The 55,648-nt window shown below is 51.8% G+C and carries 62 protein-coding genes (1 of these 62 cut by a window edge); 51 read left to right on the top strand and 11 right to left on the bottom strand.

Annotated elements, in window-relative coordinates; translation table 11 throughout:
• The 18 genes from aroH to ypjB form a co-directional block, all read left to right on the top strand.
• Positions 1-72, top strand: the 3' end of a protein-coding gene (gene aroH, locus DSM465_RS0106840) for a chorismate mutase (protein WP_029760973.1). Its footprint begins 309 nt before the window's first position; the window shows 72 of its 381 coding nt (coding positions 310-381); its start codon lies beyond the left edge, outside the window; it ends in the stop codon at positions 70-72.
• Between the two features lie 231 nt (positions 73-303).
• Positions 304-1,830, top strand: coding sequence for an anthranilate synthase component I (gene trpE, locus DSM465_RS0106835; protein WP_008879612.1), 1,527 nt, complete (start codon positions 304-306; stop codon positions 1,828-1,830).
• Complete coding sequence (trpD, locus tag DSM465_RS0106830; RefSeq protein WP_008879611.1) at positions 1,824-2,843, top strand: anthranilate phosphoribosyltransferase; 1,020 nt, start codon at positions 1,824-1,826, stop codon at positions 2,841-2,843. Before trpE ends, trpD begins: the two co-directional genes overlap by 7 nt.
• Positions 2,836-3,612, top strand: coding sequence for an indole-3-glycerol phosphate synthase TrpC (trpC, locus tag DSM465_RS0106825; RefSeq protein ID WP_029760972.1), 777 nt, complete (start codon positions 2,836-2,838; stop codon positions 3,610-3,612). Before trpD ends, trpC begins: the two co-directional genes overlap by 8 nt.
• Positions 3,599-4,258, top strand: coding sequence for a phosphoribosylanthranilate isomerase (locus DSM465_RS0106820; RefSeq protein WP_008879609.1), 660 nt, complete (start codon positions 3,599-3,601; stop codon positions 4,256-4,258). Before trpC ends, DSM465_RS0106820 begins: the two co-directional genes overlap by 14 nt.
• A gap of 112 nt (positions 4,259-4,370) precedes the next feature.
• Positions 4,371-5,585: a tryptophan synthase subunit beta gene (gene trpB, locus DSM465_RS0106810; RefSeq protein ID WP_011887692.1), complete on the top strand. Its 1,215-nt coding sequence runs from the start codon at positions 4,371-4,373 to the stop codon at positions 5,583-5,585.
• Positions 5,569-6,375 (top strand): tryptophan synthase subunit alpha, encoded by an 807-nt coding sequence (gene trpA, locus DSM465_RS0106805; RefSeq protein ID WP_008879607.1) that lies wholly within the window; start codon positions 5,569-5,571, stop codon positions 6,373-6,375. Before trpB ends, trpA begins: the two co-directional genes overlap by 17 nt.
• A gap of 32 nt (positions 6,376-6,407) precedes the next feature.
• A complete protein-coding gene (gene hisC / locus DSM465_RS0106800; protein ID WP_029760970.1) occupies positions 6,408-7,505 on the top strand; it encodes a histidinol-phosphate transaminase in 1,098 nt (365 codons plus the stop codon).
• 88 nt (positions 7,506-7,593) lie between these two features.
• A complete protein-coding gene (locus tag DSM465_RS0106795) occupies positions 7,594-8,697 on the top strand; it encodes a prephenate dehydrogenase (RefSeq protein ID WP_008879605.1) in 1,104 nt (367 codons plus the stop codon).
• A gap of 26 nt (positions 8,698-8,723) precedes the next feature.
• On the top strand, positions 8,724-10,007 hold the full coding sequence (aroA, locus tag DSM465_RS0106790) for a 3-phosphoshikimate 1-carboxyvinyltransferase (RefSeq protein WP_008879604.1): 1,284 nt from the start codon (positions 8,724-8,726) through the stop codon (positions 10,005-10,007).
• Positions 10,008-10,290: 283 nt separating this feature from the next.
• On the top strand, positions 10,291-11,547 hold the full coding sequence (locus DSM465_RS0106785; protein ID WP_029760969.1) for a tetratricopeptide repeat protein: 1,257 nt from the start codon (positions 10,291-10,293) through the stop codon (positions 11,545-11,547).
• A gap of 56 nt (positions 11,548-11,603) precedes the next feature.
• On the top strand, positions 11,604-12,137 hold the full coding sequence (locus DSM465_RS0106780; RefSeq protein WP_008879602.1) for a ReoY family proteolytic degradation factor: 534 nt from the start codon (positions 11,604-11,606) through the stop codon (positions 12,135-12,137).
• Between the two features lie 85 nt (positions 12,138-12,222).
• Positions 12,223-12,678 (top strand): YpiF family protein, encoded by a 456-nt coding sequence (locus DSM465_RS0106775; protein ID WP_008879601.1) that lies wholly within the window; start codon positions 12,223-12,225, stop codon positions 12,676-12,678.
• 143 nt (positions 12,679-12,821) lie between these two features.
• Entirely contained in the window at positions 12,822-13,331 is a 510-nt protein-coding gene (gene qcrA, locus DSM465_RS0106770) for a menaquinol-cytochrome c reductase iron-sulfur subunit (protein ID WP_008879600.1), read from the top strand.
• 3 nt (positions 13,332-13,334) lie between these two features.
• On the top strand, positions 13,335-14,009 hold the full coding sequence (gene qcrB / locus DSM465_RS0106765; RefSeq protein ID WP_008879599.1) for a menaquinol-cytochrome c reductase cytochrome b subunit: 675 nt from the start codon (positions 13,335-13,337) through the stop codon (positions 14,007-14,009).
• A gap of 50 nt (positions 14,010-14,059) precedes the next feature.
• Positions 14,060-14,824, top strand: a complete 765-nt coding sequence (locus tag DSM465_RS0106760) for a menaquinol-cytochrome c reductase cytochrome b/c subunit (protein WP_008879598.1) — start codon at positions 14,060-14,062, stop codon at positions 14,822-14,824.
• 77 nt (positions 14,825-14,901) lie between these two features.
• Positions 14,902-15,501 (top strand): lipoprotein heptaprenylglyceryl N-acetyltransferase LhaT, encoded by a 600-nt coding sequence (locus DSM465_RS0106755; RefSeq protein WP_008879597.1) that lies wholly within the window; start codon positions 14,902-14,904, stop codon positions 15,499-15,501.
• A 116-nt stretch (positions 15,502-15,617) separates the two neighbouring features.
• Positions 15,618-16,406: a sporulation protein YpjB gene (ypjB, locus tag DSM465_RS0106750; RefSeq protein WP_008879596.1), complete on the top strand. Its 789-nt coding sequence runs from the start codon at positions 15,618-15,620 to the stop codon at positions 16,404-16,406.
• 109 nt (positions 16,407-16,515) lie between these two features.
• On the opposite strand, the gene DSM465_RS0106745 is transcribed toward ypjB, so the two are convergent.
• A complete protein-coding gene (locus tag DSM465_RS0106745; protein ID WP_008879595.1) occupies positions 16,516-17,385 on the bottom strand; it encodes a YitT family protein in 870 nt (289 codons plus the stop codon).
• Positions 17,386-17,544: 159 nt separating this feature from the next.
• On the opposite strand from DSM465_RS0106745, the gene DSM465_RS0106740 reads away from it, so the two are divergent.
• From DSM465_RS0106740 to DSM465_RS0106645, 18 genes are all read left to right on the top strand, one after another.
• Positions 17,545-17,880, top strand: coding sequence for a nucleotide pyrophosphohydrolase (locus DSM465_RS0106740; RefSeq protein ID WP_029760968.1), 336 nt, complete (start codon positions 17,545-17,547; stop codon positions 17,878-17,880).
• A complete protein-coding gene (gene dapB, locus DSM465_RS0106735) occupies positions 17,877-18,674 on the top strand; it encodes a 4-hydroxy-tetrahydrodipicolinate reductase (protein WP_008879593.1) in 798 nt (265 codons plus the stop codon). The genes DSM465_RS0106740 and dapB overlap by 4 nt, the downstream gene beginning before the upstream one ends.
• Before the next feature lie 31 nt (positions 18,675-18,705).
• Positions 18,706-19,140: a methylglyoxal synthase gene (gene mgsA / locus DSM465_RS0106730; protein WP_008879592.1), complete on the top strand. Its 435-nt coding sequence runs from the start codon at positions 18,706-18,708 to the stop codon at positions 19,138-19,140.
• A 5-nt stretch (positions 19,141-19,145) separates the two neighbouring features.
• Positions 19,146-19,856 carry a bacillithiol biosynthesis deacetylase BshB1 gene (gene bshB1, locus DSM465_RS0106725; RefSeq protein WP_029760967.1) on the top strand — a complete coding sequence of 237 codons (711 nt, stop codon included), beginning with the start codon at positions 19,146-19,148 and terminating at the stop codon, positions 19,854-19,856.
• Positions 19,853-20,989 (top strand): N-acetyl-alpha-D-glucosaminyl L-malate synthase BshA, encoded by a 1,137-nt coding sequence (bshA, locus tag DSM465_RS0106720; protein ID WP_008879590.1) that lies wholly within the window; start codon positions 19,853-19,855, stop codon positions 20,987-20,989. Before bshB1 ends, bshA begins: the two co-directional genes overlap by 4 nt.
• Positions 20,986-22,200, top strand: a complete 1,215-nt coding sequence (locus tag DSM465_RS0106715) for a CCA tRNA nucleotidyltransferase (protein WP_008879589.1) — start codon at positions 20,986-20,988, stop codon at positions 22,198-22,200. The genes bshA and DSM465_RS0106715 overlap by 4 nt, the downstream gene beginning before the upstream one ends.
• Positions 22,158-23,147 carry a bifunctional biotin--[acetyl-CoA-carboxylase] synthetase/biotin operon repressor gene (locus DSM465_RS0106710; protein WP_029760966.1) on the top strand — a complete coding sequence of 330 codons (990 nt, stop codon included), beginning with the start codon at positions 22,158-22,160 and terminating at the stop codon, positions 23,145-23,147. The genes DSM465_RS0106715 and DSM465_RS0106710 overlap by 43 nt, the downstream gene beginning before the upstream one ends.
• A 260-nt stretch (positions 23,148-23,407) precedes the next feature.
• Positions 23,408-24,247 (top strand): 3-methyl-2-oxobutanoate hydroxymethyltransferase, encoded by an 840-nt coding sequence (gene panB, locus DSM465_RS0106705; RefSeq protein WP_029760965.1) that lies wholly within the window; start codon positions 23,408-23,410, stop codon positions 24,245-24,247.
• On the top strand, positions 24,244-25,113 hold the full coding sequence (gene panC, locus DSM465_RS0106700) for a pantoate--beta-alanine ligase (RefSeq protein WP_008879586.1): 870 nt from the start codon (positions 24,244-24,246) through the stop codon (positions 25,111-25,113). Before panB ends, panC begins: the two co-directional genes overlap by 4 nt.
• Before the next feature lie 12 nt (positions 25,114-25,125).
• Positions 25,126-25,509: an aspartate 1-decarboxylase gene (gene panD / locus DSM465_RS0106695; RefSeq protein ID WP_008879585.1), complete on the top strand. Its 384-nt coding sequence runs from the start codon at positions 25,126-25,128 to the stop codon at positions 25,507-25,509.
• Between the two features lie 50 nt (positions 25,510-25,559).
• Positions 25,560-28,295 (top strand): ATP-dependent DNA helicase DinG, encoded by a 2,736-nt coding sequence (dinG, locus tag DSM465_RS0106690; RefSeq protein WP_029760963.1) that lies wholly within the window; start codon positions 25,560-25,562, stop codon positions 28,293-28,295.
• Positions 28,296-28,688: 393 nt separating this feature from the next.
• Positions 28,689-28,859 carry a YpmA family protein gene (locus tag DSM465_RS18865; protein WP_008879583.1) on the top strand — a complete coding sequence of 57 codons (171 nt, stop codon included), beginning with the start codon at positions 28,689-28,691 and terminating at the stop codon, positions 28,857-28,859.
• A 5-nt stretch (positions 28,860-28,864) separates the two neighbouring features.
• Positions 28,865-29,344: a cell wall elongation regulator TseB-like domain-containing protein gene (locus tag DSM465_RS0106675; protein WP_029760962.1), complete on the top strand. Its 480-nt coding sequence runs from the start codon at positions 28,865-28,867 to the stop codon at positions 29,342-29,344.
• Positions 29,345-29,365: 21 nt separating this feature from the next.
• On the top strand, positions 29,366-30,547 hold the full coding sequence (locus DSM465_RS0106670) for a pyridoxal phosphate-dependent aminotransferase (protein ID WP_008879581.1): 1,182 nt from the start codon (positions 29,366-29,368) through the stop codon (positions 30,545-30,547).
• A 233-nt stretch (positions 30,548-30,780) separates the two neighbouring features.
• On the top strand, positions 30,781-32,073 hold the full coding sequence (asnS, locus tag DSM465_RS0106660; protein WP_008879580.1) for an asparagine--tRNA ligase: 1,293 nt from the start codon (positions 30,781-30,783) through the stop codon (positions 32,071-32,073).
• Between the two features lie 68 nt (positions 32,074-32,141).
• Positions 32,142-32,849: a DnaD domain-containing protein gene (locus tag DSM465_RS0106655; protein WP_008879579.1), complete on the top strand. Its 708-nt coding sequence runs from the start codon at positions 32,142-32,144 to the stop codon at positions 32,847-32,849.
• Positions 32,850-32,927: 78 nt separating this feature from the next.
• Positions 32,928-33,599, top strand: a complete 672-nt coding sequence (gene nth, locus DSM465_RS0106650) for an endonuclease III (RefSeq protein ID WP_008879578.1) — start codon at positions 32,928-32,930, stop codon at positions 33,597-33,599.
• Positions 33,577-34,086, top strand: a complete 510-nt coding sequence (locus DSM465_RS0106645) for a YpoC family protein (RefSeq protein ID WP_029760961.1) — start codon at positions 33,577-33,579, stop codon at positions 34,084-34,086. Before nth ends, DSM465_RS0106645 begins: the two co-directional genes overlap by 23 nt.
• A 128-nt stretch (positions 34,087-34,214) precedes the next feature.
• Here the strand turns inward: DSM465_RS0106645 and DSM465_RS0106640 are convergent, their stop codons facing one another.
• Positions 34,215-36,893, bottom strand: coding sequence for a transglycosylase domain-containing protein (locus DSM465_RS0106640; RefSeq protein ID WP_029760960.1), 2,679 nt, complete (start codon positions 36,891-36,893; stop codon positions 34,215-34,217).
• A 33-nt stretch (positions 36,894-36,926) separates the two neighbouring features.
• On the bottom strand, positions 36,927-37,532 hold the full coding sequence (gene recU / locus DSM465_RS0106635) for a Holliday junction resolvase RecU (protein WP_029760959.1): 606 nt from the start codon (positions 37,530-37,532) through the stop codon (positions 36,927-36,929).
• On the opposite strand from recU, the gene DSM465_RS19835 reads away from it, so the two are divergent.
• On the top strand, positions 37,531-37,986 hold the full coding sequence (locus DSM465_RS19835) for a hypothetical protein (protein ID WP_230459210.1): 456 nt from the start codon (positions 37,531-37,533) through the stop codon (positions 37,984-37,986). The genes recU and DSM465_RS19835 overlap by 2 nt on opposite strands.
• Positions 37,987-38,100: 114 nt before the next feature.
• Positions 38,101-38,463, top strand: coding sequence for a YppE family protein (locus tag DSM465_RS0106625; RefSeq protein ID WP_008879573.1), 363 nt, complete (start codon positions 38,101-38,103; stop codon positions 38,461-38,463).
• 72 nt (positions 38,464-38,535) lie between these two features.
• Here the strand turns inward: DSM465_RS0106625 and DSM465_RS19590 are convergent, their stop codons facing one another.
• Positions 38,536-38,706, bottom strand: a complete 171-nt coding sequence (locus DSM465_RS19590; RefSeq protein WP_008879572.1) for a hypothetical protein — start codon at positions 38,704-38,706, stop codon at positions 38,536-38,538.
• 83 nt (positions 38,707-38,789) lie between these two features.
• Positions 38,790-38,990, bottom strand: a complete 201-nt coding sequence (locus tag DSM465_RS0106615; protein ID WP_008879571.1) for a YppF family protein — start codon at positions 38,988-38,990, stop codon at positions 38,790-38,792.
• Positions 38,991-39,174: 184 nt separating this feature from the next.
• Between DSM465_RS0106615 and DSM465_RS0106610 the strand changes: the two genes are divergently transcribed.
• On the top strand, positions 39,175-39,519 hold the full coding sequence (locus tag DSM465_RS0106610) for a YppG family protein (RefSeq protein ID WP_008879570.1): 345 nt from the start codon (positions 39,175-39,177) through the stop codon (positions 39,517-39,519).
• A 44-nt stretch (positions 39,520-39,563) separates the two neighbouring features.
• Here the strand turns inward: DSM465_RS0106610 and DSM465_RS0106605 are convergent, their stop codons facing one another.
• Both DSM465_RS0106605 and DSM465_RS0106600 read right to left on the bottom strand, forming a co-directional pair.
• The gene (locus tag DSM465_RS0106605) at positions 39,564-39,818 is read right to left on the bottom strand and encodes a sigma-G-dependent sporulation-specific acid-soluble spore protein CsgA (RefSeq protein WP_008879569.1); all 255 of its coding nucleotides are present in this window, start codon (positions 39,816-39,818) and stop codon (positions 39,564-39,566) included.
• Positions 39,818-40,003 (bottom strand): hypothetical protein, encoded by a 186-nt coding sequence (locus DSM465_RS0106600; protein ID WP_008879568.1) that lies wholly within the window; start codon positions 40,001-40,003, stop codon positions 39,818-39,820. Before DSM465_RS0106600 ends, DSM465_RS0106605 begins: the two co-directional genes overlap by 1 nt.
• A gap of 117 nt (positions 40,004-40,120) precedes the next feature.
• Here DSM465_RS0106600 and DSM465_RS19585 point away from each other — a divergent pair, with 117 nt between their 5' ends.
• Positions 40,121-40,261 (top strand): hypothetical protein, encoded by a 141-nt coding sequence (locus DSM465_RS19585; RefSeq protein WP_008879567.1) that lies wholly within the window; start codon positions 40,121-40,123, stop codon positions 40,259-40,261.
• Positions 40,262-40,433: 172 nt separating this feature from the next.
• On the opposite strand, the gene DSM465_RS0106590 is transcribed toward DSM465_RS19585, so the two are convergent.
• On the bottom strand, positions 40,434-40,898 hold the full coding sequence (locus DSM465_RS0106590; protein WP_008879566.1) for an Hsp20/alpha crystallin family protein: 465 nt from the start codon (positions 40,896-40,898) through the stop codon (positions 40,434-40,436).
• A 230-nt stretch (positions 40,899-41,128) separates the two neighbouring features.
• Here DSM465_RS0106590 and DSM465_RS20075 point away from each other — a divergent pair, with 230 nt between their 5' ends.
• The 7 genes from DSM465_RS20075 (at position 41,129) to DSM465_RS0106555 (ending at position 48,475) form a co-directional block, all read left to right on the top strand.
• Positions 41,129-41,251, top strand: coding sequence for a hypothetical protein (locus DSM465_RS20075; RefSeq protein ID WP_008879565.1), 123 nt, complete (start codon positions 41,129-41,131; stop codon positions 41,249-41,251).
• A 226-nt stretch (positions 41,252-41,477) separates the two neighbouring features.
• The gene (locus DSM465_RS0106580; protein WP_029760957.1) at positions 41,478-42,152 is read left to right on the top strand and encodes a response regulator transcription factor; all 675 of its coding nucleotides are present in this window, start codon (positions 41,478-41,480) and stop codon (positions 42,150-42,152) included.
• Complete coding sequence (locus DSM465_RS0106575; protein ID WP_029760956.1) at positions 42,149-43,546, top strand: HAMP domain-containing sensor histidine kinase; 1,398 nt, start codon at positions 42,149-42,151, stop codon at positions 43,544-43,546. The genes DSM465_RS0106580 and DSM465_RS0106575 overlap by 4 nt, the downstream gene beginning before the upstream one ends.
• A gap of 16 nt (positions 43,547-43,562) precedes the next feature.
• The gene (locus tag DSM465_RS19580; protein ID WP_008879562.1) at positions 43,563-43,718 is read left to right on the top strand and encodes a hypothetical protein; all 156 of its coding nucleotides are present in this window, start codon (positions 43,563-43,565) and stop codon (positions 43,716-43,718) included.
• A gap of 15 nt (positions 43,719-43,733) precedes the next feature.
• Entirely contained in the window at positions 43,734-44,300 is a 567-nt protein-coding gene (locus tag DSM465_RS0106565; RefSeq protein ID WP_008879561.1) for a glycerol-3-phosphate responsive antiterminator, read from the top strand.
• 175 nt (positions 44,301-44,475) lie between these two features.
• A complete protein-coding gene (locus tag DSM465_RS0106560; RefSeq protein WP_008879560.1) occupies positions 44,476-46,128 on the top strand; it encodes a glycerol-3-phosphate dehydrogenase/oxidase in 1,653 nt (550 codons plus the stop codon).
• Between the two features lie 157 nt (positions 46,129-46,285).
• Positions 46,286-48,475: an alpha-galactosidase gene (locus DSM465_RS0106555; RefSeq protein WP_029760955.1), complete on the top strand. Its 2,190-nt coding sequence runs from the start codon at positions 46,286-46,288 to the stop codon at positions 48,473-48,475.
• A 57-nt stretch (positions 48,476-48,532) separates the two neighbouring features.
• On the opposite strand, the gene DSM465_RS0106550 is transcribed toward DSM465_RS0106555, so the two are convergent.
• Positions 48,533-49,315: an EcsC family protein gene (locus DSM465_RS0106550; RefSeq protein WP_029760954.1), complete on the bottom strand. Its 783-nt coding sequence runs from the start codon at positions 49,313-49,315 to the stop codon at positions 48,533-48,535.
• A 158-nt stretch (positions 49,316-49,473) separates the two neighbouring features.
• On the opposite strand from DSM465_RS0106550, the gene DSM465_RS0106545 reads away from it, so the two are divergent.
• From DSM465_RS0106545 to DSM465_RS0106530, 4 genes are read left to right on the top strand one after another with little or no spacing between them, the layout of a single operon-like run.
• Positions 49,474-50,658, top strand: coding sequence for a galactokinase (locus DSM465_RS0106545; RefSeq protein WP_029760953.1), 1,185 nt, complete (start codon positions 49,474-49,476; stop codon positions 50,656-50,658).
• On the top strand, positions 50,655-51,641 hold the full coding sequence (gene galE, locus DSM465_RS0106540) for a UDP-glucose 4-epimerase GalE (RefSeq protein WP_008879556.1): 987 nt from the start codon (positions 50,655-50,657) through the stop codon (positions 51,639-51,641). The genes DSM465_RS0106545 and galE overlap by 4 nt, the downstream gene beginning before the upstream one ends.
• A gap of 2 nt (positions 51,642-51,643) precedes the next feature.
• Entirely contained in the window at positions 51,644-53,170 is a 1,527-nt protein-coding gene (galT, locus tag DSM465_RS0106535; protein WP_029760952.1) for a UDP-glucose--hexose-1-phosphate uridylyltransferase, read from the top strand.
• 56 nt (positions 53,171-53,226) lie between these two features.
• Positions 53,227-54,249, top strand: a complete 1,023-nt coding sequence (locus tag DSM465_RS0106530) for a LacI family DNA-binding transcriptional regulator (protein ID WP_011887665.1) — start codon at positions 53,227-53,229, stop codon at positions 54,247-54,249.
• A 16-nt stretch (positions 54,250-54,265) separates the two neighbouring features.
• Here the strand turns inward: DSM465_RS0106530 and DSM465_RS0106525 are convergent, their stop codons facing one another.
• Entirely contained in the window at positions 54,266-54,709 is a 444-nt protein-coding gene (locus DSM465_RS0106525) for an Hsp20/alpha crystallin family protein (protein WP_008879553.1), read from the bottom strand.
• Positions 54,710-54,773: 64 nt separating this feature from the next.
• On the bottom strand, positions 54,774-55,064 hold the full coding sequence (locus tag DSM465_RS0106520; protein ID WP_008879552.1) for a hypothetical protein: 291 nt from the start codon (positions 55,062-55,064) through the stop codon (positions 54,774-54,776).
• Positions 55,065-55,648 lie beyond the last annotated feature (584 nt).

Raw genomic sequence — 55,648 nt, 5'->3', positions numbered from 1 at the left:
TGCCATGTATATTTAAAGGATGCGGCCATACTGCGCCCGGATTTGTCGTTGACAAAAAAGACAGAAATGTAATATAGTTAAAATAACTTCTTTGCCCGCCGCATGGCGGACTTCGGAAGAAGTGGAGCGAGAGCTGAGAACGAGTGTAGGGTAGATGAGAATGAGCGAGTTTAGCTGAGGTGAGCGTTTGTTATTTGTTTGCTGACATCTGCCCAAAGACGGTCGTCTTTGGGCGTTTTCTTTCCTCTTTTCGCCTCATAAACCCTCATTCTCCGCCCGCTGATCATGAAGGGAGGAGAAGGGATGTCCACGAATGGGCTAGCCGCTTTTTTAGCGGATGCCAACGAGTTCCGCACTATCCCGATTGTGCGCAAATTTTTAGCCGATGTCATTGAACCGCTTGGAGTATTTAGCAATTTGCGTGATGAAGCGGTGTTTTTGCTCGAAAGCAAAGACGATGAATCGCCATGGGCTCGCTATTCGTTTATCGGGGTCGCGCCGTTTTTGACACTCGAAAGCGAAACAGGCGAGACGTTTTCCGTGAAAGACGAAAATGGAAACGAACAAGTTGTAATGCCGACGTTGAAAGAGGCGTTTCAATGGGCTGAGCAGGCGCTTGATGTCCGACCGTTGAGAGAAGTAGTGCCGTTTACAGGCGGCGCGGTCGGGTTTTTAGGATACGATTTCATTTCAGCCATCGAAAAGGTGCCGCGTCATGAAAATTGTGATTTAGGTATGAAAGCTAGTTATTTCGTATTTTGCGAATCGCTGTTTGCTTTTGACCACCAAAAGCGTGAGCTCCTGCTTATTCACTATATTCGGTTGCATGGTGGTGAAACAGAACAGGAAAAGATTGAGAAATATCGCTCCGCCCAACAGCGCATCGCCGCGTTGGCGGCAAAAGCGGTGCGAATCCAAGCTGAACGGCCGCTGTTGCCGGCAGATGAGGAAGCCGGGCGGGCTGTCTCGTTTGCTCAGGCGATGTCCAATTACGAAAAAGAACGATTTTTGCAAGACGTAGAAACGGTGAAACAGTATATCGCGGCTGGTGATGTGTTTCAAGCTGTTCTGTCGCAGCGTTTTTGCGTGCCGGTCCGCGCGGGCGGTTTGGCCGTTTATCGGTTGCTCCGCCATATTAATCCGTCGCCGTACATGTTTTATTTCCGGTTGAGTGATACAGAAATTGTTGGAAGTTCACCGGAAAAACTCATCCAAGTGCGCAATCGGCGCATTGAAATCGATCCGATCGCCGGAACGAGGCGGCGCGGGCGCTCGCCCGAAGAGGATGCGATGCTGGCTGATGAGCTGTACAACGATCCGAAGGAGCGGGCTGAGCATTATATGCTCGTTGATTTGGCACGCAACGATATCGGCCGGGTGGCAAAATACGGAACGGTCAAGACGCCAATCTTGATGGAAATCGGCAAGTTTTCCCACGTGATGCATTTAATTTCGAAAGTCGTCGGTGAGTTGAATGATGATGTTCACCCCATTGATGCGTTGCTTGCCGCCTTTCCGGCTGGGACGGTGAGCGGAGCGCCGAAAGTGCGGGCGATGCAAATTTTACAAGAGCTTGAGCCAACAGCTCGCGGATTGTACGCCGGGGCGATTGCTTACATCGGCTTTGACGGCAATATCGACTCATGCATTGCCATCCGGACGGCGGTCATCAAAGATGGCTATGCGTACGTGCAGGCCGGCGCGGGCATCGTCGCTGACTCCGTCCCAGAACTTGAGTGGAAAGAGACGTGCAATAAAGCAAGCGCCTTAATGAACGCCATTGAACAAGCAGAACGACTATTTGTCAAAGGGGAGAGGATCGTATGTTGAAGCGGCTGCTTTCCAAATGTGCGGAAGGGAAAACGTTGACGGAAGAAGAAGCATATGAAGCGATGGCCACCGTCATGGATGGGGCGGCGACAGACAGCCAAATCGCGAGTTTGTTGTCGATGTTGTGCCTGCGAGGGGAGACGGTCGACGAGCTGACCGGGTTTGTGCGAGCCATGCGTGACCGGATGATGGCGATTGATGCCGGTGATGATGTGATCGACACGTGTGGCACAGGTGGTGACGGAGCAGCGACGTTCAACATTTCAACAGCTGCGGCAATCGTCATTTCATCGCTCGGCGTCAAAGTTGCCAAACACGGCAATCGCGCTGTTTCATCAAAAAGCGGCAGCGCCGACGTGCTCGAGCGTCTTGGCATCAATATTCAATCGTCGCCAGACGCCGCCAAGGAGGCGTTGGAAACGAACGGATTAACATTTTTGTACGCCCCTTTGTATCACACAGCCATGAAACATGCCGCCGGGCCGCGGAAAGAAATCGGTTTTCGCACGGTTTTTAACTTGATCGGCCCGCTTGCCAACCCGGCACGTTGCAAGCGGCAAGTCGTCGGTGTTTATTCGACCCGCTACGCCGAGAAACTAGCGGAAACGATGCGCCGCCTTGGTTCGGAGCATGTGCTGTTCGTCACCGGTCGCGATGGGCTCGATGAATGCAGCATCGCCACGGAAACTGATGTTGTTGAACTGAAAGATGGAGCGATTCGCCGCTTTGTCATCACCCCGGAAGAAGTCGGTTTGCCTCGCGGAGAGCTTGCTGATGTGCAGGTGCATAATCCGGAAGAAAGCGCCGCATTGCTTGAAGCGGTCATGACCGTGACAGCGCCGGAGAGCGCCGTGAATATCGTCGCCTTAAACGCCGGTGTCGCCTTGTACGCCGCCGGCAAGACAAAAACGATCGCTGATGGGGTGACGATGGCGAAAGACGCTATTTTGTCCAACGCTGCTTATAGGCAGTTGCAGCGGCTGCGGGCAAAGGAAGTGGTCCGTGATGCTTGAGCAAATTTTAGCGACAAAACGAGAGGAACTTGACACATTGACATTGCCGGAACCGTTGCCGGAGCCGAAACGCCGTCCTTTCGCGGCGGCGCTCCGCCGGCCGCGGCGGGCGCTCGGGCTAATCGCCGAAGTAAAAAAAGCGTCTCCGTCTAAAGGCATCATCCGCCCGGACTTTGATCCGGTCGCCATTGCCAAAGCGTATGAGCGCGCGGGGGCTGATGCGATCAGTGTGCTGACGGACGAGCGCTATTTCCAAGGGCACCGCCGCTATTTGCAGGAAGTGAAAGAAGCGGTCAACATCCCGGTGTTGCGCAAAGATTTCATCATCGACCGCCGGCAAGTGGAAGAAAGCGCCCGGCTCGGGGCGGATGCAATTTTATTGATCGGCGAAGCGCTGCCGCCGGAAATGCTCGAGGCGCTCTATCAAGAAGCGTACAGCATCGGGCTGGAATGTTTAGTGGAAGTGCATGCGAAAGAAACGCTTGAGCGGATTTTGGCTCGGTTTACGCCTGAAGTGGTTGGCATTAACAACCGCGATTTGCATACGTTTGTCACAACACTTGAGGCGACAAAAGCGCTCGCTTCCCTCATTCCGCCGTCGAGCGTCATCGTCAGCGAAAGCGGGATCAGCTCATACCGTGATGTACGAACGATCCGCTCATACGGGGTACAGGCGATGCTTGTCGGTGAGTCGCTCATGCGCCAAGCGGATGTCGAACGGGCGGTTTACCGGCTGTTTGGAGAGGATGATGGCAATGGTTCGGCTTAAATATTGCGGCAACCGTTCGGCGGACGATGTGCAAGTCGCGCTCGCGAGCGGGGCGGATTATCTTGGCTTTATTTTTACTGAAAGCAAACGGAACGTTTCACCTGAGGAGGTGAAGCGCTGGTTAGCACTAGCATCACTCGGCGATAAGCAGCTCGTCGGTGTCTTTGTCAATGCCTCTGTTGATCAGATCGCTTCTGTCACCGAACAGCTGCCGCTTCATGTCGTCCAATGCCATGGTCATGAGACACCAGCTGAGCTGGCCGTCGTAAAGGAAGCGACACGGCTCTCGGTTTGGAAAGCGATTCATCACGACGATGGGGCGCTCGAGACGATGAAGCAATATGCAGGGGTAGCTGACGGCTACGTTGTCGACAGCCGCGTCGCTGGTGCATGGGGAGGAACGGGCGTCTCTTTTGACTGGGAGGCGGTGCCGCGCTATTTGGAAGAGGCAGCACGCCAAGGTGTGCCGTGCTTCATCGCCGGCGGCATCACCCCGGACAATATCGAGCGGCTGCTCGCCTATCGTCCCGACGGGATCGACATTAGCAGCGGCATTGAAACAGACGGACGCAAAGACCCGGCTAAGATGAAGCAGATAGAAGAAAAAACAAAACAGTATCTCGCAGTAGGAAAAGGCGCGAAATGATCGTTTCGCTCCATGCTCGGACGATGAAACAGCGCCGCTTCGGCAATCGAGAGGTGCGCTTTCACACGAAATTCGTCATTTAATCTTAAGAAAAAAGAAGGTGGCTTTGATGATGGAACACGTTCCGAATGAACACGGGCGATTTGGTGATTTTGGCGGCAAGTTTGTTCCAGAGACGCTCATGCTCCCCCTTGAGGAAATTGAAACCGAGCTGGACAAAGCGCTTGCCGACGAGTCGTTCAGGCAAGAATATATCCGGATTTTGCAGCACTACTCGGGGCGGCCGACTCCGCTTACGTTTGCACCGAATTTGACACGACAGCTTGGTGGGGCGAAAATTTATTTAAAGCGCGAAGATTTAAACCACACCGGCGCCCATAAAATCAACAACGCTATCGGCCAGGCGCTCTTGGCGAAACGGATGGGCAAGAAAAAGTTGATCGCTGAGACCGGCGCTGGGCAGCACGGGGTTGCGGCAGCGACGGTGGCCGCTCACTTCGGTATGGAATGCATCGTCTTTATGGGCGAGGAAGACATGAAGCGGCAAGAGTTGAACGTGTTTCGGATGAAGCTGTTAGGCGCCGAAGTTGTGCCGGTGTTAAGCGGCAACCGGACGTTAAAAGATGCGACAAATGAGGCGATTCGTTATTGGGTCGCCCATTGCGATGACCATTTTTACATGATCGGTTCGGTTGTCGGCCCGCATCCGTACCCGAAAATGGTGCGCGAGTTTCAGCGCGTGATCGGCGATGAGGCGAAAGAACAGTTTCTCGCCGGCGAAGGAACGCTGCCGGATGTGATTGTTGCCTGCGTCGGCGGAGGCAGCAACGCCATCGGCATGTTTTATCCGTTTTTGCAAGACGATGTCCGTCTCGTCGGCGTGGAAGCGGCCGGCAAAGGAATCGATACTCCGCACCATGCGGCGACGATTGCAAAAGGGACAAAAGGCGTTATCCATGGGGCAATGACGTACTTGTTACAAGATGAGTACGGGCAAATTATTGAACCGTATTCAATTTCCGCCGGCCTTGATTACCCTGGCGTCGGTCCGGAACATGCGTATTTGGCCAGCATCGGCCGCGTTCGTTATGAGAGTGTGACCGATGAAGAAGCAGTGGCTGCGTTTCAGCTTCTGGCGCAAACTGAAGGCATCATTCCAGCCATTGAGTCGGCGCATGCGGTGGCCAAAGCTGTCGAGCTTGCCCGCCAAATGACGCCGGATGAGACGGTGCTTATTTGCCTGTCCGGCCGCGGCGATAAAGATGTGCAAATGATGATGCACCATCTTGGGGTGAAAGAAGGTGAAGACGTTGCGTCTGCCCGTTAACCGATCGTTATTTATTCCGTTTATTGTTGCCGGCGACCCGTCTGCTGATTTGACTGTTGACCTCGCTTTGGCGCTGCAAGACGCCGGTGCTGACGTGTTGGAGCTTGGCGTTCCGTACTCTGACCCACTCGCTGATGGGCCGACGATCCAGCGCGCCGCCGCCCGGGCGCTCGCCGGACAAATGACGCTGCCGAAAGCCATTCAACTTGTTGCCGACATGCGAAAAAAAGGAGTAAAAATTCCGATTATTATCTTTACGTATTATAATCCTGTGTTACAATTAGGAGAAGAATCCTTTTTTGCTTTAGCGCAAGAAAATGGCGCCGACGGCGTGCTCATTCCCGACTTGCCGTTTGAGGAGAGCGGCCCGCTCCTCGAGCTCAGTGAGCGGTTCGGCCTTCCGCTTATTTCGCTTGTCGCTCCGACATCAAAGCAGCGAATTGAGCAGATTGCTTCAGCGGCGCAGGGGTTTTTGTACTGTGTCTCCTCGCTTGGCGTCACGGGCGTGCGTGAGACACTGCCGGAGTCGCTTGGCCATTTCCTAGGTGAAGTAAAGCGGCATAGCCGTGTCCCGGTCGTTGTCGGTTTCGGCATTTCAACACCGGAACAAGTGGCGATGCTGAAAGACGCCTGTGATGGAGTCGTGGTCGGCAGTGCGCTCGTGCAAAAAATCGAACAGTTGCTTGAGCGCCTGCAGACCTCGGAAGAAAAGAATGCGGCTATCGCTGAATTTGCCTCCTATGCCCGTTCGCTCGCCGCGCCGCTTCGGGAGCCGTGTTCTTCGCGCTAAAAAGTTCCGACTTAAAGGAGTGGGCGATATCCATGCAAGTAAAGGAGCAACTTCGGGGACTCCCCCCGTACCAACCAGGAAAATCGATTGAGGAAGTGAAGCAGGAATACGGTCTTTCTGAGATTATTAAACTAGCTTCCAATGAAAATCCATACGGCTCATCGCCGACGGTGAAATCTGCCATCGCTGCTGAACTTGATCGCCTTGCCGTCTACCCGGACGGTTATGCCCGCGCATTGCGCGAAAAAGTGGCCAACCATCTCGGCGTGAAGGAAACACAGCTGTTGTTTGGCAACGGTTCGGATGAAGTCGTACAAATTTTTTGCCGCGCCTTTTTAGAGCCGGGCACGAACACGGTGATGGCGACGCCAACATTTCCGCAATACCGCCATAACGCGATCATCGAGCGGGCTGAAGTGCGCGAAGTGCCGCTTGTTGACGGGCGCCATGATTTGGAGGCGATGCTTAAGGAAATTGATGAAAACACGCGCATTGTCTGGGTTTGCAATCCGAACAACCCGACCGGCACGTATGTGAATGAGACAGAATTGCGCGCCTTTTTAGATCGTGTGCCGTCGCACGTGCTTGTCGTTTTGGATGAGGCGTATTATGAATACGTAACGGCGGACGATTATCCGCAAACGGTGCCGCTGTTACAAGAATACGAACAGCTTGTTATTATGCGTACGTTCTCGAAAGCGTATGGGCTTGCTGCGCTTCGCGTCGGCTACGGCATTGCCAGTGAGTCGCTCATTCGTGCCGTCGAACCGGCGCGCGAGCCGTTTAACACGTCGACCGTCGCCCAAGCGGCTGCTGCGGTCGCGCTTGATGACCAAGCGTTCATCCGTGCCTGTGTCGAACAAAACCGTGCCGAGCTTGAACGGTATTATCGTTTCTGTGAAGAACACGGCCTGAAGTACTATCCGTCGCAAACGAACTTTTTGTTCATTGATTTTGGTATGGACGGCAATGAAGTGTTTCAATATTTGCTCGAGCGTGGCATTATCGTCCGCTCCGGCAAGGCGCTCGGTTTGCCGACCGGCGTGCGCATCACCGTCGGCACGAAAGAGCAAAATGACCGGGTGTTTGAAACGATTTCGCACATGCTTCGCGAAAAACAGCTCACCTGACCAGGTTGACAGTGAATTGGTCAGGAAGGCCAGCCCGTTGCTTTTAGCAAGCAGCGGGCACATTTTTACATAAAGAAGGTGGGTTGGGTTGGAAGGAAACGTGTTTATTGTCGGTCTCGGCTTGATCGGTGGGTCGATTGCTTTAGCCATTAAAAAAGCACATCCAGAAGCAGTGATCATCGGCTATGACGTCAGTGACCATCAACTCGGTTTGGCCCGTTCGCTTAAAGTGATCGACGAAGTCGTCCATTGTGTAGAGGACGGGTTTAGGCAAGCCGATTTGATTGTTCTTGCCACTCCGGTCATGCAGACGGAATTGTTGCTTTCCTCCATGCCGTGTGAGCGGTTGAAGCACGGCGTCATCGTCACGGACGTCGGCAGCACGAAGCAGCGCATCGTTCAAGGTGCGCAGCGCCTTTTGGAGCATGGCGTGGCGTTCATCGGCGGCCATCCGATGGCTGGGTCGCATAAAAGCGGTGTAGCAGCGGCGCGGGCTCATTTGTTTGAAAACGCCTTTTACATTTTGACGCCGACGGACGGAGTTCCACCGCAGCAGGTTGATAAGCTGAAACAATGGCTTTCCGGAACGAAAGCGCAGTTTGTCGTCTTAACTCCGGAAGAGCATGACCGCATCACTGGGGTGATCAGCCATTTTCCGCACTTGATTGCGGCGAGCCTTGTTCATCAGGCGCGCGAGTATGAAAACGAAAACGACCTCGTCAGCCGGTTGGCGGCCGGCGGGTTCCGCGATATCACACGCATTGCGTCAAGCAATCCGGAAATGTGGCGCGACATTTTTATCCATAATAAGTGCGAACTGCTCGCCATTTTTGACCGCTGGATCGCCGAAATGAAACGGCTTCGTTCGTTTGTCGAGGAAGAAAACAGCATTGCTATTTATCATTATTTTCTTGAAGCGAAACAGTTCCGCGATGGGCTGCCTGTGCGGACAAAGGGAGCGATTCCGTCGTTTTACGATTTGTATGTTGACGTACCGGATTACCCGGGGGTTATTTCCGAGGTAACCGGCTATTTAGCTCAGGAAAACATCAGCATTACGAACATCCGCATTATTGAGACGCGCGAGGAAATTTACGGAGTGCTCCGCCTTAGCTTCCAAAGCGAAGATGATCGGGCGCGGGCGAAAGCGTGCCTCGCCAAACATACGAATTTTGCGACATATGAAGGGTAGCAAGAAAAACAGTGGAGGGATGTTGCATGCAGCTGCCAACGAACGTATCCTCGCTTCGGGGAACGATTGAGGTGCCCGGCGACAAATCGATTTCCCATCGCGCTGTCATGCTCGGGGCGCTCGCTTCCGGACGGACGGTGATCGATCATTTTTTGCCTGGTGCAGATTGTTTAAGTACAATTGACTGTTTCCGCAAACTTGGTGTCGACATTCATCAAGACGGGACGAACGTCATCGTCGAAGGGGCAGGGTCCGGAGGGCTTCGTGAGCCGGCCGCCGTGCTTGATGTCGGCAATTCCGGCACGACGGCGCGCCTTTTGCTTGGCATTTTGGCCGGTCAGCCGTTTCATGCTTGCCTTGTTGGCGACGAGTCCATTGCCAAACGGCCGATGGCGCGGGTGACGAAGCCGCTCCGTGAGATGGGAGCACACATTGACGGGCGTGATGACGGAAACTATACCCCGCTTGCGATCCGCGGCGGCGCGCTTCGCCCGCTCCGCTATACCTCACCGGTGGCGAGCGCTCAAGTGAAGTCGGCGATTTTGCTTGCCGGTTTGTTTACTGACGGAGTGACGTCCGTCACTGAGCCGCACCGCTCGCGCGACCATACCGAACGAATGATTCGGTTGTTTGGCGGCGAAGTGAATGTTGACGGCCTAACCGTCTCTATTGCCGGTCCGCAGTCCTTACGCGGGACGCACATTTACGTTCCTGGCGACATTTCATCGGCTGCTTTTTTCCTCGTCGCTGGCGCGATTGTGCCAAACAGTGAAATTACGCTGAAAAACGTTGGCTTAAATCCGACAAGAACAGGCATCATCGATGTGCTCGAGCGAATGGGAGCCGACATTACGATTGACCATATCCGCAATGAGGAAACGGAGCCGATCGGCGATATTACAATCCGCACATCGACGCTTCACGCCATTGAAATTGGTGGTGATATCATTCCAAGGCTGATTGATGAAATTCCAATCATTGCCTTGTTGGCGACGCAAGCGGAAGGGACAACTATCATTAAAGATGCCAGTGAGTTGAAAGTAAAAGAAACGAATCGGATCGATACAGTCGTTGCCGAGCTGAAAAAGTTTGGCGCTGATATTGAAGCAACCGACGATGGCATGATCATTCGCGGCAAAACGGCGCTTTATGCCGATGGGATTGTCGTCGACAGCCACGGTGATCATCGGATCGGGATGATGCTGGCCATCGCTGCGTGCTGCGCGAAAGGAACGGCTCGCCTTGAGCGTCCGGAAGCGGTCGCCGTCTCCTATCCGGCCTTTTTTGCCGATCTTCGTTCTTTGCTGTAGTCTCAAGCGCCCTCGCCCCAAGTGGGCGAGGGGCATATTTTGCTTTGTTCATTCATATGTTGTCAATAAGAGGGATGGCTTCTCCTTACTTTTTGAAAGCGGATACATTTTTTGCGAGACAGCGCGTTGGCGGGCGGCGAGCGGTTCGGTTGCTGAAACGGCCATTGTCGATTATGATTAATCATGTTCCCATTGCAGTAGTACATAAATATTCAGACAGGGAGAGGGCGGATAACATCGCCCACTAAACAACAATCTGTCGCGATAAGAGAGGTTCACGGAAATGACACGCGTTGAACAAATCATTCGTCTAGTAGAAAACGGAAATGTTGACAAAGCATTGGCGCTCGTCCCGAAAGTGAAAAAGTATGGCAGCGATGAGGAGAAATATGAGCTTGCTGACTGCTTGTATGCATGGGGAATGCCGGAGGAGGCAAAAGGGCTGCTCGAGGAGTTGGCCGCCCGCTATCCGGATGATGGCGACATCCGCTTGTTTTTAGCTGAAGTGTATACGGAACTGGAAGCTGAAGATGAAGCGCTCGCCATTTTGGACGAGATCGGTGAAGACGATCCACAGTTCGTTCGGGCGTGCCTGCTAGCCGCTGACTTATACGAAATGCAAGGACTGACGGAAGTGAGCGAGCGAAAATTGCGCCAAGCGTATAAAAAGGCACCGGATGAGCCGGTCGTCCAATTCGCCTTGGCGGAATTGTATTTTTCGCTCGGCGAATACGCGAAAAGCGTGCCGTTTTATGAACAAGTGCAAAAAAGCACGCGCGAGATGGCTGGCGTTCTCTTGGTGGAACGGCTTGCCGAGGCGCTCACCCGATCCGGGGAGTTTGAGGCGGCCCTCCCGTATTATGAAGAAGCGCTCAACGAAAAAACGGACAGCCGGACATTGTTCGCCTACGGATTCACAGCCCTACAGGCCGGTTATGCACAAACGGCCATCGACAAGCTCAGCGCCTTAAAAGAGCTCGATCCAGACTATGCTCCCCTTTACTTATATTTGGCGAAAGCTTATGAACAAGAAGGACAGCTCCGAAAAAGTTATGAGACGGCGCTTGAAGGGATAAAAATCGATGAGTGGAATAAAGAGCTCCGTCTTTATATCGGCAAACTGGCCTTAAAGCTGAACAAACCGGCTGAAGCGGGAGAGCAGCTGAAAAAGGCGCTCGAGATCGATGGTGGCTATATTGAGGCACTTACTGTTTTATCGGCGCTTTGGCTTCACGAACAGCGCTATGAGGATGTAGTGGCGCTTTTGGAGCGGGCGATGGCTGACGGTGAATACGATCCGCAGTTTGAATGGGATTTAGGGCGCGCCAAACATCGACTCGAGATGTATGACGATGCATTAAATCATTACGCTGAGGCATATAATTTCTTTAAGAATAACGTCGATTTTCTTGAAGAGTACGGATATTTTCTCATCGAGGAAGGAAATCGGGCTGCAGCGAGAGAAATATTTCAACAAATCGTCGGTTTGGACCCGAGCCACACGGAGGCGGCCGAGATGCTGCTTGAGCTCGAAGAGTAGGGGAGAAGCGGTGATCGAACCTCTTTCTTGGAAACCGATCGAGGGGGAAGCGCACAATGACGCACGTATCCGTCAATGAAAAAAAAGAGTTCATCCGTTGGTTTTTAAGCCATTATCAGTTGAAACGGCGCGAATGTGTTTGGATTTTAAACTATTTGATGAGCCATGACCAGCTGATGCAAAAGGTGCATTTTGTTGAGAACGCCCAATATTGCCCGCGCGGCATCGTCATGTCGACCCACTGCGTGGATGATGTGCCGTTTCGCTTTTACAAAGGCAATGTGATGACGACCGATGCGGAGAAATCGTTCCATGATATCCGGTTGAACCGTGACGAAGATATTTACATTCAGCTCAATTTCCGCGCTTCTTTTCACTCGCCGCAATATGTTGCTGTACTTGAAGAAAACCCGTATGCACCGAAGCAGGCGCAAGTGAGCGAAAACGATCAGCGTCTTGCTGAGCAATTTTTAGAACGGTCCATTTATGAGTTCCGGCGTGAGCGGCTCATGAAACTGATCGATGAGGCGCTTGATCGCCACGACGAAGAGGCGTTTCGCCGGTTGACCGATGAATTAAACAAATTGTAACACCTTGCCGCAGGCAAGGTTTTTCTTTTGCCGAAAAATATGGTATGGTGATAAGGAACAAACTTTATGGCAAAGGGGAATAGCGATGAAATGGACAAGCGGAGACGTCGCCACCTACGAAAAAGAGCGCGACTACATTGATACGGCGCTCGTTCCGCTTTTGCCGGTGGCTGTCGGCCAAGGAGCGAGGCGGCTCGCTTCCGGCGGGGAGCTTGTCGGGCTCGTCGCCACCGAGGTCGAGCGGCAGCTGAGGGGGCGCGTGTTTTTGTTGCCGCCGTTTGTTTATTTTGTGGATGAACAACGGGATGAGCTGTTGGAAAGGCTGGCGAATTGGACAAACCGGCTCAGGCAGGAAGGGATGGAACATGTGTTTTATGTGACGTGCGATCGCACATGGCAAGAGGGGACGGAGGCCAGTCGCTTTTGGCTCGTTCCGACCGTTCCGCTCGAGAGCATGGATGAGTCGTATAAGCATGAACTCGTCCGCGAGCAGGCCGCTGAGCTGCTCCGCTTTTTCGTTAACCGCTGGACGAAAAGGTAGGCAAAGCAAAGTCCCACGTTTTGCCGTTTGTGATATTGACCTTGTCCAGCAATTGAGCTATCATTAGAATGTCCTAGTTTTCCATTGTGTTATACGTAAAATTGTCCGGTGTGGACTTGACTTTGCATAGAGGGGGGAAGACGATGAGCGACAACAAACATCGCGTAACGAGACGTCAATTTTTAAACTACACGCTGACCGGCGTCGGCGGTTTTATGGCAGCAGGAATGCTTATGCCGATGCTCCGCTTCGCCTTTGACCCGATCTTGAGAGAGACGGCAGGCACGGATATGGTCGCGGTAGCGGACGTCAAAGAGATCACGACCGAACCGAAGCGCTTCGACTTTAAAGTGAAGGTGAAAGACGCTTGGTACGAGTCGGAAGAACCGAGATCAGCTTGGGTGTATAAGGATGAAAAAGGGGACATTATCGCCCTGTCACCGGTTTGTAAACACCTTGGCTGTACGGTCGACTGGAATACGGACAAAAACAACCCGAATCATTTCTTCTGTCCGTGCCACTACGGGCTCTATACGAAAGACGGCACGAACGTTCCGGGGACGCCGCCGACAGCTCCGCTTGACCGCTACGAGTTCGAAGTGAAAGACGGAAAGCTGTATTTAGGCAAGGCGAAACCAAGAGGGGAGGCGTAATGCGTGTTAAACAAGCTGTATGACTGGGTCGATGAACGCTTAGATATTACGCCTTTATGGCGGGATATCGCCGATCACGAAGTTCCGGAGCACGTCAACCCGGCTCATCATTTTTCCGCCTTTGTCTACTGTTTTGGCGGACTGACGTTTTTTGTCACGGTCATTCAAATTTTGTCAGGCATGTTTTTAACCATGTACTATGTCCCGGACATTAAAAACGCGTGGGAGTCGGTTTATTATTTGCAAAACGAAGTGGCGTTCGGCCAAATCGTGCGTGGCATGCATCATTGGGGAGCAAGCTTGGTCATCGTCATGATGTTTTTACATACGCTGCGCGTCTTTTTCCAAGGGGCGTATAAAAAGCCGCGCGAAATGAACTGGATCGTCGGCGTGTTGATCTTCATGGTCATGATGGGGCTTGGTTTTACCGGTTATTTGTTACCTTGGGATATGAAAGCGCTGTTTGCGACGAAAGTTGGTCTGCAAATCGCTGAAGCAGTGCCGCTCATCGGTCCGGCGATCAAAACGTTGTTGGCCGGGGATCCGGAAATTGTCGGTGCCCAGACGTTGGCGCGCTTCTTTGCGATTCATGTGTTCTTCTTGCCGGCGGCTTTGCTTGGCTTAATGGCAGCGCACTTTTTAATGATTCGCAGACAAGGCATTTCCGGTCCGCTATGATCGGTCGGTTGGACGTTTTGAGGCGATAGAAAAAAGGAGGGAATCACGCAATGCATCGCGGAAAAGGAATGAAATTTGTCGGCGATTCCCGTATTCCCGCGGTACGAAAACCGAATATTCCAAAGGACTATTCAGAGTATCCCGGGAAAACGGAAGTGTTTTGGCCGAACTTCCTGTTAAAGGAATGGCTTGTCGGTTCGGTCTTTCTCGTTGGCTTTTTATGTTTGACCGTCGCCCACCCGTCGCCGCTCGAGCGGATTGCCGACCCGACGGACACGACGTATATCCCGCTGCCTGACTGGTATTTCTTATTCTTATACCAATTGCTCAAATATTCGTATGCGTCCGGTCCGTATACAGTCATCGGCGCGATCGTCATGCCGGGGTTGGCGTTTGGCGCTTTGTTGCTGGCTCCGTTTTTGGATCGCGGTCCGGAGCGCCGTCCGTGGAAGCGCCCGGTGGCGACAGGCATGATGCTTCTTACTCTTGCTGCGATCGTTTATTTGACATGGGAATCGGTCGTCACGCACGACTGGGAAAAAGCGGCTGAACAAGGGAAAATTCGTGCGGAAGTGGAAATTGATACGAACGCTGAAGGCTATAAAATCGCTCAAGCCAATACGTGTACGTCATGCCACGGGGAAAACTTGTCCGGTGGTGCCGGTCCGTCGCTTGTTGGCACCGGCTTGACAGCAGAAGAGATTGCGAAGATCGCTAAAGAAGGGCAAGGAAGCATGCCGGGTGGCATTTTTAAAGGCACGGATGAAGAGTTGCAAAAAATGGCGGAATTCATCGCCGGCTTAAAAGCTGAATAATCGTTTCACACGAAAAAGCTGACTCGCGTTAGTCAGCTTTTTTCGTACCTACATTGAATTGAGATGAGGTGCAAACGATGGCATGGCTTTATGCGATATTCGCTTCCCGGCCGGTTGTTTCGCTACTTTTGCTTGTGAATGCTGCCGGCACCGTTTACGGCTATTATTGGTATCGTTATCAGTTGGCGGAAACACCACCCTTGTTTTTGCCATTTGTGCCCGACAGTCCGACGGCGAGTCTTTTTTTTCTCATCGTTCTCGGCGCCTGGCTGCTCGGTCGGCAGACACCGCTGTTTGAAGCCCTTGCCCTTGTGACACTTGTCAAATACGGGATTTGGGCGGTCGTCATGAACGTGCTCGTTTGGCGCGTCACCGGAACGCTTGACTGGGCAGGATGGATGCTCATCGTTTCCCATGGGGCCATGGCGGTCGAAGGCATGCTGTACGCTCCGCTTTACCGATTTCGTCCGGTTCATCTTGCCTTGGCAGCGGTTTGGACGCTGCATAACGATGTCATCGACTACGTATTTGGCATGATGCCACGTTATCATATGTTGGATCATTATGCTGATCAAATCGGTTATTTTACGTTTTGGCTCAGCATTGCCTCCATTGCCGTGGCGTATTGGCTTGGCATCCGCACACGGCGACAGTCGTTCTCGCTTCCTCCCGCATAGCAGTGGAATAGGAGTAACAAGGGAGGAAAATTTGCCCTATCGCTTGATCGCAGTTGCTTGGTCTACTCTTGTCCACTCCTTCATACATTGTAGTAGTGAATGAGGGAGGGACGAGGATGAAACGAATCGGGCTGGCCATGTTGTTATCGATCGCCTTTTTATGGCCAGCGCTCGTTGGCGCGGCCGAATCAATGGAAAGTTGGAAACAGCTTGACGACATTTCCGACGAGGCGCTGCAATTGGCGAAAAATGAGCGTTTTGCTGAAGCCAAAGAAGTGCTCCTTTATTTTTCTGAACGGTTTTTCGCTCTTGGAGCGAGAGAACGGTTAAAATCGGCTGACGAGCTGAGGGCGGTGACTGTGACGCACGAACACGCGGTAAAGGCCATGACAGCATCGATTCCAGCGGAAGACAAAATCGCTGCTCTTACGCAGTTCCGTCTCGTAGTTGATGCCGTCCAATCGACGCATCAGCCACTTTGGTCAGAGATGAAGCCGGCTGTCATGGAGGCGTTCGCTGCGATGGAAAAGGCGGCGGAACGTGGGGAGAGAGAGGCATATGACGCTGCCTTTCGCCAATTTATTGATCGCTATACATTAATTGAGCCGAGTGTGAAAATTGATGTACCGCCAAAAGCGGCCAAAAAGGTTGACGGCAATCTGGAAGCACTGCAACCCGCCTCATTTTGGCAGCTTGCCAAAAACGAGCAACGAGAGCAGCTCGCCGCTGCACGCCGCGATGTCGAAGCGCTATTTGACGGGGTGAAAAAAGATGAAGCTGATCCATCACTCATTTGGGTGATGATTTCGACTGGCGGAGTGATTGTGTTGACGCTGACATACGTCGGCTGGCGGAAATACAAAGGGGAAAAAGAGGAAAAGCGGGCGCGACAGCCGGAAGAATAGGCGCCGCCTCGCTTTCGGAGGGGGAGGGTTCCCCCTCCTTTTTATGTTTGAATTGGATGGCATCTAGCGAATTCAGCGTATGCCGCCCGCGCGAGCGCCGTTCCGGTTATTATTGTTCAAGCGGTCGTTTTTGTTCATCAAGCGTAAATCCTTCACCAAGCACATCGTGCACATCGGTGACGGCAACAAAGGCGTGCGGGTCAACGGACATAATGACGTTTTTTAAGCGTGGCAGCTCGTTTTTAGCGACGACGCAATATAAGACGTCACGGTCGCGCTTCGTATACGAACCTCGTCCTTTTAACACGGTGACGCCGCGTTCCATTTCCGTCAAAATCCGGTTGGCGATTTCCTCACTTTTTTCTGAGATGATCGTCGCCCCTTTCGCCGCATAGCCGCCTTCTTGCATAAAATCAATGACTCGGGCGGCGAGAAAGACGGCGACTAACGTATACATCGCCTCGCGGTACGAAAGGTAAAGAAGCGACAGTGTAATGACGGCGGCATCAAAGGCAAACATCGTTTTGCCCATGCTGATGCCTTTATATTTATAGACGAGGCGGGCGATAATGTCGACACCCCCGGTTGTGCCGCCGTAGCGGAAGATGATGCCGAGGCCAACGCCGATGAAAACGCCGGCAAACAACGCCGCGAGCGTCATATCATGCTGAAGCGGCATATGAATCATGTAGCGTTGAAAAATGGATAAAAACATTGAAACGGCGACGGTGCCGAGCACGGTATAAAGAAACATTTGACGACCAAGCAGCTTCCAACCGATAAAAAAGAGCGGGATGTTGAGCGCCAAGTTGGTGATGGCCGGATCAAGCCCAAACAAAAAATAAAGAAGAAGCGTAATGCCGGTAAAACCGCCTTCCGCCAAATTGTTTTGCATGTTGAAATGGACGAGGCCGAAGGCAAAAATAGCAGCGCCAAGCAAAATAAATAAACTGTTTTTCATTTTTAAGCCGAAAATCATATCGTCCCTCCGTCCACAAAAATAGTCGGCGTCCTTAATTATAGAGGAACTTGCCTGCGCAGGCAACGATGGTCGAAAGCAGGGAAAATTGACGACTGGCGAAAACATTTGTCAAATGCGCCGCTTTTCGCTAACATGGAAACAGACGAGGTGATGGTCATGCAGGAGAAAACGATGAAACAGATGCAACGCGAAGTGGATGAATATATCGGGCAGTTTAAAGAAGGTTATTTCAGCCCGCTCGCCATGCTCGCGCGGCTGACCGAAGAGCTCGGCGAACTGGCGCGTGAAGTGAACCATTATTATGGGGAAAAGCCGAAAAAGGTAACGGAAAAAGAAAAAACAGTGGAAGAAGAGCTGGGCGATTTGTTGTTTGTACTCATCTGTTTTGCCAATTCGCTCAACATTGATTTGCAGGAGGCGCACGACCGGGTGATGGACAAGTTCCGGATCCGCGACCGTGACCGTTGGACGCGAAAGGAGGAATCTCAATGACGATTCGCATCGTCATTGCCGGGCCACGCGGCCGCATGGGCCGTGAAGCGGTGGCACTTGTGCAAAGAACAGACCATTTTGAATTGGCTGCGGTCATTGACCGCCGCTATGACGGGCAAAATTTGGCCGACATCGATGGATTTGCCGGCATCGACGCTCCGATTTATACTGATGCTGTCCGCTGCTTTACCGAGGTGAAGCCGGATGTGCTCATCGATTTAACGACGCCCGAGGTCGGAAAACGACATGCTGAACTGGCGCTGCGCTACGGCGTCCGTCCAGTCATCGGCACGACCGGGTTCACGCCGGAAGATATCGAGCGGCTGACGGAGCTCGCTGAGACGAACGAAATCGGTGCGATCATTGCCCCGAACTTTGCTGTCGGCGCGGTGCTGATGATGAAGTTTGCCCGCATGGCGGCAAAATATTTCACTGATGTAGAAATTATCGAACTACATCATGACCAAAAGCTTGACGCGCCATCAGGGACGGCCCTGAAAACCGCACAGCTTATCGCTGAAGTGCGTCCGTCGAAAAAACAAGGCCATCCGGATGAAAAAGAAACGCTTGCCGGCGCGCGTGGGGCTGCATACGACGGCATTCCGATTCATAGCGTTCGCCTGCCAGGGTTTGTCGCCCATCAGGAAGTCATTTTCGGCGGCGAGGGACAGACGCTGACAATCCGCCATGATTCACTCGACCGCCGCTCATTCATGTCTGGAGTGAAACTAGCGGTGGAAACGGTTATGCATTTACATACGCTCGTCTACGGGCTTGAACATATTTTGGAATAGCGCAAACAGCGCAAACGGGGGAGAGAACAAGATGAAAATCGCGTTAATTGCCCATGACGAAAAAAAGGCGGAGATGGTGGCGTTTGCGACCGCCTACGCGCCTGTGCTGGCAAACCATGAACTGTACGCCACGGGCACAACCGGCTTGCGCATTCAGGAAGCGACCGGACTCGCCGTCCATCGCTTTCAGTCCGGGCCGTACGGGGGCGATCAGGAGATCGGAGCGATGATCGCCCGCAATGAGATGGACCTCGTTATTTTTTTCCGCGACCCGCTTACCGCCCAGCCGCACGAACCGGACATTAGCGCATTGATGCGCCTTTGCGACGTCTATGCTGTGCCGTTAGCAACGAACATTGGGACGGCGGAGCTGCTCATTCGAGGATTGGAGCGCGGTGATTTGGCATGGCGCAACATCGTCCACGGCCGGGCGAAAAGCGGGGAGGAAAAGGAAACAGAAAGGTGACAGCGATGGTGGAAACATGTGATCTGTTAGCGTTTGGCGCCCATCCGGATGATGTCGAAATCGGCATGGGCGGGACGATCGCCAAATATGTGCGGCGCGGGTACCGCGCTGTCATTTGTGATTTAACAAAGGCAGAGCTGTCGTCCAACGGAACCGTTGACGAACGGCAGAAAGAAGCGGCTGAAGCGGCCCACAGGCTCGGTGTATCGGAACGGCTGAATCTCGAGCTGCCTGACCGCGGTCTTTATGTCGAAGAAGAGGCGATTCGCCGTATTGTTGCGGTCGTTCGCCGCTATCGGCCGCGGCTTGTATTCGCCCCGTATTGGGAAGACCGCCATCCAGATCACGGGCAATGCGCCCGCCTTGTCGAGGAGGCGGTCTTTTCCGCCGGCATCCGCCGATATGGAGACGGCGAGCTTGGCGATGCGCACCGCGTCCGCTCGGTGTATTATTATATGATTAATGCCTTTTGCCGTCCGCATTTCCTTGTCGATATTAGCGAAACAGCTCAGGACAAGCTGGCGAGCCTGCGCGCCTATGAAAGCCAGTTTGAAAAACGACCTGGTTCGGTTGACACCCCGCTGACAAACAACTACATTGAGATGATCGAAAGCCGCGAGCGCTGGTTCGGCCAGCAAATCGGTGCGGAGTATGCCGAAGGCTTTTTGGCAAAAACACCTATTCATCTTTTCGATTTATTTGAGGGAGTGCGATGAAGCTGAAAATAGGAATTGTCTGTTATCCGACGGTCGGAGGCTCAGGGGTCGTTGCCACTGAGCTCGGCAAACTGCTTGCCGAAAGAGGACATGAAATTCATTTTATTTCGTCAAGCATGCCGTTTCGGCTGAACAAAGTATACGGAAACATTTACTACCATGAGGTGAGCGTCAACCAATATTCTGTTTTTCAATATCCGCCGTATGACTTGGCGCTAGCGAGCAAAATCGCTGAGGTAGCGAAGCGGGAACAGCTCGATGTGCTTCATGCCCATTACGCCGTTCCACACGCAGTCTGCGCCGTACTGGCGCGGCAAATGGTTGGCGAACTGCCGATCGTCACAACGTTGCACGGCACCGATATCACCGTGTTAGGCTACGACCCGTCGCTTTCCGATATGATCAAGTTCGGCATCGAGCAGTCGGACATCGTCACAGCGGTGTCTAGCGCCCTTGTCCAGCAGACGTACGAACTGCTTGATGTGCGAAAAGAGATCCATACAGTTTACAATTTTGTTGACGAACGCGTCTACCACCGTCGGGAAGCGAGCCATTTGCGACAGGAGTACGGCATCGGTGAAACGGAGAACGTCATCATTCACGTTTCTAATTTCCGGAAAGTAAAGCGCGTGCCTGATGTGGTGCGCGCGTTTGCCATCGTGCGTCAGCATGTGCCGGCCAAGCTCTTGCTTGTCGGCGACGGCCCGGAAATGACTGTCGTCTGCCGTCTCGTCAAAGAACTCGGGCTCAACGACGACGTCCGATTTTTAGGGAAACAGGACAAACTGGAAGAGCTGTATTCGATCAGTGATGTGATGATGCTCTTGTCGGAAAAAGAAAGTTTCGGGCTCGTTTTGCTAGAGGCGATGGCGTGTGGCATCCCGTGCATTGGCACGGCGATTGGTGGCATTCCGGAAGTGATTGAAGATGGAAAAAGCGGCTTTTTATGTGCGCTTGGCGATGTCGAAGAAGCGGCTCAAAAAGCGCTCGCACTGCTAACCGACCGCCGTTTGCATAGCGAAATGGCAAAAGAGGCGGTGCGAACGGTCGAGCAAAAGTTCCGTTCGTCCGATATCGTCGGGCAGTATGAGCAGCTGTATGCTTCACTGGCAGCAAGGAAGGTGAGAGGATGAAACCGCCATTCCAACAGGCGCTTGGTATCATCCGACAGCTAAATCGGCATGGCTATGAGGCATATTTTGTCGGCGGCGCGGTGCGCGATCTGTTGCTTGGGCGTCCGATCGGCGATGTCGATATTGCGACGAGTGCCTTGCCGGACGAAGTGATGGCGATTTTCCCAAAAACGATTGATGTCGGCTCGAAACACGGTACAGTCGTCGTCGTGCACGAAGGAACGGCCTACGAAGTAACGACGTTCCGCACCGACGGCGACTATGAAGACCACCGCCGTCCTGAGTCGGTGACGTTCGTTCGTTCTCTTGAGGAAGACTTAAAACGGCGCGATTTTACGATGAATGCCATCGCCATGGACGAGCACGGGACAATCATTGACCCGTTCGGGGGACAAGAGGCGATCGAAAAGCGGCTTATTCGCACTGTCGGAGAAGCGGACGCGCGGTTTCGTGAAGATGCGCTCCGCATGATGCGGGCCGTCCGCTTTGTCAGTCAACTTGGATTTTCACTCGCTATCGACACGAAGAAGGCGATCATCGCCAACGCACCGCTTCTCGCCCATATTTCGGTTGAGCGGATGACGATGGAGATGGAAAAGCTGCTCGCCGGCCCGTTTGCTGCCGAAGCGTTGCCGCTTTTGGCCGAAACAGGGCTATCCACCTATTTGCCGGGGTTGGCTGAAAAAGGCGAGTGGCTGCGACGGGCGGCCGCGTACCGCTGGCCTTGGCTCGCGGCGCGCGAGGAGCGGTGGGCGCTTTTGTGCCACGCCCTTGGCGTCAAGGAGAGCCGTCCGTTTTTGCGCGCATGGAAGCTACCGAATAAAGTGATCGATGAAGCTGGCGCCATTTTGGCGACGCTCGCTGCTGTCCCTGAACCGGCCGCGTGGACGAATGAGCAGCTGTTTTTGGCCGGCCTCAAGCGGGCACTTTCGGTTGAGGTGGTCCGCGCTGCTTTGACCGGAAAGCCGTACGAACCGCAACATGACGAGCTGCGTCGCCGCTTTGCCGCCTTGCCGATCAAAACGAAAGGTGAGCTGGCGGTTAACGGCAAAGTGGTCATTGATTGGATCGGGAAACCAGCCGGTCCGTGGGTGAAAGAGACGCTGGATGCCATATGGCGGGCGGTCGTCAACGGTGAAGTTGAAAACGAGAAGGAGCGGATTTACGCATGGCTCATGGAGCGCAGTCGGACACAAGAAAAAAACTGTTAGAACTATTTGCCGAGGCAAACGGTGAATTTCTGTCCGGACAAAAGATCAGTGAGCAGCTCGGTTGTTCGCGGGCGGCCGTATGGAAACATATCGAGGAGCTGCGCAAAGAAGGGTTTGAACTCGAAGCGGTGCGCCGCCTCGGCTACCGAATCGTGAGCACGCCGGATAAGGTGACGGCAAACGAAATCCAACTCGGATTGAAAACCGAAACGCTTGGCCATCAGATCCATTTTTTTGAGGAAGTCGATTCGACGCAGCGTATCGCGGCGAAGCTGGCATATGAGGGAGCGCCGGAAGGGACGCTTGTCATCGCCGAGGAGCAGAAAGCCGGGCGCGGGCGTTTAGACCGGAAATGGTTTTCCCCACAAGGAACCGGTATTTGGATGAGCCTTATTTTGCGGCCGCCCATTCCCCCGCAGCAGGCGCCGCAGTTGACGTTGCTTGTTGCCGTGGCGGTCAGTCAAGCGATTCAAGAAGTAACCGGGCTTGTCCCGGACATTAAATGGCCAAACGATATTTTGCTTCACGGTAAAAAATGTGTCGGCATTTTAACCGAGCTGCAGGCCGACCCTGACCGCGTCCGTTCGGTCATCATCGGCATCGGCATTAACGTGAACCAGACGAGTGCGCAATTTCCCGAGGATATCTGCGACATCGCCACATCGCTTGCCATCGAAAAAGGGGAGCGCATAAAGCGCGCGCCGCTCATCCAAGAAATTTTACTTCAGCTTGAGCGGTTATATAAGCAATATTTGGAGCATGGCTTCCGTCCAATTAAGCTTCTTTGGGAAGGATACGCGGTTTCGATTGGCAAGCCGGTGACAGCAAGGACATTGGGCAGGGTGATACGCGGCATCGCGCGCGGCATTACCGATGACGGTCTGCTGATCCTCGAGGATGAACAAAACCAACTTCATTATATTCATTCGGCCGATATTCAACTGTAAATTTCCACTGGAAAAATTGTGACAATTTTGTTAAAATACAAGGCGAGGAAAAGGGCAGTATCTTTGTCGAAAAGAACTGCACCGCGCCGGCAACATGAATGAATAAAGATAATCTGCCTTGATCCTTGCAGAAGGACTGGGACAGAGGGGTGAACGAAACCGACGGTGGTTTATGGCGTCCTTCTTTCTCAAGGCGGGAAAGAAGGACGTTTTGTTTCGGTCGCGTCATCTCCTCTGCAATCAAAGAGGAGGGAACAAAGGTGAAGACGAAAGCCGATTTTTTCCGCATGAAGCAGGCGGACGAGCCGATCGTGATGGTGACCGCCTACGACTTTCCATCGGCGAAGCTTGCTGAACAGGCCGGGGTGGATATGATTTTAGTCGGCGATTCGCTCGGCATGGTCGTGCTCGGTTACGACTCGACGATCCCGGTGACGGTCGATGACATGATCCACCATACGAAGGCGGTCCGCCGTGGTGCGCCGAACACGTTTATCGTCACGGACATGCCGTTTATGTCGTACCACGCCTCCAAGGAAGAGGCGTTGCAAAACGCCCGGCGCATCATGCAACAGTCGGGGGCGAACGCTGTCAAAGTCGAAGGGGCGGATGAAGTCGTTGAGACGATCGCCGCACTGACGAAAGCGGGCGTGCCGGTCGTCGCCCATCTCGGGCTAACGCCGCAATCTGTCGGCGTCCTTGGCGGCTATAAAGTGCAAGGCAAAGATGCGGAAAGCGCAAAAAAGCTGCTCAATGATGCGAAACAGTGCGAACAAGCAGGAGCGATCGCGCTCGTCTTAGAGTGTGTACCGAAGCAGCTTGGGGCGGCTGTAGCCCGAGAGCTTACCATTCCTGTCATCGGCATCGGTGCCGGGGCGGAAGTCGACGGCCAGGTACTGGTTTACCATGACTTGCTTGGCTACGGTGTCAACCGCGTGCCGAAGTTTGTCAAACAATACGCTGCCATTCAAGAGACGATCGTCGAGGCACTGGCCAACTATATCGCTGATGTCAAACTGCGCCAGTTTCCGGAGCCGGCGCACACGTTTACGATGAAGGAAGAAGAATGGGTGGCCTTATACGGAGGAAAACAATCATGATCATCGTTGATCGGATTAGTGAAATGCAGGCGCTGATGCGTCAATACCACCGCGAAGGAAAAACGATCGGGTTCGTCCCGACAATGGGTTATTTGCATGAAGGACATGCCGCCCTCATCGATCGGGCGCGTCAGGAAAATGACATTGTCGTCTTAAGCGTTTTTGTCAATCCGCTTCAATTTGGGCCGAACGAAGATTTTGCCCGCTATCCGCGCGATTTTGAGCGCGATCGGCATATCGCCGAACAGCACGGAGTTGACGTGCTGTTTCATCCGGAGGCAGGCGAGATGTATCCGGGGCCGCTCACGGTGCAAGTCGTCGTGAAAGCACGCACGGATGTGCTCTGTGGACGGTCGCGCCCCGGCCATTTTGACGGCGTGGCAACGGTGCTTACTAAGCTGTTTCATATCGTCATGCCTGACCGCGCTTATTTCGGTCTGAAAGATGCCCAGCAGGTAGCTGTTGTCGACGGCTTGATTCGCGATTTCAATTTCCCGATTGAGCTCGTGCCGGTACCGACGGTTCGCGAGGCCGACGGGCTGGCGAAAAGCTCGCGCAACGTCTATTTATCGCCGCAAGAACGAGAGGAGGCGCCGGCGCTCTATCAGGCGCTGCGCGCGGCAGCGGCAGCCGTCGATGGCGGAGAGCGGAGCGCTGATGCCATTCGTCGTCTTGTGAAAGAGCATATTGAAGCACATACGCACGCTGAAATTGATTATGTCGAAGTGTGTTCGTATCCGGATTTGGCGCCGCTTGAAACGCTTCACGGAACGGTGCTCGTCGCGGTTGCCGTTCGGTTTGCGAGCGCCCGCTTGATCGACAATATCATTCTTGAGCTGCCTAAGGCGCATAGACAAGAGGATTAGGGGGGATCGCCCATGTTTCGTACACTCATGAACGCCAAAATTCATCGTGCCCGTGTAACGGAAGCAAACTTGGATTATGTAGGCAGCATTACAATCGACGAAGATATTTTAGATGCGGTTGGCATGGTGGCTAATGAAAAAGTGCAGATAGTGAACAATAATAACGGGGCCCGCTTTGAAACGTACATCATCCCCGGAGAGCGCGGCAGCGGCGTCTTTTGCCTAAACGGTGCGGCCGCCCGCCTTGTGCAAAAAGGGGATATCATCATCGTCATTTCGTATGCGCTCGTTCCTGAAGAAAAAATCGCTATGCATCGGCCGAAAGTTGCCATTATGGACGAAAACAACCGCATCGCACAGCTCATTGCTGAAGAGCCGGCACATACGATTTTATAATGGGGCAAAAAAGGGGCTTTCCGCCCCTTTTCGTTTTGAGGTGATCATTGATGGCAATGCGCTTTGTCATTATTGACTTAGAAACAACGGGAAACGTACCGAAAAAAGGCGATCGAATCATCCAGCTCGGCATGGCGGTCGTTGAGGACGGCTCGATCGTCAAGCGGTTTGCCAGCTTTTTTAACCCGGAACAACCCATCCCGTTGTTCATTCAACAGCTGACGAACATTGACGAACAGACAGTTGAGGGAGCGCCGCTGTTTGCTGACAAGGCGGACGAGATTACAGCTATGATGGAAGGCGCGTACTTTGTTGCTCATAATGTCGATTTTGATTTGCCGTTTTTGCAAGCCGAACTCGAACGAGCCGGGTGGCCGCCGTTTACCGGTCCGACGATCGATACGGTCGAGCTTGCTCGCATCGTACTGCCGACAGCGGAAAGTTATAAGCTTGGTGACTTGGCCAAACAGCTCGGCCTCCGCCATGATCGTCCGCATCAAGCGGACAGCGATGCGGAAGTGACTGCGAAGCTGTTCATCGCCTTGCTTGAGCGGCTTGGCCGTCTGCCGCTTGTGACACTCGAACAGTTGCGGCGTCTTGCCCGCCATTTGAAAAGCGATATTTACTCACTTCTTGACCTTGTCATCACTGAAAAACAGAAAGAAGCGCCGATGGACAATACCATCGCCCTTTACCGCGGCATTGCGCTGAAAAAGCCGGCGTCAAAGCCGGAATCAGGCGATGATGAGAAGCGCCTCGCTTCGGTCTCATTTGCAGCCTTTTATGAACAAGCGCCGTCCCTTCCGCTTCCTGGCTACAAGCGGCGTGAAGGGCAGTGGGAAATGATGCAACTCGTTTATGAGGCGCTGTCTACATCTCAGCATGCGCTTATTGAGGCGGGAACAGGGCTTGGCAAATCGCTTGCTTATTTCATCCCGGCTGCCTTTTTTGCTTGCGAGCGACAAGAACGGGTTGTCATCAGCACACATACGCTCCAACTGCAAGAGCAGCTCATCCGCCGCGATTTGTCGGTGCTGCGGCAAGTCGTGCCGCCCCCGCTTCGCGTCGCCGTCTTGAAAGGGAAGCAAAACTACCTTTCCCTTGACAAATTTGCTTCGTTTTTGCCTGAGCCGTGCGATACATACGATGCGGCGCTCTTGAAATGTCAGATGCTGGTCTGGCTGCTTGAGACAGATAGCGGTGATTTAGATGAATTGAACGTATCATCCGGCGCTCGTCTCTTGTTGTCCGCGCTTGCCATCGGAGAAGAGGAGGACGGCGGACGGCATCATTTTTTCGCTCAGGCGAAACGACGTGCCGAACAGGCTGATATTGTCATTACCAATCATGCGTTTTTGCTTCATGACTTGACTGCCTCTACGCCGCTTTTGCCGCCGTTTCGCCATCTCATCATCGATGAGGCGCATCGGCTTGAGGATATCGCTGCTCGTTATTTTGGCGAGCGGATCGACTATGTGTCATTTCGCTTGTTAACTGCCAAAATGGCGCAAACGCTCACGAAATGGCTGGAAGCAGAGCAAGGCGAAGTGAAAGCCGTCCTTGCTCGTTGCCAACGGCATCTTGAAGGGCTGCAATTTGAAGGGGACGAGCTGTTCCGCTTGCTGCGCCGTTATGCGTTAGAGAGAAAGCCGGCGCGGGCGGGGCGTTGCCGCTGCCGTTTTTCACCGGCGGACGAGCATGGGCGCACGTGGCAGGCGGCTGTTGAGCTATGTTGGCGTTTGCGTGATTTGACGGCGGCGCTGCTTGCAGAGGCAAAGCCAATCTTACCTGTTGCTATGACTGACGCTATCACACTGCCGGCCTCGCTGGCCGCCGACCTTGCGGCGCTAAATCAGCAAATGAACGCCCTCGTTCGGCTGCTGACCGAAGCGGAGCCAGGAACGGTCCGCTGGATTGAAGCCGATGAAAAAGGGGCGGCAAACGCTGTCCGGCTTTATTCGCAACCCGTCGATCTTGCTGACTTTTTTGCCGATCAGTTGTTTATGAAAAAACGGAGCGTGATTTTGACGTCAGCCACACTTGCCGTCCGCGGTCGATTCTCTTATATGACGACGCGTCTTGGCTTGGATGATTTTTATCCGATCTGTCACTCGTTTCCGGCGCCATTTCGCTATAAGGAGCAGGTCGCGCTCTTTGTGCCAACGGATATGCCGCTTGTTTCTGCCGTGCCGCTTGAGACATACGCCGAAGCGGCAGCAGCGGCCGTGCTCTCGATCGCCCGGCACGTTGGCCGGCGGGTGCTTGTGTTGTTTCCGTCGTATGAGCTGTTGAAAATGACGGCTGAAGCGCTGAAAACGGAAGAAGCGGACGAGCCGTTCGTTTTGATTGCTCAAGGAATGCAAAGTGGCAGCCCGGCCAAGCTCTTGCGAACATTTTTGCAATTTGATCATGCCGTGCTGTTTGGGACGAGTGGCTTTTGGGAAGGGATTGATTTACCGGGTTCGGCACTCGATGCACTCATTATCGCCCGATTGCCATTTGCGCCTCCGGATGATCCGGTGATGGAGGCAAAAAGTGAACAGATTCGCGCCGCCGGCGGTGATCCGTTTTACGAGTTGTCGCTTCCCGAGGCGGTGCTCCGCTTTAAGCAAGGATTCGGCCGCCTCATCCGCACCGAGCAGGACAAAGGCGCCGTGTTTGTTCTCGATCGTCGGCTGACCACCGCTTCATACGGCGCTGATTTTCTCGCTTCTCTGCCGCCGCTGTCGGTATATGATGGAACGCTTTCCGAGCTGCTTGACAAAGCGGATGCATGGCTTTCATGAGACAAGCGGGATGAACAGTCGGTTCGTTTTCAGGGAGAGGGACGGCTGTACAAGACGTTCATAAAGAGAAATGAAACGGTGCAATCTAAAGATTAAAGATGGCAGCTGGCAAAAAAATACCCCGCGTACAGCGGGGGGAGAAAAGAAGCAAATTTGCGTTGGAGGTGTAGGCGGGCAAATTTGTTATGAAATGGTCAGGCAAACCTGCTATAATAGGGAAGAAGCACAACTGCGATGGCAGCTTGCAGCCTCGCCGTTTACCTTCGCCGGCTCGGCCGCAGAGGCGTGAAGAAGCGCAACTGTGATCATAACCTTACTGTATTTGTATTGTTGCCGGAGCCGCCGGCGTGTATAAGTAACAAAATTTGCGCCGTACAGGAGGAAACAACGAAAATGGAAAGCAAAATTGAAGTGCTCGCCACCGTCAAAATCCAGCATTCCGATGATTTGTACAAAATTGTTGACTGCTTGAATCGGACGCTGAAGCGCGACAATTTGATGTTTGGGCTTGCTTTGGATGAAAACGATAAACGCCAAGCGGTCTTTACGATTTATCGGACGTGATCGCCATGAAAAAGTGGGGATGGCTTGCTCTAATTTTTTGGGGTATCCTCATTTGGCAGGCATGGTCGATTTACGGTGAGGCGATGGTGCCAAAACGGTCAATGGTGGAAAAAGCGTTTGCGCGGGCGAAGGAAGCGGTTGGGCTTGTCGACGTGAAGAAAGTCTATACATATTATGGCGATGAAGCATGCACCGTATTCATCGGCCGGACGAAACAAGAGGAGACAGACGTCGTTGTTTGGGTGCCGGAAAAAAAGGGGGATATCGTCGTCAAGAAAGCAAATAGCGGCATTAGCGAAGCGGAAGCACGCGCCATTTTACAACGCGACCGACATCCGCAACGCGTGATTGACGTGACGCTTGGCATGGAAAAGGGCGTACCTCTTTGGGAGTTGACATATATCGATGCAGAAGGAAGGTATTCGTTTTATTACCTCCATTTTGCCGATGGTTCATTCTTAAAGAGGTACAGTTTTCAACGTTGAGCATATGAGGGGGAAGAAACGATGAAATTGGCAAAACGGGTGGCGTCGCTGACGCCATCGGCGACATTGGCCATTACGGCGAAAGCAAAAGAACTAAAAGCGGCCGGGCATGACGTGATTGGTCTCGGAGCTGGCGAACCGGATTTCAACACGCCACAGCACATTCTTGATGCCGCCATCAAGGCAATGAACGAAGGACATACGAAATATACACCATCGGGCGGTTTGCCGGCGTTAAAGGAGGAAATTATAAAAAAATTCGCCCGCGACCAAGGCTTGGATTATGAGCCGGCTGAAGTGATTGTATGCGTCGGAGCGAAGCACGCCCTTTACACGCTGTTCCAAGTATTGCTCGATGAAGGCGACGAAGTGATCATTCCGACGCCATACTGGGTGAGCTATCCGGAACAAGTGAAACTGGCGGGCGGTGTTCCGGTTTACGTCGAAGGGCTTGAACAAAATCATTTTAAAATTACGCCGGAGCAGCTGAAACAGGCAATCACGCCGCGGACGAAAGCGGTTATCATCAACTCGCCGAGCAACCCGACTGGCATGATTTATACAGCCGAAGAGTTGAAGGCGCTTGGTGAGGTGTGCCTAGCGCATGGTGTATTGATCGTGTCAGATGAAATTTATGAAAAATTGACTTACGGCGGGGCGAAGCATGTGTCCATCGCTGAGTTGTCGCCGGAGCTGAAGGCGCAGACAGTCATCATTAACGGCGTGTCAAAGTCGCATTCGATGACGGGCTGGCGCATTGGTTATGCGGCGGGGCCGAAAGATATTATTAAGGCAATGACAGATTTGGCGAGCCACAGCACGTCCAACCCGACGTCAATCGCCCAATACGCGGCCATCGCTGCTTACAGCGGGCCGCAGGAGCCGGTCGAACAAATGCGCCAAGCGTTTGAACAACGGCTCAATATCATTTACGACAAGCTCGTGCAAATTCCAGGATTCACGTGCGTTAAGCCACAAGGGGCGTTTTATTTGTTCCCGAACGCCCGCGAAGCGGCTGCAATGGCCGGCTGCCGCACGGTCGACGAGTTCGTCGCTGCCTTGTTGGAGGAAGCGAAAGTCGCGCTTGTGCCCGGCTCTGGGTTTGGAGCGCCGGATAACGTTCGCTTGTCATACGCGACATCGCTCGATGCACTGGAAACCGCCGTGGAACGCATCCACCGGTTTATGGAAGCGCGCGCTTAACAAGCGGCGGCTTTGCCCAAAGCAAAGCCGCTTTTTCCGCGCCCGCTGCAGCGGCGGTGATTTCGCGAAAATCAGCCGGATGCATGATTTTTTAGCGGTTGCCCCGCACTGTTTTCTACGGTTGTGCCGAGCCGGCCAGAGGCGAAAGGTTTCCTTGGCCGTTGCCGTCGTTTCGCCAGAACGATATAATAGCGAATGAGATGGACGTGTCGATTATTGGAGGGAATGTGTACGTGAAAACGACGATTGCTGAAGTGAACCAATATGTAGGTCAAGAAGTCACGATCGGCGCTTGGTTGGCGAACAAGCGCTCGAGCGGAAAAATCGCCTTTTTACAGCTGCGTGATGGGACTGGCTTTATTCAAGGTGTAGTTGAAAAAGCGAACGTCTCAGAAGAGGTATTTCAACGTGCGAAAACGCTGACGCAAGAAACGTCGCTCTATGTGACCGGCACGGTGCGCGTCGACGAGCGTTCACCGTTCGGTTATGAGCTTTCGGTGACGAACATACAGGTCATCAATGAAGCGGTCGATTATCCGATTACGCCAAAAGAACACGGTGTCGAGTTTTTAATGGATCATCGTCACCTTTGGCTTCGTTCGCGGCGCCAACATGCGATCATGAAAATCCGCAACGAATTGATCCGTGCGACGTATGAGTTTTTTAACGAACGTGGCTTCGTCAAAGTCGATGCGCCGATTTTGACTGGCAGCGCACCGGAAGGAACGACCGAGCTGTTCCATACGAAGTATTTTGACGAGGATGCCTATTTATCGCAAAGCGGCCAGCTATATATGGAAGCAGCAGCCATGGCGCTCGGTAAAGTGTTTTCGTTCGGTCCGACATTCCGTGCCGAAAAGTCGAAAACGCGCCGCCATTTGATCGAATTTTGGATGATCGAGCCTGAAATGGCGTTTTACGAATTTGAAGACAATTTGCGGCTGCAAGAAGAGTATGTCTCTTATCTCGTACAGTCGGTGCTTAGCCGTTGCCAACTTGAGCTCGGGCGCCTTGGACGCGACGTCACCAAGCTTGAGCTTGTCAAGCCGCCGTTTCCGCGTCTAACGTATGACGAAGCGATCAAGCTGCTGCATGACAAAGGGTTTACCGATATCGAATGGGGCGATGACTTCGGTGCGCCGCATGAGACAGCCATCGCTGAAAGCTTCGACAAGCCGGTGTTTATCACTCACTACCCGACGTCGTTAAAGCCGTTTTATATGCAGCCAGATCCGAACCGTCCGGACGTCGTGCTATGTGCTGATTTAATCGCGCCGGAGGGATACGGGGAGATTATCGGCGGTTCCGAGCGCATTCATGATTATGAGCTGCTCAAGCAGCGTCTCGAGGAGCATCATTTGCCGCTTGAAGCATATGAATGGTATTTAGATTTGCGCAAATACGGTTCCGTGCCGCACTCCGGATTCGGGCTCGGCCTCGAGCGAACGGTTGCTTGGATTTGCGGCGTTGAGCATGTACGCGAGACGATCCCGTTTCCGCGGTTGCTCAACCGTCTATACCCGTAAAAAAACCCCCTGCAAAAAGGGGGTTTTTTCGCTAGTGTCATGTTATACTATAGTTGAGGTGCATCGGCATGGAAAAGAAAAAGGTGGCCGAATGGCTGGCGCAAGGAAGCGTCGTCGTTCCGAAACTGTTGCTGGACCATTATAAGCAGCTTGGCTTGAGCGAAGGGGAGCTCGTTTTGCTTTTGCATATGCAATCGTTTTTGGAAGAAGGCATCGTCTTCCCGACACCGGCTGAGCTGGCTGAAAAAATGACTGTTTCGGCGGCAGAATGTATGGAGATGGTGCGTCGGCTTTTGCAAAAAGGAATGGTCGGCATTGAGGAGCATACGGACGAACGTGGCGTTCGCGGCGAAAAATATACATTGGAACCGCTCTGGGAACAGTTGGTACATCATTTGTACGCACAGACCGTCAAAGACGGGCAAATCGGTCAGCAAAAAGAAGAGGAAAGCTTGTATACGATATTTGAGCAGGAGTTTGGCCGCCCGCTTTCCCCATTTGAGTGCGAAACACTCTCGATGTGGATCGACCAGGACGGTCATGAGCCGGCCATCATTAAGGCAGCACTGCGCGAGGCGGTGCTATCAGGGAAATTGAATTTCCGCTACATTGACCGCATTTTGTTCGAGTGGAAAAAGAATGGAATCCGGACGATCGAACAGGCGCACGATTACGGCAAAAAATTCCGCAAGCCGAAATCGTCCGCCCGCCCGGTGAAACAAGCGACAGGGGAATTTAAGCAGACGATTCCGTTTTTTAACTGGCTTGACTCATAAACGAGAGGCGTTGTCTCTCGTTTTTGTTTGGCCAACATGGACAGATGGACTGAAGATGGCGAAAGGAGAAGGAGACCGGTGTTGACAAAGCAGCAAATTCGCTACTGTTTGGATGAGATGGCCAACATGTTTCCTGATGCGCATTGCGAGCTTGTGCACCGCAATCCGTTTGAACTGTTGATCGCGGTCGTCTTATCGGCGCAATGCACCGATGCCCTCGTCAATAAAGTGACGAAGCGGCTATTTGAAAAATACAAGACACCGCATGACTACATTGCGGTGCCGCTTGAAGAGTTGGAACAAGACATCCGTTCAATTGGCTTATACCGGAACAAAGCGAAAAACATTCAAAAACTGTGCGCGATGTTAATTGAGGAGTACAACGGTGAAGTGCCGCGCGACCGTGACGAATTGATGAAACTGCCCGGCGTCGGGCGGAAGACAGCGAACGTTGTCGCATCCGTCGCGTTTGGCGTACCGGCCATTGCCGTTGATACGCACGTCGAGCGCGTCAGCAAACGGCTCGGTTTTTGCCGCTGGAATGACTCAGTTCTCGAAGTCGAACAAACGTTGATGAGAAAAATTCCGAAAGAGGAATGGTCGATCACTCACCATCGGATGATTTTTTTTGGACGTTACCATTGCAAGGCACAAGCACCGCAATGCCCGGTATGCCCGCTTCTGCACTTATGCCGTGAAGGAAAAAAACGGATGCGAAAGAAGGAGAATGAACGTGCGCGTGCCGACTAAGTTCGCCCATCCGCTCTTTTTCCCGGACGGCCAAATGCGTGATACGCTTCCTGATGAACCGTTTCCGCGCCTGCTTAAACACGTGCCGTTTTATTACGATATCGTCCACATTCCTCCACTGCCGTGGGAGGAAATCGAACGTTCACTGCCGGCGCTCGTTGCCCTTTGGCGAGAAGAAAAAGAGGAACTCGAACTCTGTTTCGCCCGCCGCGACCGACGCGCCGCCCGCAGCCCGATCGTGCGTGGATTGTCGTATTTGCTGTCGGCGCTCTGCTGGCTGAATGGCCAGCCAGCAACCAATGTAGTCCGTTGGGAGGAGATGGTGGCGGCACTGCCGTATAAACCTGCCAACGCCGTTGAGCGGCTGCAGTTTATTTTCGACCGTCCGGATTTATACCCAGCGTTTGTTCAGCTTCACGAGCTGTTTGTTGAGACAGAGAAGCTCGCTGGCAAACAAATCGCCATGAAAAAACGGATGACCCCATAAATGGGGCATCCGTTTTTTATTTGTCAACTTAGTTGAGTTATTGACGGTTTTCACCGTTCGCACCAGAGACGTTCGTATTCGGCAGCGTTGTTGGTGTCGTCAGTGCAGAGGCACTACTATTGTCCTGGCTATTGCCCTAGTTGTTGTCCTTGCTGCTGCCCTTGCTGTTGTCCTTGCCGTTGTCCAGGTTGTTGCCCAGGCTGTTGTCCAGGTTGTTGCCCAGGCTGTTGTCCAGGTTGTTGTCCAGGTTGTTGTCCAGGTTGTTGTCCAGGTTGTTGTCCAGGTTGTTGCCCAGGCTGTTGTCCAGGTTGTTGCCCAGGCTGTTGCCCTTGGCCGTTGTTTCCATTGTTGTTATTTCCGCTGTTGCCATCTTGCCCGTTATGTCCATCATTCCGGCCATCATCACCATTTTCCTCATCATCCGGCGTTGTCGGGCCTTCACCTTGCTCACCGCCAGGGATGCGGACGTTCGTGATGGCTGGTTTGCTCATCCGCTCGCCATCTTTCGCATAGACGGCAATCGTATACGAAGCGCCTGGCGTTGGGTTCGCGATCGTCATCTTCAGGTCTTTCGTTGTCACAGTTTCCGTATGGCCTTGGTCGTCTTTGATGCGCACTTCAAAGAGCGTATTGTCGGTTTGTTTATCGTACGACCAAGTGACAGAAATCGCATTGGTAGCTTGGTCATACGAAGCGGTTAAGCCTTTCACCGATGGCAGCTCTTTTGGTTCGTCTTTCGCTACTTCTGTCGGTTGGGAGCCTCGCACGAACAGTTCATACGTAATCTCGCTTGCCGGCGTATGTTTACTTGCTAGTTTCGGTGGATTCGTGCCTTTTTTAATCGGCACTTTCACCACGCTGTCCGGCTGTTCGAATTTCCCACTGCCGTCGTCGATGTGGGAGATGAGCGCTTTAAAGAGCGAACGCGAAATTCTTTGTTCCGCCTTGCTGAGATTTGCAGTGCTGCTTCGTTTGCTGAAACCGGTCCAAACAGCGGCGGTATAGTTTGGTGTATAGCCAACAAACCAACTGTCCGGCACAGCGCTCTCCGGTAAATTAAACTTGGCACCGGACGAACCATAGTTTGTCGTCCCCGTTTTGCCGGCCACCTCAACCCCCGGAACGTTGGCGCTTTGCCCTGTACCAGAACGGACGACCGATTTGAGCATATCTGTGATCATGTAAGCGGTGTAGTCCTGCATAACCCGTTTCGGCTTCGGTTTTAAATCCATTTCCGTGCCGTCCGGGAAGACGATTTTTGTCACCGCGTACGGTTTGGTATACAAACCGTTGTTGCCGAAGGCACTGTAGGCACCGGCCATTTGCAGCGGCGACACATAGCGTGCGACACCGCCGATCGAGTACGCTTCCTCTACCTTATCAAAGCCCATGCCAAGCCGATTGGCAAATTCTTGCGCCCGCTCTTTGCCGACCGCTTGGAACGCTTTTAACGCCGGGATGTTACGCGACCAAGTAAGCGCATAGCGCATCGTCACCGGTCCTTTGTATGTCCGATCGGCGTTGCGGATCGGTGTGCCGTCTGAATACGTGTACGGTTCATCAACGATAATGTGTGCAGTTGACCATTTTAAATATTCAATGGCCGGTCCGTAGTCTAAAATCGGTTTAATCGCCGAACCGGGCTGGCCGACCGGCTGAATGGCGTAGTTAAAGCCGAACTGGACATGATCGCGGTTTCGCCCGCCGCCTAAAGCGCGAATGGCGCCTGTTTTCGTATCGACGAGGGCGATAGCCGATTGTAAGTCTTTTTTATTGGTGAAGTACTGCTCTGAGTTTAATAGTTTTTCGACATGCGACTGCGCTTCTTGATCAAGCGTGGTGTAAATTTTCAGTCCGTCTTCAAAGACGTTAACGTTCGCTTTGTCGGTCACTTCTTTGATCACTTCGTCAATGAAGGCATCATACGGCACGGAGCTTTGCGGTTTTTTCCGTTCGGTAAGCATCGATTGGATCGGCACTTGTTTCGCCTTTTCCGCCTCTTCTTGGCTGATGAAGCCGTGTTTCGCCATGAGCGACAAAACAGTATCGCGCCGTTTTTTCGCCGCCTCCGGATGGTCATATGGATTGTACCGGTTCGGGCTTTGCGGCATACCGGCTAAGAGCGCCGCTTCCACAAGCGTCAACTCTTTTAAGTTTGTCTTGCCAAAGTAATATTCTGCCGCCCGGGCAACGCCGTAAATGCCGTCTGAATAATAAATTTTGTTCAAGTACATTTCTAAAATTTCTTGCTTTGAATATTTTTGCTCAAGCTGCAGAGCGAGCCACGCCTCTTGCGCCTTTCGCTCCAACGTTTTTTTCGGCGACAGGAACGACAATTTCACTACTTGTTGGGTGATTGTACTGCCGCCTTCTGCCCCGAATCCTTCTTGAAAATTGGCGACGACGGCGCCGACTAAGCGGACAACATCGATGCCGTGATGGTCATAAAAGCGAGCATCTTCGGTTGCCAACACGGCATTTTCAAGCACTTTCGGCACGTCTTTATACGAAATGTACGTTCGTTTGTGGCCGCCAAGTTCGGCGAATTTTTTTCCGTTCATATCGTATACGGTTGAAGAGAGCGGGTCTTTGATTTTCGTCTCATCAAGTGGAGGAGCGTCCTTGACGAAATAGGCGAACGCCGCCACGCCGCTGGCCGCTCCGATGAAAATCACAAGCAATATGGCAATGGCGATCGTCTTCAACCACGATAGTCCTTTTTTCTTTTTCGCCTTCTTTTGTTTCGCTTGTTTCGCCTGTTTCTCTGCCTGCTTTCGTTCCACACGAGAACGATATTCACCAGACATAAGCAAATCCTGCCTTTCTTACAAGTTTTCACCTCATACGGTGAAGTACACTTTTTCTACTACACTAATATAATCAATTCTCGGCTGATAGCCAAGTGGGATATAATGCCCATATTGCTCGATCTCCCGCTTCGGAATCGACTTTCGCCCGCCGGCTTCTTGTTCATTCCAACGGGCAATTAAATGGGAGGCATCAAGCAAGTACGTTTCATTCAGCACAGAAAAGCGCAAAATGGCAAAGCAAATGCCGCCATGGGCCATCACTTGCTCCATATGGCGGATTTGGTGGGCATGGAAATTTTTTAGCGGAAACGCCGTTTTGTTTTTCGTTTCCTTCGCTTCAAAGTCGATGTATTTGCCGCGGTAGACGCCGTTGTAGTCAGTCGTGGACGCCTGTCGGAAATACGCTTCTTTAATGACAGCAGCGCTGCGTTTCGGGTAGTCGACACGGACGATTTGCACAGGGGTCGGTTTTTTATAGACAACGGCGATGCCGCGCTCCCGGTAATATTCATTCGTCGCATTTAAGTCTTCTTCGAGCGTCATGCCACGGTTGGCGTAATCAGCCGCCATCGGCTGGCGCGCTGCGTTTAGTCTGTTTCCGCGATACTCTTTTCCGCCCGGGTATTTGAGTGCCATGGCGTTCATCTCCTTTGAATGGTTTTTATTATACCATACGTTCAAGCAATGTGCGCTCTTTTTCTTTAATGGGGCGACCTTGCCGTCCTTGTCGAATGACGGCCGCTTCTCGCTTTCTTTGCCGAATCCGTTCTACTTTTGTCGCCGCAGCAGGGAGTTGTTCTTCCCGTCGCGAATGGAATATCATCATGCCAGAAATGGGGGAGAAGGAATGGAAAAACGGCTCGTCAAAAAAGAAGAAATTGAAAAACAGCTCCAGGAAATTGTCGCGCTCATTGAACAGGTGGATGCCAAAATGGAACAAGTCATTGCTGATGTCATTGAAGAACAGTATGCGCAAAATAAGGAGCAGCTCGGGCATCTCGAAGGGAGAATCGCCGGTGTAGAACGGCGGCTTGACGGGGGAAAAGGGGGAACCGAGCTGCGGCTTTCATCAAAATTGTATTTGGTGTAGCTGGTTGATATGATATGATGAAACATATACCAACAGTTCGCAGACGTTCCGGATCGGCATTTGCACTGGACATTCTTCAAACTGAGTTCATCAATATACGCAAGGAGGGCCGCCATGGGGGAAGAGCTGAAAGCGCTGACGGAACAGCTTCACGAGTACAATGAACAGCTGTTGGCGATTGCCCGGCGTGCTCGCGAACGGAATCAAGAGCCAGATTTTTTTGCCGAAGTTAAACCATTTGCGGAGGAAGTGCAGGCAGCCGCCGAACGATGGAAAGAGGCCGCTTCCCGTTGGATTCGCCAGACGCAGCCGAAATATGTTCACGAGCGACAAATTGAAGCAACGGTTGATCATATGACAAAACTGAGCGTTGAGGCATTTTATCCATCCGTTCCCAACCGCCGCATCAAGCAATACAGCCAGGCGGTTGCCTATACGCTCGACCTTGTCAAGGATCGGCTTGGCGAAACAAGCTAGGCTGAAAAAGAGCGATGTTTTCATCTCGAAATGGAAAAGCTGCCCCCTTTGCCGAGGGAGACAGCTTTTTTCTTATGTGTCTTTTCCTGTTGTGATCGAAACAGGGCCGCTCTCTGCGGTAGCGACGGTGTTGATCTCATATTCGACCCGTTCGGTATGCTTCGGCGGTGCTGGTTCACCATGTTTCGGTTTTTCGTGATCATGGCCTTTTCGTTTATGATTGAAATGCACGCCTCGTCCCATTGCACAACACCCCCTTTATATTACGATGGGGCGTTTGAGTGAGAAATATGCAAAAAAAAAGAAGGGAAAAGCTCCCCTAAGGTCTAAAGTCCTGCGAATTCTCCTGTTTCATTCGGTTGATAGGCTCCAGCTTTTTCTAAATCACGCACTAAGTCGCGATACTCGGCGAGCGAAATCTCCCCGCGCAAATAAAGGCGGCGGGCAAAATCGAGCAGTTCGTTCGCCTCAGCTGGTTCGCAATGTTTGACCACCATGAACTTATGTTTCAATTCAGCAATACCCATTGATGCTTTTCCCCCTTCCCCTTTTTTACATCGTACCATGAAAGTAGGGGAAAAAATTGATTTCCGAAAATTAAAACTTCCGACAAGAGATGACATGTCCGCGCGCACGCCGCTCAGTATTGGCACATATACTAGTGGCAGCCTGAAGGAAAAATCGACGATCAAAAAATGGGGGAGAACGAACATGTACCGTTATCCGCGCCCGGTTCCGCCGCCACCCATTCATGGGCCATATAGTCTAAATGGTCATGGGCCTTATCTCAACCATTGGTCTTCACACATTTCATCACCGCCTGCCCATTGGCCTCACGCTGCACCATTCCATGCTGCGATGCCTTCGTACCCGATGCCATATCCGAAGCCGGAGCCGTTGCTGCCGCCACCGCGCCCGTCTTTTCTCGCCCAGTTTAAAAACAACGACGGGACGTACGATATTAACAAAATGATGAATACGATGGGGCAGATGATCAATACAGTCAATCAAGTGAACGGCTTGTTAAAAGGGCTGCTCAGCACGTTTAAAAAATGAGAAAGCCGCTCCCCCGTTCGGTAGGGGAAGCGGCTTTCGCACCGTTAAATCAGTAGCTCGTATACTTCATTCAGCTGATAGACGCGCTCATAATCGCGCTCATCCATCGCATAGCGGATCTCATGAGGCAAAATGCGGTCCAAAAAGGCGCTCTCTTCTTGCGTCAAGTCACGGACAAACTCTCCTTCCCCCTGATACGGTTTGCTGATTAGCTTTTTGTAGATGCGCTTTGGCGTATCATCGTGACCATCCAAGTAGTTAGACAAAATTTCCCGCAAATAGGCGAGCGTTTGTTCCATTACGGTTTGCCCCCTTCAAAAAAAGAAGCAAACGTCCGGCTGACGTTCGTTTTGCCTTTTGCATATGGATTTTCATCTGTGATGCGCTCCGGATCGAGGTTCGTTTTAATCACCAACATCGGCTCATCAGACGGCTCATTGATCAGCCGGTCGTTCAGCTGTTTAAAGTCAGGCAGTTTCGTCATTCGTTTTGCACCTCCTACCAAGTAGCGTAGCTTACCAACAGCGAAAGTATGTATGTCTCGTTTATGCGGTGGAAAAACGCGCAAGCTAATGGCAAACAGCAAGGGGGTGAGCAGACAGTGACGAACCGGAACGACAATCGAAAACGGAAAAACAAATACCCAAACAATCGCGAAGAAATCGGGAAAGAATGGGACATCCAAAAAGATCCGACACCGGAAAACAACAACCGATACGGAAGCCCGTCGCATAAACAATAGAAGACGAATGCAAAAAAGCCGCTCCCGATATCGGGAACGGCTTTTTTACGGCGCGCCTGGGCCGACAAAGGGCGCGTTTTTGAATTTTGACAGCAAGGCCGTTTGTACGATGTTTTTTGACCGTTCTCTCACTTATTTTCTCAGCCAAACGCGTTGTCTCAACGATGTTCATTCACTCAATGTCAATGTATTTCCGCTTTTGCGGCAGTCGGATGATGAGCGTGCCGTTTTGGAACGACGCTTTCACTTCATGTTCGGCAACCGGATACGGAAACGGGATCACCCTCGTCACGCGCCGCCGCGCTTGCTGTCGCTCGTATACATGACCGTTGGCGTCGGCTGATTCGATCATTTCCTGATGATCGATGATAAGCTGCAGCCCGTCTTCGTGCCATTGTAGGCTGATTTGCTCCCGTTTGATGTCGGGCAGCCGGACGATGAGTTGGTAATCGTGTTTCGTTTCTTTCACTTCGATCGGGATATATGCTTCAGCAAATGTTTGCGCGAAGTAGTCGTCAAGTGTTTCAAATAATTTTTGCAGCGGCCGTTCATCAAACCATTGATTTACCATTTTCCGTAAATGGTGGAATGGGTGATCTCCTCCCCTGCCGGCTGGCGGCTGAAACGGTTCATTCATCGCGCTCCCCTCTCTTTCCTTTTTTGAAGTAGCCGATCCAGCGTGCTTGGATGTCTCTGCTCGACCATATTCCCCTAACCGTTGTCAACCATTGATCAGCAATGCGATTCACTTTCAATGTATGTATGAAAAACGAAAAAGTCACTCTGTGTTTTTTAGCGATTTTTCATGTAGATTTCATTTACACCGGATATAATGGCATCACTGTCGATAAGGGAGGAGGCAGTGCCATGCATTGGATTCATTGGCTTGTAACGTTGTTTTTCTCTGGAACTGCCGTATCGCTTCTTTCTTATCAAGCGTTTGAAATCGTTCAAGCTATTGTCGATTGGTTTGTTGACCGCCACTCGTAGCGGGAATATCCATGCAGGCAGCGGTTAGAGCGTGTACACGGCCCAGCTCAGCGAAAGGTACGTGAAGACGGGCGGCTGTTTTAGAATCCACCCGAAGCGGGGCGGCCAAAACAGCCGCCTGTTTCATTTCGAAGGCCGGTCGCCACCGCCGGTTCGCTTTTGTAGTAAAATTGAATTAAGTCCGGAACGGGAAAAGAAAATAGACGCAGGAGATGAGGAATGGCCGATGAATGGACGGATTTTATTGGTCGAAGATGAAGCAGGGTTGGCTCGCTTTTTGGAACTTGACTTGATGCATGAAGGATTCGATGTGCATGTATGCGAAGATGGGCGCGAAGGGCTTGAGCTCGCTCTCTCTGAACCGTGGGATCTCATTTTACTTGATGTTATGCTGCCAAGCTTAAACGGCATGGAAGTCTGCCGGCGCATTCGGGCGGCGAAATCGACGCCAATCATCATGATCACGGCGCGCGACAGCGTATTTGATCGCGTCATGGGGTTGGATAACGGAGCAGATGACTATATTGTCAAGCCGTTTGCGATTGAAGAACTTCTCGCCCGCATCCGCGCTTTGTTTCGCCGCGTTCATCCTGAATCGGGCGGACAAGTGTTGACGTTTAAAGACTTAGTCGTCGATATGCAGGCGCGTACGGTCAAAAAAGGGAATGCGTTTATCGAATTGACGAAACGTGAGTATGATTTGCTCGTCGCCTTTATGCAAAATATCAATGTTGTGTTGACGCGTGATTTGCTACTTGAGAAAGTATGGGGATTTGACACTGAGGTGGAGACGAATGTTGTGGACGTCTATGTCCGCTATTTACGGCAAAAGCTTGACGAACACAATAAAGAGCGGTACATCCAAACGGTGCGCGGCGCGGGATATGTGATGCGGCCATGAAACGACTTCGCCTCCACCGTCTGTCGTTGAAAGGGAAGCTGACCGTTTTATCCGCCGGCGCGATTTTTATTACGTATTTTATTTTCACATTTTTGCAATACCATATTGTGAGGCAATGGCTGCTCAACGAAGAAGAAAAAACGATGGAACAAACTGTGATAGAAATTGAAACTTATTACGCTGAAAAACGTAATGTATCATGGGAAGATATTCGCCGCAGCCGTTCGTTTCTCGAAAAACTGAATGAGCGCTATCAGCTCATTCGTGTCACCGACCGTGACGGAAACGTTATCGTCTCTGTTTCCAACGGTGCGACAGTATCGCTGTCAACAGGCGGCGTGCCTGACAAGCTGAAAATGGATGAACACTTCATCAACAATGAGCGGTTTTTGTTGCTTCGCCAACCGCTTCATATCGGGGACTTGTCTGGGACGATTGAAGTCGCCCGCCGATTGACGAAATTCGAACAAGTGACGAACACGCTATTTGTCATTATGACAGTGCTTGGTTTTGCGGCCATGGCAGCGAGCGCGCTCGCCGGACGGCTTGTGGCACAAAGCTTTATCCGGCCGTTGAAAACGTTGGCAAAAACGATGGCCGACATTAAAAACAACGGGTTAAAGCAGCGCATCGATGTGCCTTCGGCGCGTGACGAGGTCACCGAGCTCATGATGATGTTCAACAGCATGATGGACGAAATTGAACGTTCATTTGCCCTGCAGAAGCAGTTCGTTGAGGATGCGTCCCATGAATTGCGGACACCGCTAGCCATTTTGCAAGGCCATCTTTCCTTGTTGCAGCGGTGGGGCAAGCACAATCCAGAGATTTTGGAAGAATCGCTTGAGGCGGCGGTGAAAGAGGCAGAACGGCTGAAGCGCCTTGTTCTTGAGCTGCTTGATCTATCGCGTACCGAGGAGATGGAAGTGCCAAAAGAGCTCACGCCTATTGATGCTGCCGCAGCCATCGGGCAAATTGTGAAAAATTTCCGTATTTTGCACCCGGATTTTCAATTCATTGTTGATCAACCGGAAAAACCGTTGGCGCGCGTAGCGATCGCAAAACATCATTTTGAACAATTGCTGTTCATTTTGCTTGACAATGCGGTAAAATATTCTCAACAGGTCAAAAAAATCGCTCTTTCGTTGCGCGAGGAAGGATCGTTTGTTACGGTGGCCATCCGCGACTATGGTATCGGCATTCCACGCGAAGAGCTGGAAAACGTCTTTTTACGTTTTTATCGCGTCGATAAGGCGCGCAGCCGCGAACAAGGCGGCGCCGGGCTCGGTCTTTCGATCGCCAAGGAAATGATCGATAAATACGGCGGGCAAATTACGATGGAAAGCGAAGCCGGTCAAGGAACAACGGTTGAGCTCGCCATTCCGAAAGCGGAATAGGAGAGGAGTTGAGACAATGGGGCATTTTCATGAAGAAGAGGCGGTGGGCAAAAAAGCGATTCATCATGTCGTGGAGAAGTTCCGCAAGCGCGGAGTGAAAATCGCGACATGCAAACCGCGAACAATGATGTCACTGTCGTGCTTAGACGAGGTCGATAAAATGAGAGGATAGACTAGGGAGAGGGCAATGGGGAAGAAACAACAAATTGTTCCGGCTATGAAAACGATGAAGCAGTTTGATGCCTTTTTGGCGAGCGGCTATGAAATCGGGGTGCTGCTCGAAGTACATATTGCCCAACTAAAAAGCATCTTCGATTATGCGCGTCGGCATGGCAAGCGGCTTATCATTCACGCCGATTTAGTGCAAGGGCTGAGCCATGATGAACATGCGGCGGAATACCTTTGCCAAGAGTTTCGCCCGCATGGCCTCATTTCGACGAAGGCGAGCGTCATTATGAAGGCGCGGCAAAAACGCGTCCTAGCCGTGCAACGCATCTTTTTACTTGATTCGCACGCTTTGGAGAAAAGCTACCAGCTGATCGCGAAAACCAATCCCGACTATATTGAAGTCATCCCGGGCGCGATGCCGCACATTATCCGCGAGGTAAAGGAGCGAACCGGGAAACCGATTTACGCCGGCGGACTCATCCGCACTCCAGACGATGTCAAGCGGGCGCTAGAAGCTGGCGCAACGGCGGTGACGACGTCAAACGAAGCGCTATGGCGCCACTACGATCGGGATGGCGATGAGTAGGCGGAGATCGTTGAAGCATCGAGCTAGCCAAACGGGCGGCAATCTGCTATAATAAAATCAACAAGTTAATCATCAGTCAGGAGACATGGAGAGACCATGCATACATGGTAGGCAGAACGCTTATCGTGTTTGTCATGGTCTCTTTTTGTCTTTTTTGCACAGGAGGGACTAATCGATGGCTTTTTCAAGCAGACAGCGGAGTGAGTTGTTTAAAGCTATGAGTGAAAAAACGTATGATGTGCTTGTCATCGGCGGGGGGATCACTGGTGGCGGTATCGCCCTTGATGCGGTTTCACGCGGCATGCAAACGGCGCTTGTTGAAATGCAAGATTTTGCGGCTGGGACGTCGAGCCGCTCGACGAAGCTCGTTCACGGAGGTTTGCGCTATTTAAAACAGTTCGAAGTGAAAATGGTTGCTGAAGTTGGGCGTGAACGAGCAGTCGTTTACGAAAACGGCCCGCACGTCACGACACCGGAGTGGATGTTGCTGCCGATTTATCGCGATGGGACGTTTGGCAAGTGGAGCACCTCTGTCGGCTTATGGCTGTATGACCGGCTAGCCGGCGTGAAGAAGAGCGAGCGGCGGACGATGCTTAATGCTAAGCAGACGTTAGAAAAAGAACCGCTGTTAAAGAGCGACGGGCTCCTCGGCGGTGGTTACTATGTCGAATACCGGACTGACGACGCTCGTTTGACGATCGAAGTGATCAAAAAGGCGGTCGAGCTTGGCGCCGACGCCGTCAACTATACGAAAGCAGAACAGTTTTTATATGACGACCGTGGTCGCATCATCGGCGCCCGCTGCCGTGACATGCTAAGCGGGCAGACGTATGACATCCGTGCGAAAACAGTCGTCAATGCCGCCGGGCCATGGGTCGATACATTGCGTGACAAAGACGGCTCGAAAACGAATAAGCGGCTCCAGTTAACAAAAGGTGTCCATCTTGTCATTGATCAAAAGCGGTTTCCGCTCAAACAGGCAATTTATTTTGATACGCCGGACGGCCGCATGGTATTTGCCATTCCTCGTGATGGAAAAACGTATGTCGGCACGACTGATACGTTTTATGACAGCGACCCTGCCCATCCGACGATGACGGAAGAAGACCGCGATTACTTATTGAAAGCAATCCGGTATATGTTCCCATCGGTTGGCATCACGGCTGATGATGTCGAATCAAGTTGGGCTGGCGTCCGCCCGCTCATTTATGAAGAAGGGAAAGATCCGTCGGAAATTTCCCGCAAAGATGAAATTTGGACATCGCCGTCGGGGCTCATTACGATCGCGGGCGGCAAGCTGACTGGCTACCGAAAAATGGCGGAAACGGTCGTCGATCTTGTCGCCAAGCAGCTTGAGAAAAAGGAACAAAAAACGTTCCGGCCATGTCAAACGAAACAGTTGCCGATCTCCGGCGGCGATGTCGGCGGCTCACGCGAGTTGCCGGCATTCATCGCCAAAAAAGCGGAAGAGGCGGTACGTTATGGATGGACGAAAGAAGAAGGGGCACGACTGGCAAAACAATACGGTACGAACGTTGATCGGTTGTTTGCTTTAAGCAGGCAATACGATCGCTCATCTGGCTTAACGCGAGAAACGTTCGTCCGCCTCGTTTACGCGATTGAAGAAGAAATGGCTGTCAAACCCGTCGACTATTTCATCCGCCGCACCGGTTCGCTGTTGTTTGACATTGATTCTGTCCGCCGGGAAAAAGAAGCAGTCATTGCGTTTATGGCCAGCTATTTACATTGGACAGAGGAGCAGACAGCAGTGTATACGAAGGAGCTGGAGCAAGCTCTCTGCCAAGCGGTGTTAGCAGTGGGGGGATGACCGGAGGATCGTAAACAAATAGAAGAATTTTAGTGGGGACAGATGCTCGATAAAGAGGATCCATAGCACCTATCAGGCTCGAATACGGGTACTTTTTTGCTAGATTTTCACGTAAAGTTTACGTAAAATAAAGAAAAGATGAAAGCGGGGGAAGAGGATGGCGATTACCTACAATCCGCAAACGAAGCAGTTTCATTTGCGAGCGGACAAAACAAGCTATATCATGCGCCTTTTCCACTCCGGCTATTTGGCGCACGTGTATTGGGGGAAAGCGGTGCGGGATTGCCAGGCTGCGCGGGGATTTCCACGGCTAAACCGTGCCTTTTCCGCCAACCCCGTCCCATCCGATCGCACGTTTTCGCTCGATACGCTGCCGCAAGAATACCCGGCCTACGGTAACAGCGATTTTCGCGCTCCGGCGTATCAAGTACAGCTTGAGAATGGTTCGACGGTGACCGATTTGCGCTATAAGACGCATCATATTTACAAGGGGAAGCCTAGACTTAACGGACTGCCGGCGACATATGTTGAACACGAACACGAGGCAGAAACATTGGAAATTGTCCTTGAAGATGGACTCATTGGCCTCCGAGTGACGTTGCAGTATACCGTTTACGAAAAGTGGAATGTCATCACGCGGGCGGTCCGTTTTGAAAACAACGGCAATGAGCGATTAAAACTGTTGCGGGCGTTGAGCATGAGCATTGATTTTCCGGATGCCGATTACGACTGGATTCATCTTCCGGGGGCATGGGCGCGCGAGCGTTGGGTGGAGCGGTGTCCGCTTCTCACCGGGGTGCAAGCGGCTGAAAGCCGCCGCGGTGCGAGCAGCCACCAGCAAAACCCGTTCATTGCCCTCGTGCGAAAAAACACTGATGAGCACCAAGGTGAGGTGTACGGGTTTAGCCTTGTGTACAGCGGTCATTTCCTTGCTCAAATCGAAGTCGATCAGTTTCAAACGACCCGCGTCTCTATGGGGATCAACCCGTTTGATTTTACGTGGCTATTGGAACCGGGCGAATCGTTCCAAACACCGGAAGTCGTTATGGTCTACTCTGATCAAGGGTTAAATGGGATGTCGCAGACGTACCATGAACTATATCGCACCCGCCTAGCTCGCGGCACGTTCCGCGACCGCGTCCGCCCGATTTTAATCAACAACTGGGAAGCGACGTACTTTCATTTTAACGAAGAGAAACTTGTCAACATTGCGAAAACGGCGGCGGAATTGGGCATCGAGCTGTTTGTGCTCGATGATGGTTGGTTCGGTGAGCGCGATGATGACCGTCGTTCCCTCGGTGATTGGGTGGTCAATCGGCGCAAACTCCCGCACGGTTTAGACGGACTAGCGAAACAAGTCAACGAGCTTGGGTTGCAGTTCGGCTTATGGATTGAGCCGGAAATGGTGTCACCCAACAGTGAGCTGTACCGCAAACATCCGGACTGGGTCCTCCATGTGCCGAACCGTCCGCGCTCTGAAGGGCGGAATCAACTTGTGCTCGATTACTCCCGCCAAGACGTATGTGATTATATCATTGAAACCATCTCGAATGTGCTTGCGAGCGCTCCGATTGCGTACGTAAAGTGGGACATGAATCGGCATATGACGGAAATCGGCTCGGCTGCCTTGCCGCCTGAGCGCCAACGCGAAACGGCGCATCGCTATATACTGGGGCTATATCGCGTCATGGACGAGATTACTTCGCGCTTTCCGTACATTTTGTTTGAAAGCTGTTCGGGAGGGGGAGGACGGTTTGACCCGGGGATTCTTTACTATATGCCACAAACGTGGACGAGCGACAATACGGATGCCATCTCACGTCTGAAAATTCAATACGGCACGAGCCTCGTTTACCCGATCAGTGCCATGGGGGCGCACGTCTCGGCTGTACCGAACCACCAGGTCAAGCGGATGACGCCGCTCAAGACGCGCGGCCATGTCGCGATGTCGGGCAACTTCGGCTATGAGCTTGATATTACGAAGTTGACGGAAAAAGAAAAGGAAACCATTAAAGAACAGGTGGCATTTTACAAAGACGTGCGTCATCTTGTCCAGTTCGGCACGTTTTATCGGCTGTTAAGCCCGTTTGCGGGCAACGAAGCCGCATGGATGTTCGTCTCTGCCGACCGCTCGGAGGCGCTTGTCGCCTACTTCCGTGTTTTGGCCGAAGCGAACGCCCCGCTGTCATACTTGCGCCTTAAGGGGCTTGACCCGAATCAAGACTATGAAGTTGAGGGGCTGGGTGTTTACGGGGGCGACGAGCTGATGTATGCCGGAGTAGCCTTGCCGTACCGTTTGGGTGATTTCATTAGCATGATGTGGCGATTGAAAGCTGTTCAACGATGAAGAGATGTTCTCGCTGGAGCCTATGCACCAACCTAAACGAATCGAACCCGTTGTCGTTTAGACATCGGGTTCAAATTGTTTGAGCTTCTCGATGATGCGGCGCTTTCGATAAAGCATCTTCCCAGTTTCAGCGATGTCTTCCATAAACGATTTGTTAAACAGCGAACCGAAGATGACGCCGATGATTGGCACAGCTTGGAACAGCTTTTTCCATCCGTATTGGTCGCGGAACGTCATCATCACTTCCCGCCAGCCTTGCAGCTCGGAAAAGACATGCTCACGCTGACTGGAAAATGAAGAAATTTCGTCTAAAATCGCTTTTTTTCCGACGATGTCCGCCGCGGCAAACTGCAAGCATTTGACAACAAACACGCGCTCTTGTTTTTCGTTTGGGTCGTATCCGTATACGATGGCGATCTCTTGCAGTGTTTTCAACGCGAGCCCAAGCAAAGAAGGGATGTCTACCGCCAGCGTCAACGCCCCGCCAACCCCAGTCGCTGCTCCTTGCAGCTGTGCGAACGTCACGCGCGCCGCGATCAACTCATCGCACACGCGATCCATGGTCTCAAGCGGCAAATACGGCACTTCCTCGAGCGACGTGACACCAAGACGTTCCAATATGTTCTCTTTCTTCACTAAGTATTTCCCGCCGTTTTGAATATAGCTTCCTAATTCGTCGAGCAATTGCCCGAGCTTTCGATGAACAATTTTTGGCGTCAGCTTGTCGAGCACTTGAAACGGCAAGCGGCCGAGCTTTTCCCAAAACCAAAGGTCTTTTTGGGAACGTTCCCAAGCAGTGATGGCGTCAAGTTCTTGTTTCAGCGTTTGTCGAGCTTCCATTCCGTTCCGCCTCCTTTTAATAAATAAGGTGAATAAATACTCGAATGTTTATACGTATAAAAAAAGATCGTGTTTCACAATTGATTTTAAATAAAATATTTACTAAAATATTTACAAAAGAAAGAATAACTCAATTTGTTTTTTAAGGAGGCCCTTCCATGATCTCCACGTTAAAACAACAATTTACCAAGCTTTTCGGCGGGCTAGGAGAAGACATCCGCATGTTTTTCGCCCCTGGCCGCGTCAATTTGATTGGCGAGCATACTGATTATAACGGCGGGCACGTGTTGCCGTGTGCGCTTACGATTGGCACATATGCGCTTGTGCGACAAACGAAAGTGCCGCTCGTGCGGCTGTATTCAAAAAACTTCCCAGAAACTGGCGTCATTACTGTGCCGTATGATGATTTGTCATATCGGAGAGAGCATAGCTGGGCGAACTACCCGAAAGGGATCATCGCTGCCTTTCAAGCGCTCGGCCCGCTAGAGACCGGATTAGACATTTTGTATTACGGCACGATTCCAAACGGCGCGGGATTATCGTCATCGGCGTCGATTGAGCTTGTGACGGCCGTCGCCTTAAACAACTTGTTTGAGCGGCAGCTCGACCAGTTGGAACTTGTGAAAATGAGCCAGAACGTAGAAAACAAATATGTTGGCGTCAATTGTGGCATTATGGACCAGTTTGCCGTCGGCATGGGGAAACAAAACTCGGCGATCTTATTAAACTGCCAAACGCTTGAGTATCGCTATTTGCCGCTTGCGCTCGACGACTATTTCATTGTTATTGCGAACACGAACAAAAAACGGGGCTTGGCGGATTCAGCGTACAATGAGCGGCGGACGACGTGCGAAACGGCGCTCGCGAAACTGCAAACGGTGCGGAACATCGCCTCGCTTGGTGAACTGACAAGCACAGAGCTGACTCAATATGCTCACCTTCTTTCCCCGCTTGAGCAAAAGCGGGCCCGCCATGCGGTGACGGAAAACGAGCGTACGCTCGAGGCGGCCACAGCGCTTGAGCAAGGAGATCTCGTTCGTTTTGGCGAGCTGATGAAGCAGTCGCATATGTCACTGCGTGACGACTATGAAGTGACGGGCATTGAGCTCGATACGCTCGTTGAAGCGGCGTGGGCGCACGAAGGAACGATTGGGGCGCGCATGACCGGCGCCGGGTTTGGTGGCTGCACGGTGAACGTGGTGAAAAAAGCATCTATTCAAGATTTCGTTAAACAAGTTGGAAGGACATATGCCGAAAAAATCGGCTATGAAGCGAGCTTTTATGTCGTTGACGTTGGCAATGGGGCGCGTGAACTGATAGAAATGGAGGAGATGTGCCGATGATTTTGATTTGTGGCGGGGCAGGGTATATCGGCAGTCATGCGGTGTACCGTCTGCTCGAAAAAGGGGAAGAGGTCATTGTTGTTGATAACTTGCAGACCGGGCACAGAGAAGCGGTGCATCCGGATGCGCGGTTTTGCCAAGGGGATATTCGCGACCGCGACTTTTTGCGCACGGTGTTTCAGCAGTATGATATTGAGGCGGTGATCCATTTTGCGGCCAACTCATTGGTTGGTGAAAGCATGGAAGAGCCGCTGAAATATTACGACAACAATGTGTACGGCACACAAGTGTTGCTTGAAGTGATGAAGGAATTTGATGTTAGACAAATTGTTTTTTCTTCAACCGCAGCGGTGTATGGGGAACCGAAACAAATCCCGATCGTCGAAACTGATCCGACAGAGCCAACGAACGCATATGGAGAAACGAAGCTGGCGATGGAAAAAATGATGAAATGGGCAGATCGCGCCTACGGTATCCGCTCGATTTCGCTCCGCTATTTCAATGTCGCTGGGGCGTATGGCACGACGATCGGCGAAGATCACAATCCGGAGACGCATCTGATTCCGTTGATTTTAAAAGTGCCGCTCGGCCAGCGCGAGGAAATTTTCATTTTCGGCGATGACTATGATACGCCGGACGGTACGTGCATTCGTGATTACATTCATGTGCTCGATCTTGTTGATGCCCACGTTTTGGCGCTTAACAAACTGCGAAACGGGGCGGATAGTGATGTATACAATTTAGGCAACGGCAACGGGTTTAGCGTTAAAGAAGTGATTGAAGCGGCGCGGCAAGTGACCGGGCATCCGATTCCGGCTCGTGTCATGGCACGGCGGCCAGGCGACCCGGCGAAACTCGTCGCCTCGTCCGACAAAGCGAAGCGCGAACTCGGCTGGGAGCCAAACTACCCGTTCATTACAGATATCGTCGCTTCGGCATGGGAATGGCATCAAGCACGGCCAAACGGTTATCGGGGTGTATGACAATGGAAACGATCTTTGCGGCGATTGAACAACTGATTCATTATGCTCAACATCGTGGTCTGTTAGCGCCGGAAGATGTGGTGTACGCGCGCAACCGCCTGCTTGCGACACTGAAGCTCACGGAATGGCAGCCCGCCGAGGCCAAAGACATTCCTTTGGCCTCTCCCGATCGGGTGTTGAACGCCATCATCGATTGGGCGTATGAACAAGGATTGTTGGAAACGAATACGATGACCGAGCGTGATATATGGGATGCGAAACTGATGGACTGCGTCATGCCGCGACCGTCAGAAGTGATTCGCACCTTTTACGAGCGGTATCACCGCGATCCGCAAGAGGCGACCGACTGGTTTTATTCGCTCAGCCAGGCGTCCAATTACATCCAAACAGCGCGCATTGCCCAAAACCGGCAATGGAAAGTATCAACCATGTACGGCGAATTGGATATTACCATTAACTTGGCGAAACCGGAAAAAGACCCGAAAGAAATCGCCAAACGAAAAGAGATGCCATCATCGTCGTATCCGAAATGTGTGTTGTGCAAAGAAAATGAAGGGTATGAAGGAACGTGGGGCCATCCTGCCCGCTCCAACCATCGCGTCATCCCTATCACTTTATTAGGCGAGCAGTGGTATTTTCAATATTCCCCTTACGTGTATTACAATGAACATTGTATCGTCTTTCATGCCGAGCATGTGCCGATGAAAATGGATCGGAAAACGCTTGAACGGTTGCTTGATTTCGTAGAACAGTTTCCACATTATTTTATCGGCTCGAATGCTGACTTGCCAATTGTCGGCGGTTCGATTTTAACACATGACCATTTTCAAGGCGGACGCTATACGTTTGCGATGGAAAATGCGGAGATTGAGGAATACATTTCCATTCCTTCGTTTCCGTCATTGACGGCAGGTATTGTCCGTTGGCCGATGTCAGTTATCCGCTTAACAGGAGCGAAAGAGGAAGTGTTGGAAGCAGCGGTACGCCTGTATGACACGTGGCGGGCGTACAGTGATCCTGATGTTGACATCATCGCCTACAGCGGCGATGTTCCGCACAACACGATCACCCCGATTGCTCGGCGTCGTGGTCATTTGTTTGAGCTTGACATCGTGTTGCGCAACAATCGAACATCCACGGAACATCCGTACGGCATTTTTCATCCGCATGAAGAACTACATCATATCAAAAAAGAAAATATCGGCTTGATTGAAGTCATGGGATTGGCGGTGTTGCCGGGTCGACTTGACTTGGAGCTCGAGACGTTGGCTGATTATCTTGTGCACCGGACGAAAAAAGAAGACTGGGATGAAACCATGCTTAAACATTGGGACTGGTATGAATCCATTCTCTCAGCTAATCCGTATACTACGAAAGACAACGTTTACGAGTTGTTGCGCAATGAAGTTGGGCAGCGGTTTGTCACCGTGTTAGAGCATGCTGGGGTGTTTAAACGGGACAAGCGAGGGAAGGATGCGTTCCGACGCTTTCTCAGCTATGCAATTGCAAACATGTCGTCCTTTGTATAAATGCGGCGAAAAAACTCGTTTCATATGAAACATAAGGAAGGGATCGCGAACAGACTATGGCTACGCTAAAAGAAATTGCTGAAAAAGTCGGTGTCTCAGTCGCGACAGTGTCGCGCGTGCTCAATTATGATACAACACTATCCGTCTCGGATGAGACGAGAAAGCGCATTTTTGAAGTTGCTCAAGAGCTGAACTACAAAACACTAAGGGAACGAAGCCAGCAGGCGCGCGAATCGTTTCGCCTCGGGCTGATTCATTGGTATTCCGAACGTCAGGAAATCGATGACCCGTATTATATGGCGATCCGTCTTGGAGTGGAAAAAGAATGTTTTGAACGTGGCATCCAACTTGTCAAATTGTTCAAACAGAACGGCGCTTATCCGATTGAACGGATGAAGGAACTTGATGGTATCATCGCTGTCGGGAAATTCGGACCGAAAGAAGTGAGCGACTTTGCTCGAGGAGCGAAGCAAATCGTGTTCGTCGACTGTTCACCTGATGAACGTCAGTTTGACTCGGTCGTCATCGACTTGCGCCAAGCGACGATCACGGTGTTGGATTACTTGCTTCAGCTTGGGCACACGAAAATCGGGTATATCGGCGGCCGCGAATATGTCGATGGGGAGACGCCGATCCGCGATGAGCGCGAAACAGCCTTTTACGAATACTTATACGTCAAAGGGATGTACGACTCGCGTGATGTATGGATTGGCGCCTTTACTGCTGAAGATGGCTATCGGCTGATGAAAGAAGCGATTGCCAAAGGTGATTTGCCGACGGCGTTTTTTATCGCCAGCGATTCGATGGCAATCGGCGCTTTACGCGCGTTGCATGAGGCTGGGATTGCTGTTCCTCAGGACGTAGCCATCGTCGGGTTCAATGATCTTCCGACTGCGGCATTTCTCCATCCCCCGCTTTCGACAGTGAAAGTGTATACTGAGTTTATGGGGGAAACAGCTGTTGAGCTACTCATCGAACGGTTGACGACAAAACGGACGATTTGCAAGAAAGTCATCGTGCCGACCGAACTCGTCGTCCGTGCTAGCAGCGAGATCGATAAAAAGGGGAGCGGTCAATAAGCCGCTCCCTTTTTCATTAATGAAATTCGATGTCGACGCGCTTTTTCGTTCCTGCCGCTGTTTTTGGGATGTGAATATCGAGCACACCGTTTTTGTATGTCGCGCGAATGTTTTCCGTCGCCGCATCAGCTGGCAGCGTGATCGAGCGTTGGAAGCGGCCGAAAAAGCGTTCGCGCCGGTGCATTTGTTCTTCTTTGACATCATGATGGCGCTGAATGGTGCCGCTGATCGTCAACATATTGTTGTTTACATCAATATGCACATCTTCTTTTCGCTCAAGCCCTGGCAAATCGCATGAAACGACGTACTCGTTGGCTGTTTCATGCATGTCCATGCGCGGCATCCAGTGATGTTCGTCCGTATGGGCAAACAGCGACGGAAAATCACTTGTAAAAAAGCGGTTCATATCGCGACGGATCGATTCTAAATGGCGGAACGGATCATACGGAATTAACGCCATAGTTGCTTTCCTCCTTGACATGAAATGTTTTTCCGTTCAGTAGTGTGAGTCGGATTCTCCTGATTTATGTATGATTCGCTTGCAATTGTTCCATTGCCGTCAAATATGCTTGAATAAGTGCGATTTTCATGTCATTCGGCAAGTCAGCGGAGGACACTCGCTTCATGGCATAGTAAAATTTCACTTCGGGTGTCTGCCGTACGCGCGGATGCGTCCACTCATCGCGCAGCTCTTGAATGATCATTTCATATAGAAGAGACTTGCTTTCCTGTTCATTGAGCGATTCCGACGTCAGCGACCGGTTCGGCCAAAGACGGCGATAGGCATCAAGCAATGCAGAAAACGGTTGATCCATCGTTATATTCTGCCTCCCTATGACGGTTACTTGTTGTCAGCTATTGATGATCTTCCGAAATTCTCTCCTTATTATAGCATACGGCGATCGAGAAGATACTCGCGAGTCAATCTTATGTAAAGAGTGGCGATTGTGGTTTATGAACGAATTTCATGTTCTGTCTATACGGAAAGATAAAAGCTGCAAAGTACCCACCTTTATCTTCATACAGGGAGGGCGATTTACCAGCTGAAGATTTCTGTATGCAGCTTTGGCTGTCCATTCTGGATACGAAACGGGTTATTGCTTTATCAAAAAAGTAGTTGACATAAAGTTATAACATAATATAAAATAAAAAACAGTGTCTCGGCTAATAACCGAGGTGCACTGATGAAATGATCGTAAAGCAAAACGATCACAAAAAACTATTGACAAATAATAAATGGTGAGTATAATGAGTAATTGCCGCGACAGAACAGGTGCGGTGATGAAAAGAGAAAAATAAAAAGATAGTTGACATTTTGAAAGAATGATTTATAATAATAAATGTCGCAATGAGGTTAAATTCCTTATCCTTGTTCCTTGAAAACTGAACGAAACGAAGC

Origin of the sequence: Geobacillus thermodenitrificans subsp. thermodenitrificans DSM 465 (genome assembly GCF_000496575.1) — a bacterium.
GTDB lineage: Bacteria > Bacillota > Bacilli > Bacillales > Anoxybacillaceae > Geobacillus > Geobacillus thermodenitrificans.
This window is presented reverse-complemented; position numbering and strand designations above follow the sequence as displayed.

Coding starts and splice junctions, on each gene's coding strand:
- trpE (WP_008879612.1), top strand. CDS start 304: ATGTCCACGAATGGGCTAGCCGCTTTTTTAGCGGATGCCAACGAGTTC.
- trpD (WP_008879611.1), top strand. CDS start 1,824: ATGTTGAAGCGGCTGCTTTCCAAATGTGCGGAAGGGAAAACGTTGACG.
- trpC (WP_029760972.1), top strand. CDS start 2,836: ATGCTTGAGCAAATTTTAGCGACAAAACGAGAGGAACTTGACACATTG.
- DSM465_RS0106820 (WP_008879609.1), top strand. CDS start 3,599: ATGGTTCGGCTTAAATATTGCGGCAACCGTTCGGCGGACGATGTGCAA.
- trpB (WP_011887692.1), top strand. CDS start 4,371: ATGGAACACGTTCCGAATGAACACGGGCGATTTGGTGATTTTGGCGGC.
- hisC (WP_029760970.1), top strand. CDS start 6,408: ATGCAAGTAAAGGAGCAACTTCGGGGACTCCCCCCGTACCAACCAGGA.
- aroA (WP_008879604.1), top strand. CDS start 8,724: ATGCAGCTGCCAACGAACGTATCCTCGCTTCGGGGAACGATTGAGGTG.
- DSM465_RS0106785 (WP_029760969.1), top strand. CDS start 10,291: ATGACACGCGTTGAACAAATCATTCGTCTAGTAGAAAACGGAAATGTT.
- DSM465_RS0106780 (WP_008879602.1), top strand. CDS start 11,604: ATGACGCACGTATCCGTCAATGAAAAAAAAGAGTTCATCCGTTGGTTT.
- DSM465_RS0106775 (WP_008879601.1), top strand. CDS start 12,223: ATGAAATGGACAAGCGGAGACGTCGCCACCTACGAAAAAGAGCGCGAC.
- qcrA (WP_008879600.1), top strand. CDS start 12,822: ATGAGCGACAACAAACATCGCGTAACGAGACGTCAATTTTTAAACTAC.
- DSM465_RS0106760 (WP_008879598.1), top strand. CDS start 14,060: ATGCATCGCGGAAAAGGAATGAAATTTGTCGGCGATTCCCGTATTCCC.
- DSM465_RS0106755 (WP_008879597.1), top strand. CDS start 14,902: ATGGCATGGCTTTATGCGATATTCGCTTCCCGGCCGGTTGTTTCGCTA.
- ypjB (WP_008879596.1), top strand. CDS start 15,618: ATGAAACGAATCGGGCTGGCCATGTTGTTATCGATCGCCTTTTTATGG.
- DSM465_RS0106745 (WP_008879595.1), bottom strand. CDS start 17,385: ATGATTTTCGGCTTAAAAATGAAAAACAGTTTATTTATTTTGCTTGGC.
- DSM465_RS0106740 (WP_029760968.1), top strand. CDS start 17,545: ATGCAGGAGAAAACGATGAAACAGATGCAACGCGAAGTGGATGAATAT.
- dapB (WP_008879593.1), top strand. CDS start 17,877: ATGACGATTCGCATCGTCATTGCCGGGCCACGCGGCCGCATGGGCCGT.
- mgsA (WP_008879592.1), top strand. CDS start 18,706: ATGAAAATCGCGTTAATTGCCCATGACGAAAAAAAGGCGGAGATGGTG.
- bshB1 (WP_029760967.1), top strand. CDS start 19,146: ATGGTGGAAACATGTGATCTGTTAGCGTTTGGCGCCCATCCGGATGAT.
- bshA (WP_008879590.1), top strand. CDS start 19,853: ATGAAGCTGAAAATAGGAATTGTCTGTTATCCGACGGTCGGAGGCTCA.
- DSM465_RS0106715 (WP_008879589.1), top strand. CDS start 20,986: ATGAAACCGCCATTCCAACAGGCGCTTGGTATCATCCGACAGCTAAAT.
- DSM465_RS0106710 (WP_029760966.1), top strand. CDS start 22,158: ATGGCTCATGGAGCGCAGTCGGACACAAGAAAAAAACTGTTAGAACTA.
- panC (WP_008879586.1), top strand. CDS start 24,244: ATGATCATCGTTGATCGGATTAGTGAAATGCAGGCGCTGATGCGTCAA.
- panD (WP_008879585.1), top strand. CDS start 25,126: ATGTTTCGTACACTCATGAACGCCAAAATTCATCGTGCCCGTGTAACG.
- dinG (WP_029760963.1), top strand. CDS start 25,560: ATGGCAATGCGCTTTGTCATTATTGACTTAGAAACAACGGGAAACGTA.
- DSM465_RS18865 (WP_008879583.1), top strand. CDS start 28,689: ATGGAAAGCAAAATTGAAGTGCTCGCCACCGTCAAAATCCAGCATTCC.
- DSM465_RS0106675 (WP_029760962.1), top strand. CDS start 28,865: ATGAAAAAGTGGGGATGGCTTGCTCTAATTTTTTGGGGTATCCTCATT.
- DSM465_RS0106670 (WP_008879581.1), top strand. CDS start 29,366: ATGAAATTGGCAAAACGGGTGGCGTCGCTGACGCCATCGGCGACATTG.
- DSM465_RS0106655 (WP_008879579.1), top strand. CDS start 32,142: ATGGAAAAGAAAAAGGTGGCCGAATGGCTGGCGCAAGGAAGCGTCGTC.
- DSM465_RS0106645 (WP_029760961.1), top strand. CDS start 33,577: ATGAACGTGCGCGTGCCGACTAAGTTCGCCCATCCGCTCTTTTTCCCG.
- DSM465_RS0106640 (WP_029760960.1), bottom strand. CDS start 36,893: ATGTCTGGTGAATATCGTTCTCGTGTGGAACGAAAGCAGGCAGAGAAA.
- DSM465_RS19835 (WP_230459210.1), top strand. CDS start 37,531: ATGGCGTTCATCTCCTTTGAATGGTTTTTATTATACCATACGTTCAAG.
- recU (WP_029760959.1), bottom strand. CDS start 37,532: ATGGCACTCAAATACCCGGGCGGAAAAGAGTATCGCGGAAACAGACTA.
- DSM465_RS0106625 (WP_008879573.1), top strand. CDS start 38,101: ATGGGGGAAGAGCTGAAAGCGCTGACGGAACAGCTTCACGAGTACAAT.
- DSM465_RS19590 (WP_008879572.1), bottom strand. CDS start 38,706: ATGGGACGAGGCGTGCATTTCAATCATAAACGAAAAGGCCATGATCAC.
- DSM465_RS0106615 (WP_008879571.1), bottom strand. CDS start 38,990: ATGGGTATTGCTGAATTGAAACATAAGTTCATGGTGGTCAAACATTGC.
- DSM465_RS0106610 (WP_008879570.1), top strand. CDS start 39,175: ATGTACCGTTATCCGCGCCCGGTTCCGCCGCCACCCATTCATGGGCCA.
- DSM465_RS0106605 (WP_008879569.1), bottom strand. CDS start 39,818: ATGGAACAAACGCTCGCCTATTTGCGGGAAATTTTGTCTAACTACTTG.
- DSM465_RS0106600 (WP_008879568.1), bottom strand. CDS start 40,003: ATGACGAAACTGCCTGACTTTAAACAGCTGAACGACCGGCTGATCAAT.
- DSM465_RS0106590 (WP_008879566.1), bottom strand. CDS start 40,898: ATGAATGAACCGTTTCAGCCGCCAGCCGGCAGGGGAGGAGATCACCCA.
- DSM465_RS20075 (WP_008879565.1), top strand. CDS start 41,129: ATGCATTGGATTCATTGGCTTGTAACGTTGTTTTTCTCTGGAACTGCC.
- DSM465_RS0106580 (WP_029760957.1), top strand. CDS start 41,478: ATGAATGGACGGATTTTATTGGTCGAAGATGAAGCAGGGTTGGCTCGC.
- DSM465_RS0106575 (WP_029760956.1), top strand. CDS start 42,149: ATGAAACGACTTCGCCTCCACCGTCTGTCGTTGAAAGGGAAGCTGACC.
- DSM465_RS19580 (WP_008879562.1), top strand. CDS start 43,563: ATGGGGCATTTTCATGAAGAAGAGGCGGTGGGCAAAAAAGCGATTCAT.
- DSM465_RS0106565 (WP_008879561.1), top strand. CDS start 43,734: ATGGGGAAGAAACAACAAATTGTTCCGGCTATGAAAACGATGAAGCAG.
- DSM465_RS0106560 (WP_008879560.1), top strand. CDS start 44,476: ATGGCTTTTTCAAGCAGACAGCGGAGTGAGTTGTTTAAAGCTATGAGT.
- DSM465_RS0106555 (WP_029760955.1), top strand. CDS start 46,286: ATGGCGATTACCTACAATCCGCAAACGAAGCAGTTTCATTTGCGAGCG.
- DSM465_RS0106550 (WP_029760954.1), bottom strand. CDS start 49,315: ATGGAAGCTCGACAAACGCTGAAACAAGAACTTGACGCCATCACTGCT.
- DSM465_RS0106545 (WP_029760953.1), top strand. CDS start 49,474: ATGATCTCCACGTTAAAACAACAATTTACCAAGCTTTTCGGCGGGCTA.
- galE (WP_008879556.1), top strand. CDS start 50,655: ATGATTTTGATTTGTGGCGGGGCAGGGTATATCGGCAGTCATGCGGTG.
- galT (WP_029760952.1), top strand. CDS start 51,644: ATGGAAACGATCTTTGCGGCGATTGAACAACTGATTCATTATGCTCAA.
- DSM465_RS0106530 (WP_011887665.1), top strand. CDS start 53,227: ATGGCTACGCTAAAAGAAATTGCTGAAAAAGTCGGTGTCTCAGTCGCG.
- DSM465_RS0106525 (WP_008879553.1), bottom strand. CDS start 54,709: ATGGCGTTAATTCCGTATGATCCGTTCCGCCATTTAGAATCGATCCGT.
- DSM465_RS0106520 (WP_008879552.1), bottom strand. CDS start 55,064: ATGGATCAACCGTTTTCTGCATTGCTTGATGCCTATCGCCGTCTTTGG.